Annotated in this window: 50 protein-coding genes, 1 tRNA gene and 3 pseudogenes; 26 read left to right on the forward strand and 28 right to left on the reverse strand. The window is 62.0% G+C overall.

Annotated elements, in window-relative coordinates:
- Positions 1-194 (reverse strand): annotated as a pseudogene (locus VR74_RS20520) (hypothetical protein); the annotation flags it as partial.
- A 64-nt stretch (positions 195-258) separates the two neighbouring features.
- Between VR74_RS20520 and VR74_RS04800 the strand changes: the two are divergent.
- A complete protein-coding gene (locus tag VR74_RS04800; protein ID WP_045694852.1) occupies positions 259-720 on the forward strand; it encodes an Lrp/AsnC family transcriptional regulator in 462 nt (153 codons plus the stop codon).
- Here VR74_RS04800 and VR74_RS04805 read toward each other — a convergent pair.
- From VR74_RS04805 to VR74_RS04815, 3 genes are read right to left on the reverse strand one after another with little or no spacing between them, the layout of a single operon-like run.
- The gene (locus tag VR74_RS04805) at positions 717-1,598 is read right to left on the reverse strand and encodes a hypothetical protein (RefSeq protein ID WP_299949622.1); all 882 of its coding nucleotides are present in this window, start codon (positions 1,596-1,598) and stop codon (positions 717-719) included. The genes VR74_RS04800 and VR74_RS04805 overlap by 4 nt on opposite strands.
- A 35-nt stretch (positions 1,599-1,633) precedes the next feature.
- Positions 1,634-2,449, reverse strand: coding sequence for a HupE/UreJ family protein (locus VR74_RS04810; protein ID WP_299949624.1), 816 nt, complete (start codon positions 2,447-2,449; stop codon positions 1,634-1,636).
- Complete coding sequence (locus VR74_RS04815) at positions 2,446-3,228, reverse strand: ZIP family metal transporter (RefSeq protein ID WP_299949626.1); 783 nt, start codon at positions 3,226-3,228, stop codon at positions 2,446-2,448. Before VR74_RS04815 ends, VR74_RS04810 begins: the two co-directional genes overlap by 4 nt.
- A 196-nt stretch (positions 3,229-3,424) precedes the next feature.
- Here VR74_RS04815 and VR74_RS20525 point away from each other — a divergent pair, with 196 nt between their 5' ends.
- Genes VR74_RS20525 through VR74_RS04840 form a run of 5 tightly spaced genes read left to right on the forward strand, consistent with a single transcriptional unit; the run spans position 3,425 to position 7,387 of the window.
- Positions 3,425-4,030 (forward strand): DUF2796 domain-containing protein, encoded by a 606-nt coding sequence (locus VR74_RS20525; RefSeq protein WP_299949628.1) that lies wholly within the window; start codon positions 3,425-3,427, stop codon positions 4,028-4,030.
- A gap of 13 nt (positions 4,031-4,043) precedes the next feature.
- A complete protein-coding gene (locus VR74_RS04825) occupies positions 4,044-4,739 on the forward strand; it encodes an ABC transporter ATP-binding protein (protein ID WP_045694856.1) in 696 nt (231 codons plus the stop codon).
- Positions 4,736-6,004 (forward strand): ABC transporter permease, encoded by a 1,269-nt coding sequence (locus tag VR74_RS04830; RefSeq protein WP_045694857.1) that lies wholly within the window; start codon positions 4,736-4,738, stop codon positions 6,002-6,004. Before VR74_RS04825 ends, VR74_RS04830 begins: the two co-directional genes overlap by 4 nt.
- A 59-nt stretch (positions 6,005-6,063) precedes the next feature.
- A complete protein-coding gene (locus VR74_RS04835) occupies positions 6,064-6,762 on the forward strand; it encodes a DUF3299 domain-containing protein (RefSeq protein ID WP_299949630.1) in 699 nt (232 codons plus the stop codon).
- Between the two features lie 4 nt (positions 6,763-6,766).
- Positions 6,767-7,387 (forward strand): HAD-IA family hydrolase, encoded by a 621-nt coding sequence (locus VR74_RS04840; protein WP_045694859.1) that lies wholly within the window; start codon positions 6,767-6,769, stop codon positions 7,385-7,387.
- Positions 7,388-7,496: 109 nt separating this feature from the next.
- Here VR74_RS04840 and mscL read toward each other — a convergent pair whose 3' ends face one another.
- The 6 genes and pseudogenes from mscL to aroA all read right to left on the reverse strand — a co-directional run bounded on the left by mscL (position 7,497) and on the right by aroA (position 13,722).
- On the reverse strand, positions 7,497-7,907 hold the full coding sequence (mscL, locus tag VR74_RS04845; RefSeq protein ID WP_045694862.1) for a large conductance mechanosensitive channel protein MscL: 411 nt from the start codon (positions 7,905-7,907) through the stop codon (positions 7,497-7,499).
- A 93-nt stretch (positions 7,908-8,000) separates the two neighbouring features.
- The gene (locus VR74_RS04850) at positions 8,001-8,300 is read right to left on the reverse strand and encodes an integration host factor subunit beta (protein WP_045694864.1); all 300 of its coding nucleotides are present in this window, start codon (positions 8,298-8,300) and stop codon (positions 8,001-8,003) included.
- Between the two features lie 403 nt (positions 8,301-8,703).
- Positions 8,704-10,389 (reverse strand): annotated as a pseudogene (gene rpsA, locus VR74_RS04855) (30S ribosomal protein S1); the annotation flags it as partial.
- Positions 10,390-10,525: 136 nt separating this feature from the next.
- Positions 10,526-11,164: a (d)CMP kinase gene (cmk, locus tag VR74_RS04860; RefSeq protein WP_045694868.1), complete on the reverse strand. Its 639-nt coding sequence runs from the start codon at positions 11,162-11,164 to the stop codon at positions 10,526-10,528.
- A 47-nt stretch (positions 11,165-11,211) separates the two neighbouring features.
- Positions 11,212-12,303 (reverse strand): NADH:flavin oxidoreductase, encoded by a 1,092-nt coding sequence (locus VR74_RS04865; RefSeq protein ID WP_045694870.1) that lies wholly within the window; start codon positions 12,301-12,303, stop codon positions 11,212-11,214.
- 66 nt (positions 12,304-12,369) lie between these two features.
- Complete coding sequence (gene aroA, locus VR74_RS04870; protein ID WP_366462188.1) at positions 12,370-13,722, reverse strand: 3-phosphoshikimate 1-carboxyvinyltransferase; 1,353 nt, start codon at positions 13,720-13,722, stop codon at positions 12,370-12,372.
- 91 nt (positions 13,723-13,813) lie between these two features.
- Between aroA and VR74_RS04875 the strand changes: the two genes are divergently transcribed.
- The 8 genes from VR74_RS04875 (at position 13,814) to VR74_RS04910 (ending at position 20,001) form a co-directional block, all read left to right on the forward strand.
- A complete protein-coding gene (locus VR74_RS04875) occupies positions 13,814-14,344 on the forward strand; it encodes a TIGR02300 family protein (RefSeq protein WP_045694873.1) in 531 nt (176 codons plus the stop codon).
- 48 nt (positions 14,345-14,392) lie between these two features.
- Positions 14,393-14,468: transfer RNA gene (locus tag VR74_RS04880), tRNA-Ala, on the forward strand.
- Positions 14,469-14,746: 278 nt separating this feature from the next.
- Positions 14,747-14,986, forward strand: coding sequence for a DUF1150 family protein (locus VR74_RS04885; RefSeq protein ID WP_045694875.1), 240 nt, complete (start codon positions 14,747-14,749; stop codon positions 14,984-14,986).
- 77 nt (positions 14,987-15,063) lie between these two features.
- Positions 15,064-16,308 (forward strand): parallel beta-helix domain-containing protein, encoded by a 1,245-nt coding sequence (locus VR74_RS04890; RefSeq protein ID WP_045694877.1) that lies wholly within the window; start codon positions 15,064-15,066, stop codon positions 16,306-16,308.
- Positions 16,309-16,320: 12 nt separating this feature from the next.
- Positions 16,321-17,397, forward strand: a complete 1,077-nt coding sequence (locus VR74_RS04895) for an SO2930 family diheme c-type cytochrome (RefSeq protein ID WP_045694878.1) — start codon at positions 16,321-16,323, stop codon at positions 17,395-17,397.
- 8 nt (positions 17,398-17,405) lie between these two features.
- Entirely contained in the window at positions 17,406-17,870 is a 465-nt protein-coding gene (locus VR74_RS04900; RefSeq protein WP_045694931.1) for a YaiI/YqxD family protein, read from the forward strand.
- Between the two features lie 83 nt (positions 17,871-17,953).
- The gene (locus tag VR74_RS04905; RefSeq protein ID WP_045694880.1) at positions 17,954-18,739 is read left to right on the forward strand and encodes an enoyl-CoA hydratase-related protein; all 786 of its coding nucleotides are present in this window, start codon (positions 17,954-17,956) and stop codon (positions 18,737-18,739) included.
- Complete coding sequence (locus tag VR74_RS04910; protein WP_045694882.1) at positions 18,736-20,001, forward strand: acetyl-CoA hydrolase/transferase C-terminal domain-containing protein; 1,266 nt, start codon at positions 18,736-18,738, stop codon at positions 19,999-20,001. Before VR74_RS04905 ends, VR74_RS04910 begins: the two co-directional genes overlap by 4 nt.
- 4 nt (positions 20,002-20,005) lie before the next feature.
- Here VR74_RS04910 and VR74_RS04915 read toward each other — a convergent pair whose 3' ends face one another.
- Positions 20,006-20,497 carry a hypothetical protein gene (locus VR74_RS04915; RefSeq protein ID WP_045694884.1) on the reverse strand — a complete coding sequence of 164 codons (492 nt, stop codon included), beginning with the start codon at positions 20,495-20,497 and terminating at the stop codon, positions 20,006-20,008.
- A 123-nt stretch (positions 20,498-20,620) separates the two neighbouring features.
- Here VR74_RS04915 and VR74_RS04920 point away from each other — a divergent pair, with 123 nt between their 5' ends.
- The 5 genes from VR74_RS04920 (at position 20,621) to rpoN (ending at position 24,859) form a co-directional block, all read left to right on the forward strand.
- On the forward strand, positions 20,621-21,235 hold the full coding sequence (locus VR74_RS04920; protein ID WP_045694933.1) for a ribonuclease H-like domain-containing protein: 615 nt from the start codon (positions 20,621-20,623) through the stop codon (positions 21,233-21,235).
- Positions 21,236-21,325: 90 nt separating this feature from the next.
- Entirely contained in the window at positions 21,326-22,000 is a 675-nt protein-coding gene (lptC, locus tag VR74_RS04925) for an LPS export ABC transporter periplasmic protein LptC (protein WP_045694886.1), read from the forward strand.
- Complete coding sequence (locus VR74_RS04930) at positions 21,987-22,505, forward strand: LptA/OstA family protein (RefSeq protein WP_045694888.1); 519 nt, start codon at positions 21,987-21,989, stop codon at positions 22,503-22,505. The genes lptC and VR74_RS04930 overlap by 14 nt, the downstream gene beginning before the upstream one ends.
- 96 nt (positions 22,506-22,601) lie before the next feature.
- The gene (lptB, locus tag VR74_RS04935; protein ID WP_045694890.1) at positions 22,602-23,336 is read left to right on the forward strand and encodes an LPS export ABC transporter ATP-binding protein; all 735 of its coding nucleotides are present in this window, start codon (positions 22,602-22,604) and stop codon (positions 23,334-23,336) included.
- A gap of 23 nt (positions 23,337-23,359) precedes the next feature.
- On the forward strand, positions 23,360-24,859 hold the full coding sequence (gene rpoN, locus VR74_RS04940; protein WP_299949634.1) for an RNA polymerase factor sigma-54: 1,500 nt from the start codon (positions 23,360-23,362) through the stop codon (positions 24,857-24,859).
- A 6-nt stretch (positions 24,860-24,865) separates the two neighbouring features.
- Here the strand turns inward: rpoN and VR74_RS04945 are convergent, their stop codons facing one another.
- From VR74_RS04945 to VR74_RS04955, 3 genes are all read right to left on the reverse strand, one after another.
- Positions 24,866-25,660 (reverse strand): S1/P1 nuclease, encoded by a 795-nt coding sequence (locus tag VR74_RS04945; RefSeq protein WP_045694891.1) that lies wholly within the window; start codon positions 25,658-25,660, stop codon positions 24,866-24,868.
- Between the two features lie 79 nt (positions 25,661-25,739).
- Positions 25,740-26,591, reverse strand: coding sequence for a ribokinase (locus tag VR74_RS04950; protein ID WP_045694893.1), 852 nt, complete (start codon positions 26,589-26,591; stop codon positions 25,740-25,742).
- On the reverse strand, positions 26,588-27,514 hold the full coding sequence (locus VR74_RS04955) for a nucleoside hydrolase (RefSeq protein ID WP_045694895.1): 927 nt from the start codon (positions 27,512-27,514) through the stop codon (positions 26,588-26,590). Before VR74_RS04955 ends, VR74_RS04950 begins: the two co-directional genes overlap by 4 nt.
- A gap of 128 nt (positions 27,515-27,642) precedes the next feature.
- Between VR74_RS04955 and cdd the strand changes: the two genes are divergently transcribed.
- Complete coding sequence (gene cdd, locus VR74_RS04960; protein WP_045694896.1) at positions 27,643-28,047, forward strand: cytidine deaminase; 405 nt, start codon at positions 27,643-27,645, stop codon at positions 28,045-28,047.
- Here cdd and VR74_RS04965 read toward each other — a convergent pair.
- The 7 genes from VR74_RS04965 to VR74_RS04995 form a co-directional block, all read right to left on the reverse strand.
- Positions 28,044-28,565: a thioesterase family protein gene (locus VR74_RS04965; protein WP_045694898.1), complete on the reverse strand. Its 522-nt coding sequence runs from the start codon at positions 28,563-28,565 to the stop codon at positions 28,044-28,046. The two genes, cdd and VR74_RS04965, sit on opposite strands and share 4 nt — an antisense overlap.
- Positions 28,566-28,739: 174 nt before the next feature.
- Positions 28,740-28,934 carry a hypothetical protein gene (locus tag VR74_RS04970; protein WP_045694899.1) on the reverse strand — a complete coding sequence of 65 codons (195 nt, stop codon included), beginning with the start codon at positions 28,932-28,934 and terminating at the stop codon, positions 28,740-28,742.
- Positions 28,935-29,005: 71 nt separating this feature from the next.
- The gene (locus tag VR74_RS04975; RefSeq protein WP_045694900.1) at positions 29,006-29,338 is read right to left on the reverse strand and encodes a hypothetical protein; all 333 of its coding nucleotides are present in this window, start codon (positions 29,336-29,338) and stop codon (positions 29,006-29,008) included.
- Between the two features lie 182 nt (positions 29,339-29,520).
- Entirely contained in the window at positions 29,521-30,408 is an 888-nt protein-coding gene (locus VR74_RS04980) for an OmpA family protein (RefSeq protein ID WP_299949636.1), read from the reverse strand.
- A 14-nt stretch (positions 30,409-30,422) separates the two neighbouring features.
- Positions 30,423-30,776, reverse strand: a complete 354-nt coding sequence (locus VR74_RS04985) for a DUF4398 domain-containing protein (RefSeq protein ID WP_045694902.1) — start codon at positions 30,774-30,776, stop codon at positions 30,423-30,425.
- A gap of 318 nt (positions 30,777-31,094) precedes the next feature.
- Complete coding sequence (locus tag VR74_RS04990) at positions 31,095-31,565, reverse strand: hypothetical protein (RefSeq protein ID WP_045694904.1); 471 nt, start codon at positions 31,563-31,565, stop codon at positions 31,095-31,097.
- A 671-nt stretch (positions 31,566-32,236) separates the two neighbouring features.
- Positions 32,237-32,926, reverse strand: a complete 690-nt coding sequence (locus VR74_RS04995; RefSeq protein ID WP_045694905.1) for a hypothetical protein — start codon at positions 32,924-32,926, stop codon at positions 32,237-32,239.
- A 557-nt stretch (positions 32,927-33,483) separates the two neighbouring features.
- Between VR74_RS04995 and VR74_RS05000 the strand changes: the two genes are divergently transcribed.
- The 3 genes from VR74_RS05000 (at position 33,484) to VR74_RS05010 (ending at position 36,588) form a co-directional block, all read left to right on the forward strand.
- Positions 33,484-34,749 (forward strand): site-specific integrase, encoded by a 1,266-nt coding sequence (locus VR74_RS05000; RefSeq protein ID WP_045694906.1) that lies wholly within the window; start codon positions 33,484-33,486, stop codon positions 34,747-34,749.
- Between the two features lie 137 nt (positions 34,750-34,886).
- Positions 34,887-35,684: a type IV toxin-antitoxin system AbiEi family antitoxin domain-containing protein gene (locus VR74_RS05005; protein WP_045694908.1), complete on the forward strand. Its 798-nt coding sequence runs from the start codon at positions 34,887-34,889 to the stop codon at positions 35,682-35,684.
- The gene (locus tag VR74_RS05010) at positions 35,674-36,588 is read left to right on the forward strand and encodes a nucleotidyl transferase AbiEii/AbiGii toxin family protein (RefSeq protein ID WP_045694909.1); all 915 of its coding nucleotides are present in this window, start codon (positions 35,674-35,676) and stop codon (positions 36,586-36,588) included. Before VR74_RS05005 ends, VR74_RS05010 begins: the two co-directional genes overlap by 11 nt.
- 110 nt (positions 36,589-36,698) lie before the next feature.
- Here VR74_RS05010 and VR74_RS05015 read toward each other — a convergent pair whose 3' ends face one another.
- Positions 36,699-37,502, reverse strand: a complete 804-nt coding sequence (locus tag VR74_RS05015) for a WYL domain-containing protein (protein WP_045694911.1) — start codon at positions 37,500-37,502, stop codon at positions 36,699-36,701.
- 74 nt (positions 37,503-37,576) lie between these two features.
- Here VR74_RS05015 and VR74_RS05020 point away from each other — a divergent pair, with 74 nt between their 5' ends.
- From VR74_RS05020 to VR74_RS05030, 3 genes are all read left to right on the forward strand, one after another.
- A complete protein-coding gene (locus VR74_RS05020) occupies positions 37,577-38,719 on the forward strand; it encodes an exonuclease SbcCD subunit D (RefSeq protein WP_045694912.1) in 1,143 nt (380 codons plus the stop codon).
- Positions 38,716-41,787 carry an SMC family ATPase gene (locus VR74_RS05025; RefSeq protein ID WP_045694913.1) on the forward strand — a complete coding sequence of 1,024 codons (3,072 nt, stop codon included), beginning with the start codon at positions 38,716-38,718 and terminating at the stop codon, positions 41,785-41,787. Before VR74_RS05020 ends, VR74_RS05025 begins: the two co-directional genes overlap by 4 nt.
- A 136-nt stretch (positions 41,788-41,923) precedes the next feature.
- The gene (locus VR74_RS05030; RefSeq protein ID WP_045694915.1) at positions 41,924-44,554 is read left to right on the forward strand and encodes an AAA family ATPase; all 2,631 of its coding nucleotides are present in this window, start codon (positions 41,924-41,926) and stop codon (positions 44,552-44,554) included.
- 64 nt (positions 44,555-44,618) lie between these two features.
- Here VR74_RS05030 and VR74_RS05035 read toward each other — a convergent pair whose 3' ends face one another.
- The 6 genes and pseudogenes from VR74_RS05035 to VR74_RS05060 all read right to left on the reverse strand — a co-directional run.
- On the reverse strand, positions 44,619-44,933 hold the full coding sequence (locus tag VR74_RS05035; protein ID WP_045694916.1) for a DUF736 domain-containing protein: 315 nt from the start codon (positions 44,931-44,933) through the stop codon (positions 44,619-44,621).
- Between the two features lie 4 nt (positions 44,934-44,937).
- Positions 44,938-45,174 carry a DUF2274 domain-containing protein gene (locus VR74_RS05040; protein ID WP_045694918.1) on the reverse strand — a complete coding sequence of 79 codons (237 nt, stop codon included), beginning with the start codon at positions 45,172-45,174 and terminating at the stop codon, positions 44,938-44,940.
- Positions 45,171-46,448: a TrbI/VirB10 family protein gene (locus tag VR74_RS05045; protein ID WP_045694919.1), complete on the reverse strand. Its 1,278-nt coding sequence runs from the start codon at positions 46,446-46,448 to the stop codon at positions 45,171-45,173. Before VR74_RS05045 ends, VR74_RS05040 begins: the two co-directional genes overlap by 4 nt.
- Positions 46,449-46,452: 4 nt before the next feature.
- Positions 46,453-47,490 (reverse strand): P-type conjugative transfer protein TrbG, encoded by a 1,038-nt coding sequence (gene trbG, locus VR74_RS05050; protein ID WP_045694921.1) that lies wholly within the window; start codon positions 47,488-47,490, stop codon positions 46,453-46,455.
- A 5-nt stretch (positions 47,491-47,495) separates the two neighbouring features.
- Positions 47,496-48,188, reverse strand: a complete 693-nt coding sequence (gene trbF, locus VR74_RS05055) for a conjugal transfer protein TrbF (RefSeq protein WP_045694922.1) — start codon at positions 48,186-48,188, stop codon at positions 47,496-47,498.
- 3 nt (positions 48,189-48,191) lie between these two features.
- Positions 48,192-48,493 (reverse strand): annotated as a pseudogene (locus VR74_RS05060) (P-type conjugative transfer protein TrbL); the annotation flags it as partial.

Consider the following 48,493-nt stretch of genomic DNA (forward strand, 5'->3'; position numbering starts at 1 on the left):
ACACCGCGATAGCGCAGGTGGATCGAGAGGAGAGGCGTGCGGCCGATCAGGTTGGCGAGCGCGCGCAGGCGGGGGTGGGGGGTGGCGGGCATCGGGCGGTGGCGGGCGGCGGTATTGACGGAGGCGAGTGCGGGCGACGGCATGGCAGGGTCTCCATCTGAGTGAATTACGTATAATTTCAGATGATCAGTCAAAATTCATCGCCATTACCCAAGTATTTTGCTTGAATACGATAAGAATTTTCGGACATATGACTGTATGGAAGAAAAGATTGATGATGTGGACCGTATCCTGCTGCGCGCCTTGCAGGCCGATGCCACCCAGTCGCTCGAATCGCTGGCCGGGCGCGCCGACATTTCGACCAACACGTGCTGGCGGCGGGTCAAGCGGCTGGAAGAGAGCGGCCTGATCGCGCGCCGGGTGGCGCTGATCGATCCGGACAAGCTGGGCCTTGGCCAGACGATCTTTGTGGCGATCCGCACGCGTGACCATTCGGCAGACTGGCTGAAACGGTTTGCCGACGCCGTGCGCACCATTCCGGAAGTGGTGGAATTCTACCGCATGGCCGGGGATGTCGACTATTTGCTCAAAGTGCAGGCGCGCAGCGTGCAGGACTATGACAGGGTCTACAAGGCGCTGATCGCGCGGGTCGATATTGCTGATGTCAGTGCGACCTTTGCGATGGAGTGCCTGAAGAACACGACCGAACTGCCGGTCTAGCGCAGCATCGCCGTTTCAGTCCGGGCAGGGACGTGAAGCATGCGGCCGAGGCCGAGGCAGGCGGCCAGCGGTTCGCCTTTCGGTGTCTCTTCCACGTTGTCGGGATGCTTCAGATAGGTCAGCAGGTCGCCCACCGCACCGCGCTCCAGTTCGTCGAGCGTGAGGTCATCGGTGACATCGCCGAGCCATGTGGACTGGCGGCAGGAAAGCTGTTCGGCCACGATGAGCGGCTCTGCGGCGCCGCCGGTGCGGATGGCGCGCCAGGCGGCCTTTTGCGGCGCGCTGCGGATCAGGATGGCGGCAGGCAGGCCATCACCGGCAGGAACGGCCAGCCAGAGCGCCGTGACATCGGCGCGCTTGAGCGGTGTAGTGTAACGCACTGAATAGATCGTTCCCGAGGCGAATTTGTGCGCTGAAAGTCTGGCCGCGTCGGTGGCATCGAGGCCTGACAGCCAGTCTGAAACCGCAATATTGCGGGCCTCCCGGGCGCGGCGCGCCTTGCCGGCGACCATCAGGGTGACCGACTGGTCCATGCGTTGTGACGGCTTGAGCCGGGCGCCGGCCTTGAGCGCGGCGTCATAATGCGCGGCGGCGCGCTCGGCATTCCCGAGATCAAGCGCGGCGCGGGCGGCGACAAGGTGAGCCTCGCGGATTTCCAAACGGTCCGGGCAGTCATCGATGAAGGTTTCGGCTATGCGCAGGAAATAGGCCGGGCTGGCCTCTTCAACAGGGCGGGTAACGGCCTCGTGAAACCGTCCGGCATCGGACAATCCGCAGCGCGACTCACCATGGGCATACTGGGCAAAGCCGATCAAGGCGCAGACACCGGAGGCGATGATTGCCGAGGCGAGTTTCAGGGCAAAGCGGTCTTGGGTCATGTCGGTCATCCTTGCATTGCCGCCAGGCGATGACCTCACCCCAGGAGGAAAACCCGTTCGAATGCCCACCAGAGCCCGACGGCGCCGATCAGGGCAGAGACGGGCCACACCAGGACCGGACGGTAGAGTTGCATCTGACCGGCCCGGCTGAGGACACGCTTGAAGTAGAGCGAGGCTGCAAAGGCCATGCCGATCACGGCCAGCTGTCCGAATTCTACGCCCACATTGAAGCCGAGCAGGGCGGGAAGAAACACATTCTCCGGCAGGCCAAGATCGCCGAATGCACCGGCGAACCCCATGCCGTGAATGAGGCCAAAGCCGAAAACCAGCAGCGGCCGCCAGGATTGCGATTCCTCAAACAGGATATTCTCGAGCGCCGCCCAGGCAATGGTCAGCGCGATCAGGGGCTCGATGATCGACGGTAGCGGCGTGAGGACACCGGACGCCGCAAGCCCAAGGGTGGCGGTATGGGCAATGGTGAACGCCGATATCTGGACCAGCAGCGGCCGGAGGCGAAGGCTGGACAGGAAGAGCGCCAGAACGAACAGGATATGGTCGGCGCCCATGGGCAGGATGTGCGCGAATCCGATGCGGATATAGAAGGCAAATGTCGCAAATCCGGACCGGCCGAGATTAACCGTGTCTGCCCGAGATTGCGCGTCTGCTGCGGATTTTTCCGGCGGCGCATTTTTTTGGTCGATCCGCGCCAGTTCGCGGCAAAGCGCCGGATCCATGCCGCCATTCGGGGTGCAAAGTTCGTCTTCGGGATGGGCACTGGCCTGAAGCGGGGCAGCCGTGCCGATAACCATGAGGCAGGCCATCGCGGCGACGAGGCGCCAGAGCGTCCTCATGGGCGCTCGTCTATGTGGTCCCCGGCGTCCCATGGTCCATCATGCGGGGAATGATCCGGGCCGTGCACCGGCAGGCTGGCGATCAGGACGGCGATCGTAACACCTGCGCCAAGCGCGAGGAAGCTGCGCAGCGGCGGTTCTTCCTTCAGCGGCTCCATCAGCGGACCGGTCGCCACGTAGAGCAGCAGCCCGGCCGAGATGGCAAACAGGTTGCCAACCATTTCCGGGCCCAGACCGTACATGAACGGTGCCGAGGCGATGACGCCGAGCGGCGTCGTTGCGGCAGCGGCCAGGAAAGCCAGCAGGAAGGCCCGGCGATTGCTGAAGCCGTGACGGCGCAGGATGGCGAAGGCGATGATGCCTTCCGGGAACTTGTGCAGAAGCAGGGACATGGCGGCATAGACGCCGGAACTGAAGCTGGCGGCGAACGTGACGGAATAGATGATGCCGTCGATGAAGGAGTGCAGTGCGACCGCCATGACCGGCGTGACGGCGGCCGCCTGGCCAGCTTCACCGCTCTCGGGGAAAAACACCCGGATGAGAAAGCTGATCATAAGGCCGCCAAGGAAGCCCGTCAGGATGAGGGCAGGGGCATGGCGGCTGAGGGCGAAGGCTTCCGGCGTGATGTGCAGCAGGCTGAGCGTGACGAGCATGCCGCCTGCCGCAAGTGCGAACAGGCCGGAATGGCGCTCGCTCCAGTCACCCCGCGCGGCAACCGCGATCAGGGCGACCGTTGTCACAAAGGCAGCGATCAAGCCGAAAAAGAGAGGGGCCTGCATGGACTGGAGCATGGGGGCGGATGCGGTCTCGCGTGGGGCCGCAGGGGGCCGGGAAGGGGCTCAGGATGTCAGTGTGGCGAAATGCGTTGACGCCAGCGGTCTTCAAAATGTTATATAGTCGCATTATACAAATCGCGAGAGCAAATTTGCGGTTCGCGCAATTTCCTGCAGTGTGCCCCTAGGAGGCTTATCGTCGATGCTTACTTCACCGCGTGCCCGTTTATGCCTTCTGATTGGCGCTGCTGCCCTGGTGCTTGCGGGTTGTGGCCGCGATCCGGCGCCCGCCGCGCCTGAGGCCCCGCTTGCGCCAGCCGCAGAGGACATGCCTGCCGCAGACGCGGCGGTTCCGGATGCGCCGGATACGCCACAAGCGGCTGGGGACGAGGCCTCCGGTGGCGGAGAGGCGCATGTCCACGGCGCGGGTGAATTTGCCGTGGCGGTGGACGGAAACCGGTTAACGGTGACGCTTGACGCCCCGCTGGCCAATTTCGGCCTCGGCGAAGGCGATGCGGACGCCATGGATGTCAGCACGGACATCAGTGACGGGCTGGTGAGCTTCGCAGGCGATGCCGATTGCCAGCCAGGAGACAGGAACGTCACAACACGCACGGTCGGTGGCCATAGCAGCCTGACACTGGAGCTTGGCTTTACCTGCACCGACATATCAAAGCTGGAAGGCGTGCGTCTGAATGCCTTCACCACATTCCCGCATTTCGAGACGGTTGACGCGGTGTTCATCGGCCCCGATGCGCAGGTGGCCAGTGTGCTGACGCCGGGCAATCCCGAATTGTCCACGCGATAGACTGAACGGCTGAATGACTGATCCGGCAATCCAGATTGAAGGGCTTCGCTTTGCCTGGAAAGGCGGCGCGCCGGTGCTTGATGTCCCGTCATTTACGCTTGCGCGGGGGGAGCGCCTGTTCCTGCGCGGTGCGTCAGGGTCCGGCAAGTCGACGCTGCTGGGGGTGATTGCCGGCGTGCTTCAGGCCGAAGCAGGCCGCGTCCGCGTTCTGGGTGAGGACCTCACGGCCTTGTCCGGTGCGGCGCGCGACAGGATGCGGGCCGATCATCTCGGCGTTATCTTCCAGATGTTCAACCTGGTGCCTTACCTGTCGGTCATCGGGAATGTGACGCTGCCATTGAAATTCTCGGCCCGGCGCCGGCAGGCTGTGGCGGGCCCGCCCGAGGATGAGGCGCGGCGCCTGCTGGGCCGCCTCGGCCTGACCGACGCAAGTTTGCTGGAGCGGCGCGTGTCTGACCTGTCTGTCGGCCAGCAACAGCGTGTCGCCGCCGCGCGCGCCGTGATCGGCGGGCCGGAGATCGTCATTGCGGATGAGCCAACATCGGCCCTCGATTCCGATGCCCGCGACCGTTTCATCACGCTCCTCTCCGAAGAGACGGCCCGGACCGGAGCGGCGCTCCTCTTTGTCAGCCATGATGCGTCATTGGCGAGCCTGTTTGATCGCGCCGTGGACATGGCTGAGATCAACCGGCAGGGGGCGAGCGCATGACGGCGATCCTGTCCCTTGCATGGAAAAGCCTGATGAACCGGAAGGGATCGGTGATCCTGACTCTGGTGGCCGTGGCGCTTTCGGTGGGGCTGTTCCTGGGTGTGGAAAAGGCGCGGACAGGTGCGCGCGAAGGCTTCGGCAGCACGATCTCGGGCACAGACCTGATCGTTGGCGCGCCGACGGGCAGTGTGAACCTGCTGCTGTACTCGGTGTTTCGCATGGGGAATGCGACGGCGGAAATATCGTGGCCGACCTACCAGCAGATTGCCGCGCGCCCGGACGTCGACTGGGCCGTGCCGATCTCTCTGGGCGACAGTCATCGCGGGTTCCGGGTGATGGGCACGCAGGCCGCCTATTTCGATCACTACAAGCATGGCCGCGGTCAGGCGCTGGAACTGGCGAAAGGCGAACGCTTTGACGACTTGTTCGATGCGGTCATCGGCGCCGATGTCGCGCGTGACCTTGGCTATGATATCGGCTCGCCGCTGGTTCTGAGCCACGGGCTGGGCGCAGCAAACCTTGACGGCGGCCATGGCAACCGGCCGTTCCGCGTCACCGGCATACTGGCGCCGACAGGGACGCCGGTCGACCGGACGGTACATGTTTCGCTGGAGGCCATCACGGCGATCCATGTCGGCTGGGAAACCGGGGCGAAGAACCCGCTGGCCGATACGATTGACGAGCAGATGATCCGCAGTTTCGACCTGACGCCGAAGAGTGTCACGGCGATCTTCCTGGGGCTGGAGCGCAAGGGTACGATCCTGACGACGCGCCGGGCGATCAATACCAACAAGGGCGAGCCGCTGATGGCGATCATTCCCGGCGAGGCGCTGGCAGAATTGTGGACCGTGACGGCCCTGGCCGAGCGCGCGCTGATGGCCGTGTCGGTTTTCGTGATTGCCGTGGGCCTGGTATCGATCCTGACATCCATCCTGACAAGCCTGAACGAGCGGCGGCGCGAAATGTCGATCCTGCGCGCGGTGGGCGCGCGGCCCGGGCACATATTCAGCCTTCTGGTACTTGAGGCGGGCCTTGTCGGCTTTCTTGGCGCTGTTGCGGGGATTGCCCTTATCCATGCCATCCTGCTGTTTGCAGGCCCGGTCGTGGCGGCGCGATATGGCGTGTCGCTGGCCGGGACGGGGCCGGGACTGACGGACCTCTATACGCTGCTGGCGGTGACTTCGGCAGCCTTGCTGATTGGCATGGCGCCGGCATGGGCCGCCTTCCGGCGGTCGCTGGCCGACGGCCTGTCAGTGAAAGTGTGACTGTTCCAACCGATGAAACCCCCTAGTGAGACCCATAAGCGGAGCCTATGTAGATGCGCATGAGATCAATCCTTTTCCCGCCCTTCGCCGCGCTGCTTGCGCTTGTTGTTGCCTGTGGCCAGCCCGCAGAGCCGGAAACGCCTGCCGTGCCTGCAGCAGCAGCCGAGACCGGACCAAAAGTTGGCGACAAGATTGGCGAAAGTGACGCCGAGAAGGCTGCGCGGAAAGCGGAAAAGGACGCCGCCGCGCTGGCCAAGGCAGCCGAAGCCGCCCGGATCAAGGCTGATCTGGAAGCGCGCGGTGTGCGCGATGTCTCATGGGAAGAGCTGATGCCGGAAGGCGAGGAGGAGCGCCTCGCCCAGATGTACCAGGCGCAGATGTCAATGCTGTATGGCGGCGCGGGAATTGCTGAAGGTTCGGCCGCTGACACATCGGTGCAGATCGGCACGTTCAATACGGTTGCGGAGCTGAATGGCGTGAGCGTGCGCATTCCGGGCTATACTGTGCCGTTCGAATACGGCTCCAAGGCGGAGATTACCGAGTTCCTGCTGGTGCCGTATTTTGGCGCCTGCATCCACTCGCCGCCGCCGCCGCCGAACCAGACCATTTTCGTGAAGACGGATACGCCGATCAAATTGAAAGACCTGGCCCAGGCTGTCTGGATCGAAGGCACGATGCTGACGAGTACAAAGCGATCCGATCTGGCCGACGCGGCCTATACGATCGAGATGACCAGCATCGCAAAATACGAGTACTGACCGCATGATCCGGCCCGAAGCCATCAAGGTTGTCGCCTGGGATTTTGACGGCGTACTCAACCGGAATATCGAGGATGGTATCTTTGCGTGGTCGCGCAATTTCGAGGCTGACCTTGGCCTGTCTCTGGAGTCGTTCAGTGGTTTCCTGTTTCAGGGACGATTCCAGCAGGCGATGGTTGGCGAAGCCTGCCTTGTGGAAATGGTCGGGGAGTGGGCTGGATCAAACGGCGCGGCTGGCCGCGAAAACGAAATTCTCGACTACTGGTTCACACGCGATGCCCTGCATGATCCGGCCGTCCTGCTGATGGTGGAGACATTGCGGCAGCGCGGTGTGTCCAATGTCATGGCGACGAATAATGAGGTCCATCGCACGGCATTTATCGAGTCGACAATGGGCTTTGCCGATCACATGGACCGGATATTCGCCGCAGGACGCATGAGGGTGGCAAAGCCCGACCCGGGCTATTTCCGCCATATCGAACAGTCGCTGGGAGTCGCCGGAGAAGAAGTCCTGCTCGTCGATGACATGGAAGAGAATGTGAAGGCGGCGCGTCAGCTTGGCTGGCAAGCCTTCCACTTCACCGAAGGCGCACATGAGGCGCTGACGGCCGCACTGAAGCTGTAAAAAAGAAGGGCAGCCAATCGGCTGCCCCTCTCATACTCTACCTGGTACTCTACTGATCGAAAGCCTTAAGGAAAAAGTCCTAACGCTTTACGAACTCCTGTGCGGGAGCCTATTTGGCCCCTTTGGCCAGCAGGTTGCGGATTTCCTCGAGGAGGACTTCCTGGCGTGGCGGTTCGGAAGGTGCGGCTTCTTCCTTTTTCTTCATCGCATTCATGCCCTTGATGATGAGGAACATCACGAAGGCGACGATGATGAACGAAATCAGCGCGCTGATGAACAAGCCGAGTTCAATGATCGCGGCAGGCTGGGTGACCTCGCCCGCTGCGTTGACGACTTCCGGGGATATTGTGAAGGTCAGGGATGACAGGTCCATGCCGCCCATGATGGGCGCCAGGAGCGGCAGGAACACGCCCTGGATGAACGCCGTGACAACGGTTGCGAAGGCGCCGCCCATGACAAAGCCGACGGCCATGTCGATGAGGTTGCCCTTCATCGCAAATTCCTTGAATTCCTTAAACATGATCTGCCCCTCCCAGGATTTGATATACGATACGCCAGTCGGAATAATTCAGTCCGTTCGAACAGGGGGTCAAGCCTGTTCGGCAGCAGGTACCTAGCGCGCCTCCGGGTCCTCTCCGCCATTGACGCGGGCGCGCAATTCCTTGCCGGCCTTGAAGAAGGGGACCGCCTTGGCGGGAACCTTGACGGGCTCGCCCGTGCGCGGATTGCGACCCTTGCGGGCATCACGCTTGCGCACCGAGAAGGCACCAAATCCCCGTAGCTCGACCCGGTCGCCCCGGGCAAGCGCTTCGCCGATCTCGTCCAGAATCACATTCACCACACGCTCCAGGTCTTCCTGGCGCAGGTGGCTGTATTCAGAAGCGAGTTTCGTGATGAGTTCAGACTTTAGCATGTTGTTGTTATTAAACGCATTTGCGGCGGGAGCCTAGGCCCCCGCCGCAAACATTTCATCGAATTTAGGAAGCGGTTTCCCGCCCCTGAATCGCTTAGGACATCAGGCCTTCGGCCTGGCCCTTCCAGTCGTCGCGTTCCATGCGGCCCTGGAAGCTGAGCTCTTCCTCGAGCTCGGCAATCTGGGCATCATCAAGCGCAGCAATCTGCCAGAAGTGGAAAATGCCGGCTTCGTGAAGCTTCTTCTCGAACGCCGGACCGACGCCCTTGATCTGCTTCAGGTCGTCAGCATCGCCTTGCGCACCGGTGAGGCGGCCACGCGCGTCAAGCGATGATGCATCGCCTGCAGCTGCAGGCGCTTTCGCCTTTGGCTCGGCTTTCGGTTCAGCCTTGCTGGCCGAAGACGAGGCCAGGGCCGCGCCGAGGATGTCACCCAGCGAGGCGCCGGCATCTGCCGAACCGTACTGTGCAACAGCATCTGCTTCTTCCGCGATCTCGAGGGCCTTGATCGACAGCGTGACACGGCGCGAGCCGCGATCCACGGTGAGGACCTTGGCGTCAACCTTGTCGCCGACAGCGAAACGCTCAGGGCGCTGGTCTGCCCGGTCGCGGCTGAGATCGGAGCGGCGGATGAAGGATTTCATCGCCGGTGAGCCGAACTCGACTTCGATGCCGCCCGAGGTGATCTCGGTGACGGTGCAGGTGACGATGGCGCCGCGCTTGATGCCCGAGCCGCCGTCTGCAGGGGCTTCGATCGGGTCGCCGCTCAGCTGCTTGATGCCAAGCGAGATACGCTCTTTCTCGATGTCGACATCGAGAACGCGCGCCTTGACCATGTCGCCCTTGTTGAAGCCTTCAATAGCTTGCTCGCCGGACTTGTCCCAGGCGATGTCATTGATGTGCACCATGCCGTCGAGGTCTGGGCCGAGGCCCACGAACAGGCCGAACTCGGTGATGCCGCGGACTTCGCCTTCGATTTCCGTGCCGACCGGGTGTTCAGCCACGAATGCGGTCCATGGATTGTCCATGGTCTGCTTGAGGCCGAGCGAGATGCGGCGCTTGTCGCTGTCGACGTCCAGCACTTCCACGTCAACTTCCTGTGTCGTGGACAGGATCTTGCCGGGATGCACGTTCTTCTTTGTCCAGCTCATTTCGGAGACGTGGATCAAGCCTTCGACGCCGTCTTCCAGTTCCACGAACGCGCCGTAATCGGTGATGTTCGTGACCTGGCCCTTGAGACGGGCGCCAACCGGATAACGCGAGTCGATGCCGTCCCACGGGTCGGAACCGAGTTGCTTCATGCCGAGCGAAATGCGCTGGGTGTCGGGGTTGATCTTGACGATCTGCACTTCGACTTCCTGGCCGACTTCAACAACCTGCGACGGGTGGTTGATGCGCTTCCAGCTCATGTCGGTGACGTGCAGCAGGCCGTCGATGCCGCCGAGGTCAACGAACGCACCGTAATCGGTGATGTTCTTGACGATACCTTTGCGGACATCGCCTTCTTTCATGTCGGACACGATTTCGGCGCGCTGTTCGGCGCGGCTCTCTTCAAGGATGGCGCGGCGCGAGACAACGATGTTGCCGCGTGTGCGGTCGAGCTTGAGGATGGCGAACGGCTGGATCTCGCCCATAAGCGGGCCAACGTCGCGTACCGGGCGGATGTCCACCTGGCTGCCGGGAAGGAAGGCGTTGACGCCGCCGAGGTCGACGGTGAAGCCGCCCTTGACGCGTCCGGAAATGGCGCCCTTGACGGGCTCTTCCTTGGCGAAGCTGCGCTCGAGCTTGATCCAGCGCTCTTCGCGGCGGGCCTTGTCGCGCGAGAGGACAGCGTCGCCGAGGGCGTTCTCGATCCGGTCGAGATACACGTCGATGATGTCGCCGGGCTTGGGCTGGTCATCTTCGAGTGCGAATTCCTTGGTCGGGATGCGGCCTTCGGTCTTGAGGCCGATATCGACGAGAACGTTTTCGTTCTCGATGCGAATGACGGTGGCCGGAATAACCTGGCCTTCCTGCATTGCGCCCGCGGCAGCGGACGATTCGAACATTGCCGCGAAATCGTCGGTTGATGGGTTCATCTTGTCAGTCATTGTGTCTCCGGGGTACGGGGCGAACGGTTCAAGGCGGGCCTGCACCATTGCAGCCCGCGTCGGAACGACCCGTTAGAGTGGTCTGTCATCTTCAGAGCGGTACCGCCTGTTTGGATTTGAGCCCTTTTGAGGCCCTTCAAACGGTCTTTCCACGGGCGAGAACGGCCTCAACGGCTGCAATCGCCTTCTCCACTGCCGCGTCTATAGTCAGATCAGTCGTATCTATCAAGATGGCATCTGTTGCGATCGTGGCGGGGGCATCCTTGCGGGACTGGTCGCGTTCATCGCGGATCCGCATCTGCCGGATGACTTCCTCGAGGCTGATAATCTGCCCGTAGCCGAGATATTCCCGCCAGCGCCGGTAGCCGCGCTGTTCGACATTGGCATCGACCCAGAGTTTCACATCGGCGTCCGGAGCGATCACGGTGCCAATATCACGCCCGTCCAGAAGGGCGCCGCCGGGCTGGGTTGCGAAGCTGCGCTGCAGGTCGAATAGGGCGCGGCGGACTTCCGGTACCACGGCGACCTGGCTGGCGGCCTTGCCAGCTTCGCCCGTGCGCAGTTCGGCATCCGAAAAGGCGGCCGGATCAAGCGTGGCCGCGATGCGCTGAAGGCCTTCGGCATCGTCAAGGGCGACGCCCTGCCGAATCGCGGCAACGGCGGTCGCCCGGTAAAGGCAGCCGGTATCCATGTGGGGCAGGCCATACTTCGCCGCGAGGCGCTTGGCGATTGTGCCCTTTCCCGAGGCGGTGGTTCCGTCAATGGCGATGATCATGACGGCGGGGATTGGGGGAGCACAGGCGCCAAGTCAAGCATGTGCGTTCAGGTGGTTTGCGCCGGCTCCGCGACGAAGCCTTTCCAGCTCTTCATGTAGGTAAGGAATGCGGTCCCAAGTCCCTCGGCCTTGAGATGGTCTTCCGGAACGGGCAGGGCAATGGGCACGAACGCCGGGTCGGCCTCCACCTTTTTCGGGAAGTCATGGTGCACGATCGCTGCCCGGCCGATAACCACGAAGTCGAGGCCCTCGTCCATTGCGCGCTGGGAGTGCGCGCCGGTCGTGATCTTGCCCGCCGCGCCGAGGCGGCAGGTGCCGCGCGGCAGTGCGCTGAACCATTGCAGCAGCGACTTGCCCTTGAACGCGGTGTCTTCCGGCTCCTTGAAAACATCCCAGAGGGACATGTCGATATAGTCGAGCTTGCCGCCCTGCATCAGGTCACCCGCAAGGTGCAGGATCTCGCCGATGTCCATGCCGAACCGTTCCGGCGACAGGCGCACGCCCACGGAAAAATCTTTCCCGCAGGCCGCGCGCACGCCGTCGAGTATCTCGTCGAGGAAGCGCCGGCGGTTCTCGAAACTGCCGCCATATTCATCCGTCCGCAGGTTCACCTCGGCGGAGAGAAACTGGCAGATCAGGTAGCCATGCGCGCCGTGCAGTTCCACGCCGTGGAAACCCGCCGCCTCCGCCCGCCGCGCCGCCGCGATGAAGGCGTCGCGGGATTCCTTGACTTCATCGAGGCTCAGGGCCCGTGCGCTGAATTCGTCGTTGACCGACGGGCAATGCGGTGCCTCGCCGATCAGCTCCCTGGGCGAGCGCATCCCGGCATGGTGCAGCTGCACCACCGAATGCGTGCCTTCGGCGTTCAGTGCTGCCGCCAGCCGCGAGAGGCCGGGCAGGTGTCTGTCATCAAAAATGCCGAGCTGGCCGGGAAAGCCCTGTCCCTTAGCCTGCACATGCGCCGCGCAGGTCATGGTCAGGCCAAAGCCGCCCTCGGCCCGGAGGGTCAGCCAGCGAAACTCGTCATCGCTGAGCACGCCGTCAGGATGGCTCTGGAGGTTTGTGAGGGGCGCCAGCATGAAGCGGTTCTTCAGGGCCGGGCCGCGGCGAAGGGTCAGGGGGGAATGGAGGAAGGTCATCTGCCCATGAAGCCTCACAGGCCCCGCGCGTCAATTTCTTCCGCTAGGGCAGGGGCGGCGCGGGTCTCAGGTCACTTGCCCCTCCGAAATATCGGCGCCCAGCGTGGCCATGTGCCCCAAAAAGTCCGGATAGCTGGTGGCGATCATGGATATGTCATCCACGCTGACAGGTTTCTGCGCGGCGGTGCCCAGGATGAGGGCGCTCATGGCGATACGGTGGTCGTGACGGGTTTCGACCAGGCCGCCGCCGGGGGGCGGGCCGCCGCAGCCCTGGACCACGAAGCCGTCGTCGCGCTCTTCGGCCTCGACACCGTTGGCGCGCAGCATGTCGACCACGGCTTTCACCCGGTCGGTCTCCTTCACGCGCAGTTCTTCCGCGCCGGTGACCACGGTCTCGCCGGTGGCGAAGACCGCGAGCACGGCGAGGATCGGGAATTCGTCGATCATGGAGGGCACGAGGCGCTGGGGCACATGGCGGCCGATCAGGGCGGCGCTACCTGACTGGATGTCGATCAGCCGTTCGCCCGCGGCCTCGCCCGTGTCTTCCGCGCCGAGCCGGGCGCCCATGAGTTCGGCGAGGTCGAAGAAGCCGGAGCGTGTCGGGTTCGACATGACGCCTTCGACCATGACATCCCCGTCCGGCGAGATCAGGCCTGCGGCGATCAGGAAAGCCGCCGAGGACGGGTCGCCGGGAATGGCCGCCTCGATGGCCAAGAGTTTCTGGCCGCCGCGCAGCGAGATCGTGCGGGCCTGGCCGTCGCCGCGGGTGACTCCGACATCGGCGCCGAAGCCGCGCAGCATGCGCTCGGTATGGTCGCGAGTGGGCTTTGCCTCCTCGACGCGGGTCGTGCCATGGGCATTGAGGCCCGCCAGCAGGACGGCGGACTTGACCTGTGCGGAGGCCTGCGGCGGCGCATAGGTGATGGCCTTGAGGGCACTGGTGCCGGTGAGGCGGAAGGGCAGGCGGCCATGGGGTTCGGCCGTGTCCGTCAGGCCCATGCTGCGCAGGGGATTAAGGATCCGGTTCATCGGACGGGCACTGAGGCTGGCATCCCCGCAAAGCTCTGCCGTCAGGTCATAGCCCGCCATCAGGCCCATCATCAGGCGCGAGCCGGTGCCGGAATTGCCAAAATCGAGCGGGGCGGCAGGTGATGCAAGCCCGCGTGGGCCGGTGCCGGCCACTGTCCATTCGCCCGCGCCTGTGCGTGTCACGACGGCACCGAGCGCAGCCATGGCGGCGCCGGTGCGCAGGACGTCATCGCCCTCCAGAAGGCCGGTGAAATGGCTGGTGCCGTCAGCGATGCCGCCCATGATGAGTGCACGGTGGCTGCACGACTTGTCTCCCGGCGCGCGGATAATGCCTTTCAGGCGGCTGACAGGGCGGCTGGTCCAGACCATGGGGATATTCCGTTTGCGCAGTTCTCAGGAGATTCGGGCTTTGACAGCGCGCAGCGTTCATGGCAAGCGCCCGCCAGACCAAAAACATTGAAACACCGGAGGGAGCCGCCCCGTGTCGAAAGACAAACTCGGAACCAAGCAAGTCTGCCCTGACTGCGAAGCCCGCTTTTACGACCTCCACAAACGCCCCGCTGTTTGCCCCAAATGCGGAAACGAATTCGATCCCGAGGACGAGGTCATCAAGACCACGATCACCAAGGTGAAGGCAAAGGCCGCGCGCGCCGCCGTCAAGTCCGACGATGATGACGACGATGACGACGAGGAGGATGACGATCACGTCATCGCCAAGGGCAAGGGCGATGATGACGAGGCCGATGACGACGAAGACGACATCGAAGACGAGGACGATGCCAAGGAACTCGGCGGCGAAGAAGCTGAAGTGATCCTTGAAGGCGCAGCGGAAGACGACGAGGAAGAGGCAACCGGCGCCAAGGTTCCGGCCGGCTTCTCCGAAGAAGGCGTCGACGACGATGATGACGAGGACGATGTCATCCTTGATGACGATGACGATGATGCGTTCGACATCGATGCGGATGATGACGATGATGATCCGCTCGTTCTTGACGATGAGGATGAAGATTAGGGCTTGAAAGGCGCGCCCGGCGCGTCTACTTCTCGCCCTTCCCAGAATGGGGCCATAGCTCAGTTGGGAGAGCGCTTGCATGGCATGCAAGAGGTCGTCGGTTCGATTCCGTCTGGCTCCACCATTCTTTCCTGTTTTAAGCGGGTTCCGTATCGGCTCTTCGGGCCTCACATGAACCGGGCTCAGGGCTGATTTCACGCAAGACAGCAGGACCACGGCCCGGCGCAGCGCCGCCGATCAGCGTAACCAAAAAGTGAACAAAGTCTCATTCCTGCCGCATCACGGCGCTTGAAGCGGCCACATTGATCCCCCACCTTGATAGGGAACGAAGGGTCTGCCCCTGAGGCACAGCCACCGGCTCTGGCGTTCGGTATCTGTCTCGTGACGGAAAGGATTGGAACGATGACGACTGAACTGAAAACGAACCCGTTTGAAAGCGACGCCTTTGTCTACATCCGCCACCTGGATGAAGACGAATTGCAGACGCTGATGCCCGCCAATGCAATGAGCCAGATCAAGGATCCGGACGAATTGTTTGTTGTCCTGTCAGCAGACGGCATACGCCTCGCTGTTGTCGAAGGACGCGAAGCGGCTATTGCGGCTGCACTTGCAAACGACCTGAAGCCGCTCAGCGTACACTGATACGGCCTTAACCACCCCTTGCTTTTCCCCGGTTTGAAGATGACACTCGTGTCACAATAAACCGGGGAGGACACAGGATGACATATAAAGGATGGACCGTCGCGGCGGCCGCACTGGCTCTGGCAGCCTGTAGCCCGAAGCCTGCTGACGTGCCTGCGAGCGATGCAGCCGCGCTGCCGGCGGCCGTGTCGGCTGAAGGCGACTTCGCAGCCAATCTCCAGACAGCCCTGATCGAAGCCCGGCCCGGCGATACCGTGCGCTTGCCCGAGGGGACGTTTAAGCTCTCAACGGGCCTGTCACTGGATGTCGACGGAGTGACCGTGCTGGGCGCGGGGCAGGACAAGACCATACTCGACTTTTCTGGCCAGACCGGTGCGGGCGAAGGCCTGCTTGTCACGTCCGATGATGTCACGCTGACGGGTTTCGGCATACGCGACACCAAGGGCGACGGGATCAAGTCCAAGGGCGCCGACCGCATCGTCTATCGCGACTTGACGGTCGACTGGTCGGGCGAGCCGGACGAAGACAATGGCGCCTATGGCGTCTATCCGGTGGAGTCGCGTGACGTTCTGGTCGAGAACGTGACCGTGCGCGGCGCGTCCGATGCCGGGATCTATGTCGGCCAGTCGCACAATATCATCGTGCGCAATTCGCTGGCCGAATTCAACGTGGCGGGAATCGAGATCGAGAATTCCAGCAATGCCGACGTCTACGGCAATATCACCCGCGACAATACGGGCGGCATCCTGGTGTTCGACCTGCCTGACCTGCCGGTGATCGGCGGGCATTCGACCCGCATTTTCAACAATCAGATCGTCCACAACAATACGCGCAATTTCGCCCCGCCCGGCAACATCGTGGCAGGTGTGCCGTCCGGCACGGGGGTCATCATCCTGGCCAATCGCAATGTACACGTGTTCGACAATGATTTTGCCGAGAACCGCTCGGCGCATGTCCTGCTGATCGCCTATACCGAGCCGTTCACCGATGAACGCTACAATCCGCTGCCGCGCGACGTGGTGGTGCGCAATAATCGCTGGTCGGGTGGCGGCACTGATCCGCAGGGCATGCTCGCGCCCCTCGCCGAGGCGCTTGGCGGCACTTTGCCGGCGATCGTGTCCGATGGTGTCACGCGGTGGCCCGGCGCCGAGGCGCAGGCGGCCAACCTGGTCATCGACGAGGCACCGGAGATCGGTTTCGTGAATCTGGGGATTGGCGCCTATCCGATTGATCCGCCTGCCGTGTCGCCCAGCATGGAGCGTCCGCAGGGAATACCTGTACCGGAACCAGCGGCTGTGACGCTGCCGCAGGATGCCGAATAGGGCGCCAGCGCGATGAAGCAACTGGCCTATCTTGTCTCCGCACTGGTCCTGCTGGCTGCGTGCAGCGCGCAGGGCAGCGTGTCCGGCGGCCCGGATACGGACGTGCTGATGGCCGACGCGCCCGCGCCGAAGCTGGCCGATTATGGCTTTTTCGAAGACGCGGGGGCGGACAGGCCGGTTGATGGGGTCGTGCCCTATGACCTGATCAATCCGCTTTTCTCAGATCATGCGATCAAGCACCGGTTCGCCTATGTGCCGAAGGGCAAGGCGGCGGCCTATTCGGCCGATGACGTGTTCGACTTTCCCGTCGGCAGCGCGCTGATCAAGACGTTTGCCTTTGTGCCGGACATGCGGGCACCGGGCGTGCGCGAATACAAGGTCGAGACCCGCCTGCTGATCCGCAAGGCCGATGGCTGGGCGGCGTTTCCCTATATCTGGAATGCGGAAGGGACCGAGGCGACCTATGCGCCTGCGGGCGGGCGGCAGGCCATATCGGTGGTGGGCACATCCGGCGATGCGCTGTCGATCGATTATGCCATTCCCAACAAGAACCAGTGCAAGACCTGCCATCAGAATGGCGACGCCGTGCTGCCGATCGGTCCGAAGGCCCGCAATCTGAATCATGACGGCCCGGCCGGCGTGAACCAGGTGGCCGACTGGCAGGCGCGCGGCATGCTGGCGGGCGTGACCGGCGACGTGCCTGCAGTACCCTCTGTGCTTGATGCCCGCCTGCCGGTATCTGACCGGGCGCGCGCCTATCTCGATATCAATTGCGCGCATTGCCACAAGGCCAGCGGCTCGGCGTCGAATTCCGGCCTCTGGCTTGAGGCCGGGGAAGTATCCGACGTGAAGCTCGGCATCGGCAAGCATCCGACGGCGGCGGGGCGGGGGTCTGGCGGCATTACGTTCGTCATTGCGCCGGGTGACCCGGACCAGTCGATCCTGACCTACCGGATGCAATCGTCGGAGGCGGGCGTGGCCATGCCGGAACTGGGGCGCAGCGTGATCGACGAAGACGGCGCCGCGCTGGTGCGCGCATGGATTGCCAGCATGGACACAGAGGCGGGCCCTGATAAAGGAGCGCCATGACAGACACATTGCAGATATGGGTCGATGGCGATGCCTGCCCGGTGAAGGACGAGGTCTATCGCGTGGCGGTGCGCCATGACGTGCCCGTTATCGTCGTGGCGAACGCCTATCTGCGCATTCCGGAACACAGGCTGATCTCCCGCCAGATTGTCAGCGATGGCTTCGATGCGGCCGATGACTGGATTGCCGAACGGGCGAATGCCAGGAGCGTCGTCGTGACCGCCGACATCTTGCTTGCCGACAGGTGCCTCAAGGCGGGGGCGCGCGTTATCGGACCGACAGGAAAGCCGTTTACGGACGATTCAATCGGGGCGGCTGTTGCAACGCGCGCCATTCTTGCCGATCTGCGGGTTGGCATCAGCGAGGCGGGCACGCCGCGTGCCGGGGGGCCTGCGCCCTTCACCAAGGCTGACCGGTCGCGGTTCCTGTCGGCGCTGGACGAGGCCCTGGTCGCGCTGAAGAAGGCCGGTTAGGCGCCATCCCTTGCGCGCCTCCTGTGTTCTTGCCATGACAGGGCCAGTCCGCGCCGCCTTGGCGCCCATGCCGGGGATGCCGTTTGAGCCAGTCTTCCATACGTCTTGAGATCAATGCGCCGTTTGGCGAGATCATTCTCAACAAGCCGGAAAAGCGCAACGCCTTGTCGGTCGACATGTGGGCGGCGATACCGGAGCTGATGGCGCGTGTCACGGCGGCAGAAGCCGTCAAGGTTGTGATCCTGCATGGCGGAGAGGCGGGCGCGTTTGCCGCTGGCGCCGACATTTCCGAATTTGCGACGATTTACTCGACCCCGGAGGCGGCCGCGCAGTCCGGCGAAACGATTGCTGCGGCGCTGAGCGCTGTCGAGCATTGCCCGAAACCGGTCATCGCCGCGATTGATGGCGCCTGCGTCGGCGGCGGCATGAGCCTCGCCATGGCGGCCGACCTGCGCGTGGCAGGCGAAGGCGCACGGTTCGGCATCACGCCTGCGAAACTCGGGATCGTCTATCCTGCGGGCGATATGCGGCGTCTGGTGACGGCTATCGGCGCTGCGCGGGCGAAGGATATCCTGTTCACGGCGCGCATCTTTGATGTCGCCGAGGCAGAGGCGCTCGGCCTGCTCAATCGCGTGGTGGCGAAAGGCGAGGCGCTGGAAGGCGCCCGCGCGCTGGGGGAGGCTGTCGCGGCAAATTCGCAATGGTCGGTGCGGGCGATCAAGCACATGGTGGCCGGTGTGGAGGCCGGATGGGCCGATAATGGGCCCGAGGCGTCTACGCTGTTCCTTGACGGCTTTTCCAGCGAGGATTTCGTCGAAGGCTATTCCTCCTTCCTTGAAAAGCGCCCGGCCCGGTTCACGTTCAAATGATCGCTGACGCCTTTGCCCGGCTGCGCGCGCTCAGGCCGGGCCCGGCCCGTATCTATATTGCCGGGTGCAGCGGCGAGCCGGTTGCGCTGGCAGATGCGCTGAAGGGCGCGCCCGAACTGGCGCGGGACCTCACATTCATCGGCGTGCCCGTGCCGGGGCTGAACCGGACGGACTGGACCGCGCTGCACCAGTCGGCGCGCGCGGAGATGCCTTTCCTGTATGGCGACATGCGTGCCGGGTTTGACGCGGGCCGGATCCGGCTGCGGCCGATGCATTACAGCGACAGCTATCGCGAAATGGTGAGCGGGCCGATTGACCTGGCCGTGGTGATGGTGTCGCCGCCGGAAGCCGATGGAAGGGTGAGCCTTGGCGTGTCGGCGGATTTCTCCGGGGCCGTTCTGGCGCGGGCGGATATTCCCGCCATGGCCATCATCAACCGAAACATGCCGGCGCCCGCCGATACGCCGCGCGTGCCGCTGAGCCGGTTTGCCGTCGTGGCGGAGGATGACACGCCACTGGTGGAGCTGACGGAATCTGCCTTGCCGCCCATGTTTGCGGCAATCGGGGAAACGATTGCAGGCCTTGTCGGCTCGCAGCCTGCCTGCCTGCAGTTCGGGATCGGCAATGTGCAGCAGGCGGTGCTGAAGGCGCTGTCGGAGGCGGGCGGCCCGGCGAACCTGCGCATTCATTCCGGACTGGTGACGGATCCGGTTCTCGGCCTGATCGATGCGGGGCGGGTGATGGATGCGCCGGGGGCGATCCTGACAGGGGTCGCGATGGGGACAGGCGCGCTGTACGAGCGGGCGGGCAGGGACAGGCGCTTCCGGTTCCGTGCGGTCGATGTGACCCATGGCATTGACGTCCTGGCGGCCATCGACCGCTTCGTGGCGATCAATTCGGTGCTGGAGGTCGACCTGTTCGGGCAGGCCAATGCGGAATTCATGAACGGGCGGCAGGTTTCCGGCATTGGCGGGCTTGCGAATTTCCTGCGCGGGGCGGCCGCGTCGAATGGCGGGATGCCGATTGTCGCCCTGCCGTCCACCGCCGCCCGGGGAACGGTCAGCCGCATCGTTGCGCGTCTCGGGCCCGAGGCCGTCAGCGTGCCGCGATCCGACCTCTCCTGGGTTGTAACCGAGCATGGCGCGGTGAACCTGCGCGGCGCGGATATTGATACGCGGGCCGACCGCCTGATCTCGATTGCCGATCCGGGCCACCGCGATGGCCTTGCGGTGTCGTGGTCAGAGATGCGCAGGGGGCTTTAGAGGTTCAGTCGTGGTGGCGGTCGCGATGATCGTGATCGTCATAGTCATCGTAGTGGTCGTGATAATCGCGCCGGGCCCCATCAAGCGATCGTTCGCGTTCCCAGCAGGCGCAGTCGCTATTCCAGGCATAGGCCTCGCCGCGCCCGTTTACGCGCAGGTGTGAGCTGGCATACGAGCCGTCATCAGTGTTGCCGTACATGTCGGCATAACCGTCACCATCACTGTCGCAGACGTAGAAACTGCCGGTATTCGAACACCCCCGGGGACCAAGGTATTGTCCGTACGAATAGGCGGATGGCCAGCCGGAATAGGTGGAGAAGGCATGGGGCGCATAGGGTGAGTAGATGGTGCCGGAAGGGGGGTAGTAGGCAGCCTGGTAGGAGGATTGATAAGAGGCTTCGGCCAGTCCCTCCGAGAAGGCGGCCAGATCAGCCGATGTGCAGCCGGTCATGGCTGCGGCAAGGGCGCAGGCGCCTATCATGCGTGTCTTCATCATTGTCCCTCCTTCGATACCTCAGGCTATCTTCAGGCATGGCGTGAGGTCAAACCGGATTTGGCCCGGCATTCTGGCCTGATCCGGTCATTTGCCCTTAACGCCAGCCATGCTAAAGCGCTGCCCATGAACGGAATCACACTGCACAAGGGCGACCTGCCCAGGAACCTCGACTTCGGGCCGGTGGTGGCCATCGATACCGAAGCCATGGGCCTCAACCCGCTGCGCGATCACCTGACACTGGTGCAGCTGTCATCGGGCGACGGCACGGCGCATCTCGTGCAGCTGGGGCGCGATTTCAACTGCCCGAACCTGAAGGCCCTGCTGAGCGATCCGAAGGTCATCAAACTGTTCCACTTCGCCCGGTTCGACGTGGCCATGATCAAGCACTGGCTGGGCGTGGACTGCGCGCCGATCTGGTGCACGAAAATCGCCTCCAAACTGGCGCGGACCTATACCGACCGGCATGGCCTGAAGGATGTCGCCCGCGAAATTGCGGGAATTGACCTGTCCAAGGCGCAGCAAAGTTCCGACTGGGGCGCATCAGACTTGTCCGATGCCCAGTTGCAATATGCTGCGTCTGACGTGTTCCACCTCCATGTCATCAAGGACGGACTGGAAGCCATGCTGATCCGCGAGGGGCGGCTGGAACTGGCGCAGGCCTGCTTCAATTTCCTGCCCACGCGGGCCGCACTCGACCTGGCCGGCTGGGGCGAACAGGACATTTTCGCGCATACGTGACGCAACCGTCATGTGCAGGGCGCTTTCGTTTCGCCCGTATCGACTGTAAACACGGCCGACAGGACTTTGTAACAGGCCGCAGGCGCTTTCATGGACGCAGTCAAGCATCACGATCCAGCCTCGCTGTGGGTGCCCCGCCGGCAGATGACGCTGGCCGAGGCGCGCAAGCGTTCCGATCTGGTCCGGGGCCTGCGTGTGCTGTTCATGGCCTGCGCGGCCGTCTCCATCGGCCTGTTTGTGGGATATATCATCAAGAGCGCGCTGACCCGGGATGCGGTCCCGGTAAGAATCTCGGGCGAGGAAGTCGTCACGATGCTGAATCCGCGGTTTACCGGGCGCGATTCGACCGGCCAGAGCTTCACGATCACGGCCGAGGCGGCGCGGCGCAAGGAACTGACGGCCAATGCCGTTGACCTGGTCGGACCGATCCTGCGCGATGCGGCAGGCAGCGAAGTGCGGGCGCCATCGGGCATGTATGACCGGGATGCCGGCATTCTGGAATTGTATGATGACGTCGTCATTACCGATGCCTCGGGCTATTCCTTCAAGACGGCAGCGGCCCGCGTGCATGTCGGCAAGGACTGGGTAGAGGGCATGTCGCCGCTGGAGGGCAAGGGCCCGCTCGGCGATATTCGCTCGGATTCGTATGAAATCCTTGACGGTGGCAACCGGGTCGTCTTTCAGGGTAATGTAAAAACAGTGATTTATCCGGCCGAGCCTGACGCGCCGGTAACCGACGAAAGTGGTGCAGATGGCAATCCATAAGTTTCTCGGCGCGGCCCTGGCCGTTTCGGCCCTCGCAAGCCCTGCCATGGCGCAAATCTCGTCCGAAGGCGGCCCGATCTATATCGACTCCGAGCGCACGGAGAGTCTAGAGCGCGAGCGCAAGGTCCTGTTGATCGGCAATGTCGACATCCAGCAGGGCACGGCCCGCCTTCGCGCGGACACGGTGACGATCATTTTCGCCGGAAAACCGAGCAGCGAAGCAGGGGGTGTCGCCTCCGGCTTTGGCCAGATCCAGACCCTGGTCGCCGAGGGCAATGTCTTCTACGTGACACCGGAAATGAAGGCCAAGGGCGACCGCGGCGTGTATGACGCAGCAGTGGATACGATCACGATGACGGGCAATGTGGCCCTGATGCGCGAACGCGATGTGGCCGAGGGCCAGACGCTGAAACTGGAAGTCGGGAAGCGCCGCACAACGCTGGATGGCGGCACCGGGCGCACCCGGATGGTGATCGAATCCGATCAGGATACAGCGGGCAACTGAAAAATTCGAGCAATAGCGTGAAGCCGATCTTAAGTATGTCAGGCTATGCCGGTAACGGGGCGACAATACTGCCCGTGAACAGGGACACACCACGAGATGACTGAAGCGGCCGAAGGCCTTGTCGTTAAGAATATTGCCAAATCCTTTGGCAAGCGACAGGTGGTGCGCGATGTGTCTCTGTCCCTGCAACGCGGGGAAGTTGTCGGCCTGCTTGGACCCAATGGGGCCGGCAAGACGACCTGCTTTTACATGATCATGGGCCTGATCGGCGCAGATTCCGGATCGATTTCGATCGATGGGGAAGATGTGACGCGCCTGCCAATGTACCAGCGCGCACGCCTCGGCGTGGGCTACCTTCCCCAAGAAGCCTCCATCTTCCGGGGAATGACAGTAGAAGAAAACGTCATGGCAGTGGCAGAACTGGTCGAAAAAGACCGGTCTGCGCGCATGGCACAGGTCGACAGCCTGCTGAGCGAGCTGCATGTGGAACATCTTCGCGGCCAGGCGGCCACGTCCCTTTCGGGAGGTGAACGCCGCCGGGTCGAGATTGCACGTGCACTGGCATCCCGTCCGAGCTTCATGCTACTGGATGAACCGTTCACCGGTATCGACCCGCTCGCCATCTCCGATATTTCCGAACTTGTCCGCTACCTGAAGCAGCGTGGCTTGGGCGTCCTGATTACGGACCACCAGGTGCGCGAAACGCTGCAGATCGTGGACCGGGCCTATGTCATGTATGATGGTGACGTCCTGTTCAACGGCACGCCTGAAGAAGTGCTGAAGAATGACGACGTGCGCAGGGTCTATCTGGGTGAACAGTTCGCCGCTTGATTTTGAGGGCGCGGGCTTAAGGAATGAAACAGTCACTCGACATGCGCCAGGGCCAGTCCCTGGTAATGACGCCGCAGCTCCAGCAGGCGATCAAGCTGTTGCAGCTTTCCAATCAGGAACTCGCCGAGTTTGTCGAGGCCGAGATCGAGCGCAACCCGCTGCTCAACAAGGCTGACGATAATGCCGGCGAACCGGCCGAGCAAGGCGAGGCGCCTGCGCGCCGCGAACAGCTCGCCCTGGATGACAATTCCGGCATGGGCGCGGCCCGCGACCAGCTGGATGCGCCGGGCGAAGATGTGTTCGAGCCGGGCACGGGATCGGATGCGGCCATGCCGGCGGAAGGCTCCGGCCCCTCGGCCCAGACCGACTGGTCAAGCGCCACATCGGGCGGCAGCTTCAACAGCGAAGAATATGATTTCACGGCGAACCTCAGCTCTGACGTCACCCTGCATGAACACCTGCACAACCAGTTGAACATTGCCGGCCTGTCGGCGGCTGACCGCCTGATCGGCGCGCGGCTGATCGACGAGACGGACGAGGCCGGCTACCTGCGTGCGCCGCTGGAGGATGTTGCCAAGGCGCTGGGCGCGGACGTTGCCAATGTGGCCGCCGTGCTGGCGGTTTGCCAGGGTTTCGAGCCGACCGGCGTAATGGCGCGCTCGATTTCCGAATGCCTGACGCTGCAGCTGAAGGATCGCGGCCGGTTTGATCCGGCGATGGAGGCCATGCTGGCCAATCTCGACCTGGTGGCGAAGCACGACCTGAAGGCGCTCGCTGATGTATGCGGTGTGGACAAGGCTGACCTTGCGGACATGCTGACCGAGCTGCGCCAGCTGTCACCCAAACCGGGCAGCGGCTTTTCCAGCGATACGACGATTGCTGTGGCGCCGGATGTTTTCGTGCGTGAGCTTCCCAATGGCATGTTCGCCGTTGAACTGAATGCCGAGACATTGCCGCGCGTGCTGATGGACAAGGCCTATTATGCCGAGGTCACGGCCCTGCCGATGCGCGACAAGGAGAAGGAATTCATCTCCGAATGCGCCTCGAGCGCGACATGGCTGATCAAGTCGCTGGACCAGCGTGCCCGGACGATCCTGAAAGTCGCCAGCGAGATCGTGCGCCAGCAGGATGCCTTCTTTGCGCACGGCGTTGCGCACCTGCGTCCGCTCAACCTGAAGCAAGTGGCCGATGTGATCGAGATGCACGAATCCACGGTCAGCCGGGTGACGTCGAACAAATACATGTCAACACCGCGGGGCCTGTTCGAGCTGAAATACTTCTTCTCCGCCTCGATCCCGGCAACCGGCGGCGGCGAGGCGCATTCGGCCGAGGCTGTCCGTCACCGGATCAAGATCCTGATCGACGGCGAGACGGACGATGGCGTCCTGTCCGATGACCAGATCGTCGAAATCCTGACCGGCTACGGCATCGATATCGCCCGGCGCACCGTGGCCAAGTACCGCGAGAGCCTGAACATTCCATCCAGCGTCCAGCGCCGCCGCATCAACCGCGCCAGCGCCTGATCCCCCCTATTCGGCGGCGGGGGCTGCCGTTTCGAACATTTCGTTGAGATAAGCGGCAAGGCGCACACCGCCCATGGACAGGCGCTGTTTCAGGACGGGGCGGCTCTGATAGACATAATCCCAGGACAGGATCTGCGTATCCGGGTAAATCGTGTCGCGGATGGCCGCGCTTTCGTCGGCCCAGTCAGCCGGGCGCGCCTTGGCCCAGTCGCCAAGCTGGTCCGGCGTGATCTTCTGGACCAGCCATTGCGTCCATTCGGTATAGGACAATTCCTCGTAATTGATCAGGCGCGCGTCCCAGACCTCGTGCAGGTTGGTCATTTCCTCGAAGAAGGTGCAGATGAAAAGGTTGCCGCCGCGGTCTGTGCCATTGCCGGCATGCAATGGCTGGTGCAGGTCGCCGACGAGATGGACGATGAAGCGCAGGGCCAGCTGGCGGTCTTCAATCGCGGCATCCGGGTCGAGCGCCACGGCGCGGAATTTTGCGAGCGCGGTAATGGCATCGCCCTCCGGCGGGGCCGTGCCTTCGGCATAGGTCGTGCCCTTCGGGATGGTCACATAATGGTAGGGGTTAGCCTCTGACCGCCAGAAATCGTCCGGGCTGGAACGCATGTAGTCCGGCCAGTCGGATGCTTCGGCGATGCCTTCGGGGCCGAGGATGTCCTTCACGGCCGCGTCGGCTGTCTGGCTGAGATAGGTCTGCGCAACGGCGCCGACGACGCGGTGGCCGGTCTTGCCCCAGGCATGGGCGGGAAGGGCGGCGGCAAGGGTGAGCAGAAGGGGGAGCAGGAGGCGGGTCATGGGGCAGTCTCCGGGTCTGGAACGGTAAGGCGACCTCAAGAGGATTTGCGGCGCGCGGTCAATGCCGCCCGGGCGGGTCCTATCGCCACGTCTCCCGCATGAGACGGTCAACTTCTGCACGCTGCGGCAGGCTTGGCTGGGCGCCGGGGCGGGTGCAGGCGAGTGCACCGGCCGTCACCGCAAAACGCAGGGCGTCGCGCTCGGGCATGCCTTCGATCAGGGCGACGGTCAGGGCCGCCGTGAACGTGTCGCCTGCGCCGACCGTATCGACGACCTGGACCTGCGGAGGGGCCTCACGGGCGATCTCCCTGCCATCACGGTAGAGCGCCGCGCCTTCGCCGCCGAGCGAGATGGCCACCAGCGCGCCCTGCGCATGCAAGGCGTCACCATAGAAGGCCGCTTCGGTTTCGTTGACGCTGAGCAGGCTGGCGCGGGCGAGGAGTGCGTCGGGCACGGCCATGGCGGGGGCGAGGTTGAGGCTGACAAAGCCGGTTGCCACCTCGGCGGCTGCCAGCAATGTGTCGGCGCTGATTTCCAGGACGCCCATCATGTGCGTGATGGACTGTTTCGTGACATCTGCAGGCCGCAGAGCCTTGTTGGCGCCGGGACAGACCACGATCAGGTTCTCGCCATCGGCCGCGACGGCGATCAGCGCGACGCCGGTGGTCTCGCCATTGATGTGCTGCACACCGGAAAGGTCGACGCCGCCGGCCTGCAGCAGTTTCAGGGCTTCCTCGGCCATGTCGTCGGCGCCGACGGCGCCGATGAGACGAACGTCTGCACCGAGGCGGCGTGCCGCCAGGGCCTGGTTGGCCCCTTTGCCGCCGGGATGGCGCGCAAGGCGGGCATTGGTGACCGTCTCGCCGGGCCGGGGCAGGGTGGGGCCAGTGGCGACGATGTCGAGATTGATGGAGCCGGTGACGGTGATCATGTGTTGTTTACCAGACGTTCGATCAGGGCGAAGAAGCCATCGGCATCAGCCATGGTCACCCATTCATGCGGGCCGGGTTCAGACAGGGCGACGCGGGTTTGCCCGAACCGGTCTCCCGGGGCGGTATCGACGGAGACGGTTGCCTGATGGCTTTCGAACAGGCCGGGCGCCAGCAGCCAGGCGATGGTGGCCGGGTCGTGCATGGGGGTCATCCGGCCTTCCTTCCAGCGCGCTTCCAGCACATTGGCGGCCTCAAGCAGTTGCACCATGATCGCGGCGCGCGGGCCAGGCAGTGCGCGCAGGAGGGTGAGGCGTTCAGGTTCGGCGCGCACCTGGTGGGTGACGTCGAGACTGAGCACCGTGCACGGGATGGCGCTGTCGAATACGATCGCGGCGGCGTGCGGATCAGCAAAGATATTGAACTCGGCGAAGGGCGTGATGTTGCCCCCCTCGGTATCGGCGCCGCCCATGATGACCAGACGGTCAATGCCGCGTGCGATGTCCGGCGCCATGATGATGGCGGTGGCGATATTGGTCAGTGGTCCGGTCACGACGATCGTGTATTGGCCGGGCCGGGCCGCGCGCAGCGTGTCGATCAGGTGCTGGACAGCGTGGCCGGCCGCGAGCGGCGCATCGGGTTCGAACGGATCGAGGCCCGCAATCCCGCTATCGCCGTGGAAGTGTTCGGCCGTCACGGGCTCGCGCAGGATCGGGCGGGGGCATCCGGCGAACACCGGAATGTCGGTCCGGTCCATGATCTGGCACATCATGCGCGCATTCCGGCTGGTCAGGTTCAGCGGCACATTGCCAGCCACCGTGGTGATGGCGCGCACGTCCAGCGCCGGGCTGGCCAGCGCCATCATCAGCATGACGGCGTCATCGACCCCCGGGTCGCAGTCTATGATGATCGGACGTGGCACCATGCGCTTCTCGACTTCCCTTTCGCTGGCCTTGTAGGCCGGTTGGCGGGCATGCTAACCAACAGGCCCGCCCGGGCAAGCAAGATCAGGCGGCGAACTGCTTTCAACCCCCGGAAAGCTTGGGATATTTTATGACAAAGCTGCCAGAAACGGATGTTTCTTCCCTGATTGAAGCGGCGCGACAGGCACGCCTGAATGCCCATGCGCCATATTCAGGGTTCCAGGTCGGTGCTGCGGTGCTCGACGAGCGCGGCGTGGTCTCGGTGGGCTGCAACATGGAGAATGCCGCTTACCCGCTCGGCACATGCGCGGAAGCCGTCGCATTGGGCGCCATGGTGGCATCTGGCGGCAAGACATGCCGGGCCATCGTAATCGTGGCAGGCGGAGACAGGCTGATCACGCCATGCGGCGGCTGCCGCCAGCGCATCACCGAACTCGCTGTCGCCGGAACGGTGGTCTATTGCGCCGCCGACGCGGGTGACGCGCTTGAAATGACAACGCCGGACGCGCTACTGCCGAATGGCTTTACGTTCTAGGGGCGGGCTTTCAGGTCATCAAGCATGGTGCGGAAGGCCGGGGGAATCTCCGGGCTGTCCATGTGGATGCCGTAGCCGTCAAAGACCATGTCGATGGTGACGCGTTCCTTCTTGCGGCCGACAAGGCGGGCGACCATCCGGCTTTCGGCGACGATTTTGCCCTTCGAATGAAACACGTGTTCGAACAGGATATAGCTGCCCTCCCAGCCGACGGGACGGGTGTGCAGCTCGAATTTCTGCGGGAAGCGCATCATGCGGTGAAAGCTGATCGCCTCGCTCTGGATGATCGGGGTCCAGCCATGCTTGCGGAAGACTTTCAGGAACCCTGTCCGCGCGATGTAGTTGAGCATGCCGAGATCTGTGAACGAGGCGTAACGCGAATTGGTCATGTGGCCCATCGGGTCATGATCACCGATCCAGACCGCTGACTTGATGACATGCACGTCCAGCGGCGCCGTCCGCTTTCCCGTAAAATATGCGGGAAGAAATATCCTGAGGAACCTGAAAAAAAGGTTCATGACTGCCGCTCGCTCCCGACGATACGCCCTTCACGGGCCATCGTCCGACGGCCCGTTCCCGGCCTGCATCCTGCAAGCTTCAGGCCGCGGGGCCAGTCTGGCAGCGACACGCTAATAAAACATGAGAGAGCGCGGCGGTTCAGCCTTGAGGCGCGGGCGGTGGCCGATTCTTGTTCAGTCCCTGGATGTCAGCTTCCGGATACGCTGGAGAAGGCCCTTCAGCTGGTCTGACAGCGGCGTATCTGCCTTGTCCTGCGCGGCTGACCGGATGGCGTCGCGAACCGTTGGCGGTATCTTGCCGGAGCTGCCACCATTGAGATGGGCCTTGGGAAGGGCGGGAGCGCGGCCGTCTTCGTCGTCTTGCGTCAAGGGGGATGCTTTCTTGGCCCGCCGCAGCGTGGGGCGTTCAGGGTTGGTCCAGAGGGTGCTGCGCGCGGGGACTAGCGCAAGAGCTCGCTGAGCTGTTCCAGCGAGAGGTAAACCGACGCGCCTTCAACGGCGGGAACCTTGACGATATCCGTCTCAAGAACATCCGCGAGATAGGCAAGGTAGAGGGTTTCAATCGTGTCGGGCAGCAGTTCGGCGGGGCGCGGAATTTCCTGCTCGAGAATCTGCAGCAGGAAACCGGCGACAATGCGTTCGGCAACCTCTTCATCGCCCGTGGCAGTCCAAGTGATCGCCCTGAGGTGCACGATGGACTTTTCGAGCCCATCAGCGAAGGCGTCAAAAGTGACAGGATCCGGCACGATTGGAATTTTCCGGTTTACAAGCATCTTCCGTCCCCCACACGCGCGCATTCACACATCCCGAGCTAGTTGGTTTTTACCGGTCGGTGCATCCTGAAAGAATACGCAGATGTACCTAGGCCTGGGCGAGCACCTCTGGTGGGAACAGGCAAAGAAAAAGGCGGCACTCGCGCGCCGCCTTGATCACTGCTTGAAAATCAGGTCCGGGATCAGTCCAGGATGGTGACTTCAACGCGGCGGTTGGCCGTGCGGCCAGCCACGGTATCATTCGAGGCAACCGGGCTCGATTCGCCCTTACCAATGGCCTCGATGCGGCTTGCATCAATGCCGGTGGTCACGAGATAGGCGCCCACTGAGGCGGCCCGGCGCTGTGACAGGTCCTGGTTGAACGCGTCATCGCCCTGCGCATCGGTGTGGCCGACAACCTGGATACGGGCCTCCGGCTGCTTGCGCAGGAAGTTTGCCAGCGGCGCCAGCCGGCCTTGCGCGCCGGCGGTCAGGACAGCCGAGTTCGTTGCGTACTGCAGGTCCTGAAGGATCATCGTCATGCCGAGCGCGGATTGCTTGAGCTCATAGTCAGCCAGCTCTTCGCGCAGGGCCTTCTCACGCGCTTCCGCCTGGGCGGTCAGGGCCCGGGACGTGGCGGCGCTGGCATCAGACTGGTCGGCGCGAGCTTCTGCTGACGCGGTTTCAGACTGCGCATCAAGCGTGGCGGCTTCGGCGCGTGCAACCTCCAGCTTGCGGGTTTCCGAGACGATTTCGGCCCGTTCCGCATTGAGTGCGGCAATCTCGGCTTCGGCTTTCATCTGGCCGCCGCGGGCCTTTGCCAGCGCGACATAGCCTTCGCCCATGCGGATCGCGTGGATATAGTCGTCCTCGTCGCGGTCCATATAGTGTTCCCGCGCGTCAGCGAGGGCGACGCCGGCTTTTTCCAGCGATGTCCGCCCCATCTGCACGGTGGCAGGGTCGGCGCGGGCCGCCATTAGCGACTGTTCGGCGGTGAGCAGGCGGGAGCTGGGTTCCGGCGCCGAGGCGCACCCGGCAAGAGCCATGGTGAGCGCCGCAATGGCGGCCGTGGTTTTGAGATAATGTGCCATGATGTGGGTCTGCCTTATGAGACGAGTTCGCGGCGAAGCGTTTCGATGCCGGTCTTGATTTCCGTCACGGTACGTTCGAGGGCGTGGAGCTTGATTTTTTCCTGGACGATTTCGCCGTGAAGAGCGGCTTCCTGGGAGCGCCAGACCGATTCTTCATCGTGGCCCTTGGCTTCTGCGTCGCGCGCTTCCTGGAGGCGCAGCTGGGTCTCCTGATAATCAACGGAGGCGGCCATCGCAGCGTCCGCCGAATCGAGCGCCTCGATCTGTGCTTCTGCTTTCAGCAGCGTGTCACGCGCCTCGTCTGCAAACGCGGCCGGAGCCGCCAGAAGCGCGCCTCCGAGCAATACCGCAGCAAATATCTTGTTCATTATGGACTCCCTGTAGGCCAATGCACCGATGTGCGGCCTGTCAAGGAGATGCGCTCGCAGCGGAAGGGTTCCATCCAGGCTGCATTTAGTTTTTTGCAGCAGTCCGACCTTCGCCGCAGGACGCTCTGCCAAACAGGCGTTTGTGGCACTGTGTCAGCGGGGAGGTGTGTGGGCGAAAAAGTGGGGAACAACCCCATGCGTCATGCCCTCCAGACCTGATCGATGTCTGTTACAGGCGAGCTGTCTGAAGGAGCGGGGCGGATCTTAAGGGGCGCCCTGCGCAGAGGGCATATGTGCGCAGGGCGGCGGCTTAACGGCTTATTCGTGCCATTGGCCGGTTCCGGTGGATGTGCTGTCTTTTGAATAGAGCGTCAGGGTTCCGGTGCGCCCGGCCAAATCGCCCGACTTGCCGATCAGGCCGCCGACACAGCTCATGGTTGTCATTTCGGCATCCATGAAGTTGCAGCCGGTGTACACGGTATAGTTTCCGTCTTCACTTGCGCCGTCGCATACGCCGTGGACCATGAATATGGAATCGCGCGGCGGTTGGCTTGTCGAAACGCATTTGAAAGAGCTTTCTCCCTTGGTTCCATCGGCATAGGTCGTCGTCGTGGTGCCTGTCCAGTACGCGCCAGCGACACTTCCTTGCGGGGTTGTGGCGCCAACAGTTGTCGGCGTTTCAGACGTGGATGAGAAAGTGAAGGTTTGCGCGAAGGCGCCTGCGCAAAACAGTCCGGATGCCAATCCGAAGGCAACCAATCGTCCGGCGTTTCCAAGTATCTTTGTCATTGTTTTCTCCACAGCAATTCAATTCCGTCATTGTGCAGACGGAGCAACCAGGCCGAATGGCCCAATGGATTGTGGTGGCAACGCTTGATCGCTTTGGCCGCCGGATTGATGGCGCCAAACCCAGTTTTGCGACTTCCTCAGGTCCCACCCTGTTTTCTTTCTTTATACTCTGGATTAGGACTATTTCAAAGGCCCTGATGAATTGTCCGTCCTGCCAGCGCATTCGTTTCGACGATCAAGGTGCATGCATGCAGGTATTTTGCGGTTTCAGGATACTATGCCTGCACGGCTCGGGCCTTTCCATCGGCCGATAACCGGGACTATCATGCGGCATGGCGCGGGCTCCAAACCAGATGGCTCCAAGGCTGCGTGCGGGTCAGCGTGTCGGCATAAGATAAGCCGACGACGGCATAGGGCTCGTCACACCCATACACGATGACCTTGAGCAGGGAACTCTGCAGGCAATCGACAACCTGTTCGGAGCAAATGTGTAACCCATCTCTCTGGCACACACTGTTAAGTCTATGTCCGGGCGGGCCATGAGAACCTTGGTGCACCGGAGCGGGTGAATATGGGAACGGGCATATGATTGTTTTGGCTGTGAAGTCCTGACGCCGGGCGAATGCTTTTGCAGCTTTCCGAAAACGCCGCCTGTCGCACCCATCCGGGCCCTACCAGCGGAGGGCGGCATCCGGCCTTCTTGACCCGACGGGTAAAGCCAGGAACGCCGCGCGCCATGACGATGCACGTTCTGCTTTCTGCGCGTCCTCCGCGACGGGAGCGGGTGGGATTCCGAGGACGCTGCGTTGAAGCCATGATCCATAATGCAGGTTCGGCAGGCGAGGCCCGGGAATCATTTCCAGCGCGGCGACGAGAGGTTCATATCGCTTCGCCGTCAAACAGAAGGTTTCGGCGCAGCACCCGTCCGCTTCCACCTGCGCCAATACCGCTGTGCAGTTTCCGCGTTGAAAATGCACCATGCGTTTGCTGACCGCGCAGATGGACGCATCCTGTCCAACCCAGGATAAAAGATCGCCGGGGGCGGAAATACGGTCAGGAAGTTCCGCAGCCGGAAAAGTCTCCTGGAGCGTACGGACAAGGCTGCGCCGTAAAGGAAAATCCGATTTCAGCAGAATCTTCCACGCCGATACGGGATCCTGTTCTCCGATTTTCACCTTGATTTCGACTCGCGTTCCGCCGCGCATGATCATGAACCATTCCGGACGGTTCGCTGAAAGGACGTACGTGTCGGTCCTGATTTCTGCAACGCCAATACCGAACATGTGGTGCAGGGCTTCAACGTGAGGCATGCCTTCTGAAGGCCAGGCTCTATATTCGAACTGTGTACTGCACGGCATCATGAGACCGGTTTCCTTGAAACATTACAATGCCGAAACGAATGAGGCATCAGTCGGTTCCGCCAACTGGAATCACGGGCGCCCAATCGGGCTGCCATGGCCCCACAGGCGCAGCACACTGAAACGCGAAGGAAACACCAGGAGATTGAATTCCGCCGTTCCAAAAATCCACGGAGCGTTGCCGGTGGAGCTATGCGGCGCAATTGCGCATCAACGCATGAATACCTCTGGTGCACCCAACAGGATTTGAACCTGTGACCTCTGCCTTCGGAGTTTGACCCTACCATGTTTGCGAGAGTCAGCGGCACCTTGCAAGTTCTTGCGAAAAAACGTTCTACGACAAGCACTTAGCGCGGTTTATGATGACTTTTGAGGGTCGCGGTTTTGCGAGACCTTGCGAGAAATTGGAGCCGTTTACGGCTCGCGGTGCTGACATGGTGCTGACTCAAATTCGGGCTCAATGGCCCGCAGTTGCTGGAGTTTTTGGATTTATTTGTCCGACTCCGTGCTGACTCAAAAGTCAGGAAACCCAGTCGCCACCGGACAAACCGGAGGATTGGATGTCAAAAACAGGAAAAAAGGTCAAGATTACGAAGCGTGTCGTCGATTTGGCCGCGCCGAAAACGTCGCCCTACATTATCTGGGACCTGGAGCTTCCCGGCTTTGGTCTCAGGGTCGCAGCGAATGGACGCAAGGCCTACATCGTGTCCTATCGGGTTGGTGTCGGGCGCGGCGCAAAACAGAGACGGGTGAGCATTGCCGCCTCCAATACGATGACGTGCGAGATGGCGCGCAAGGAGGCTCAGGTCTATCTTGCCAATGCCCGCCTCGGTGAGGATCGCCGGGAAGAGATTGACGCTGCCGCCAAGGCCAAAGCAGACATCACCGTCGCAAAAGCCATCGAGATCTGGCACGCCGAAGCGGCGCACCGCAACCGGCGAACAGGCAAAGCCAGAGACCCGCGTAACATCCGGAATGAGATGAGCCGGATGGATGCTCACCTCATCCCTGCAATCGGCAACAAGAAGCTTCGTGAACTGACACGCCGGGATGTCGAGTTGCTGCGTGACGATATCACCGCTGGCCGGACAGCTGTGGTTCAGAAGACGAAGAAGCATGGGGTGCGCCGCGCCACGGGCGGGACCGGGACAGCGAAGCGGACAATGGTCAGCTTCAAGAGCGTCCTCGCCTATATGAAAGATATCGGCTTCGTGGATCAGAATGTTGCGGCCAATCTCAGGCTCGCGCCGGATGGCAAGAAGGAACGCTACCTCTCTGTGGCTGAGGCCCACCGTCTCGGTAAATGCCTTGATGAGTGGGAACATATGGATCGTCGTGTGACTGGCATCACAATTATCCGCCTGCTGCTGATGACGGGCGCGCGGACCAAAGAGATCGAAGAGCTGAAATGGTCTGAGATCGATTTCGACCGCTCCTTCTTCCGGTTTGAAGAGACCAAGTCAGGCCGGTCGATCCGGCCGATCTCGCCGCAAGTCCTGGATATTCTCAAGGCTTTGCCGCGACTGCACCCGACCTGGGTCTTTCTCAATAATGCGGGCACAGGTCCTTATTGCGGGACGCAGGCGGTCTGGAGACTGGTGCGCGAGGAAGCGGGCCTGCCGGATGTCCGGAAGCACGATCTTCGGCACAGCTTTGCGAGTTTTGCTCTGGCCAACGGCCTGTCGCTTCCGATCATCGGTACACTGCTCGGGCATAGCCGTCCTGAGACCACGCAGCGCTATGCCCATTTGTCGGATCGTCATGCGATGGAGGCCGCCAAGAGCGTCGGCCTCGCCGTCATGAACGCGCTCGAAGGCCGTGAGTGATGGCGGGTGTGCTGGCATGTTTGTTCGACCCGGCGTGTTTCGAGTTCAATGAATTTCGTATCCCCAAGGTATACCAAGTAAGCTGCGCTCAAAACTATCTGCTTGCCAAGTTTCGAAAATTGTCTATTTTGTATCCCATGAGGCGACAAAACGAGACAAAGCTAAAATGGCTGCTGGAGACCGTCCTGCCAGGTCGGCTGGTCGATACGCAGACACTGCAGCGTCATGGCATCACGCGCATGCTCGCCCACAAATACATAGACAGCGGCTGGCTCGAACCGGTCGTGCGCGGCCTCTACCGACGCCCGAAGGCTGACGCTCGCAGCGCAGACTGGCAACTCGTCGTACGCTCGCTGCAGCACGTCATGGACTATTCATCGGTCGTCGGCGGACGGACCGCGCTGGAGCTGCAGGGGTTCGCCCATTATCTGCCGCTGCGCGGCGATCAGGATGTCCACCTCTATGGCGAAGCGCATCCGACCTGGCTCAAGCGGCTGGATGAGGCTGGCCGCTACCGGCTGCACAGCACCAAACTGTTCGACATGCACGCTGATGAGGAAACGACGGATGTCGACTCCCCGGTTGGCCCACTGAAATGTTCAACGCCGGAACGCGCCATCCTCGAACTGCTGGACGAGCTGCCCAAGCATGAGAGCGTTCATATCGTCGATACGGTCTTCGAAGGCCTCGCCTCCGCGCGCCCCCGCCGTCTGGAGAAGCTGCTGGCGTGCTGCACCAGCATCAAGGTCAAGCGGCTCTTCTTCGTCTTTGCCGACAAGCATGGCCATGCCTGGCGCCGACATCTCTCGCCCGAGCGGTTCGACCTCGGCTCGGGACCTCGTGCCCTCTTTGACAAGGGACAGTTTCATCCGCGTTACGCGATCTCCGTGCCGCCGGAGCTGATGCCGCAAAGTGAGGCGCGCCATGGCGCGTGAGCGATATGTGGATCAGGTCCGGCTGCTGGTCGATCTTCTGCCAGCGGTGGCGACAGAGGAAGACTTCGCCCTGAAAGGCGGCACGGCGATCAACCTGTTTTATCGTGATCTGCCGCGCCTGTCGGTCGATGTCGATCTCACCTTCCTGCCGATCAAGGACCGCGTGCAGTCGCTAGCGGACATCGACGTCGCGATGGACCGCATCGCCAAGGCGGGTTCAAAGGTGCGAGGCGTGACGGCAACCCGGATCGCGGGCGGTGGCGGCGGCGCAACCCGCGTCCTGTTCCGGCGGGGGTCTGCGACCGTGAAGGTCGAAACCTCCCCTGTGACACGCGGCGTGGTCTTCGAGCCCGAAACCAAACGCGTCACACCAACGGTCGAGGACGAATTCGGGTTCGCAGAGACAAAACTGGTCGCGTTCGAGGATCTCTATGCCGGAAAACTCCATGCCGCGCTTGACCGTCAGCACCCGCGCGATCTGTTCGACGTGAAGCTGCTTTACGAGAATGAGGGCATCACGGATGATCTTTTCAGGGCCTTCCTCGTCTATGTCGCGAGCTCCAGCCGACCGCCACATGAATTGTTGAATCCGAACCTCGCACCGTTAACAAACGTCTTCGAGGTTGAGTTTTCCGGCATGACCGTCGATGCGGTCAGCGTCGCTGAACTGGAACACGAGCGGGTCAGGCTAATTGAAGACGTCCAGTCCCGTCTGACCGGCAATGCCGCGCAATTTCTGCGAACGCTGGTCGAAGGCGAACCGGACTTCGACGCCATTGATTTAGCGTCAGCGGCAGACCTACCCGCCGTCCAGTGGAAGCTGCAGAACATCCTGAAACTGCGAGACACGAATCCGGAAAAGCACGCTGGGCAGCGGACAAGCCTGGACACTCTGCTGCGTTAATGGATGTTCCCATACAGCTCGATAGAGCTTGAATCTGCATTCCCGTTCGGGAAGATTTCTTTCGAGAACGCGTGACATTCGAACAAAATTCCCGATCGGGAATATTCTAGTCAACCTGCTTCGATTGGAAGATGCTCCGTACGCACGCGTTCCAGTCTCGCACCCGCTTCATTCAGGCCCCAGCGCCGGTCCAGATAGAACTCGAGTGCCTTGCGCACTTCGACTTTCAGGAGATCGTCGCTGAAGCCATACTCTCTCCTGACCACAGCGGCCTGCGCAGCGCTGAGCCGCGCGCTTGGCCTGAGCCAGATGATGCTCAGCGTGTGCCATTCGGAATCCAAAGGCAAAGGCGCCTCGATCTCTCCTGCTTGGAACGCATTCTCAGGTTCGATCCTGGCGGGATGAAAGTTCCGGTACTCGCCGCGTTTATAGCTGTAGGCCCGGAAATGAATGCTCTCGCCATCGAAAATAAACCGTGTTGGCGCGACCCATTGCGGAGCCGTTTCACCAGAGCTCATCGACGTGTAGGCGATTCTGACTTTTCGATGGTTCGAGATGGCGTCGTGAAGCACGGTCGCGACGTATGGGTCCAGCCACCGCTTTGCGCGGGGCAGCGCAGCGGGCAACTCATCATCCGAGGTCGTGTCGAGAACGCCGAATACGTCCAGCATCGAAGAAGGCGCAATCGGCTGATGATCTCGCGCTGCAACATAGGCTTTCAGGCGGGCGTCATATTCCGGCGCGTTCTGAGTGATCAGAGCGAGGTAGGCCCGAAAATCGTTTGCGGCCTGTGCCGTCGAGATTCCGAATCGCTCAGTGAGATCACGCCGCCGCGCAACGCCGCGCCAGGTGAAGCACCGGTCGAGAAACAATAGGCGCTGTCTCTGGGCATGTTTGAGCTCGTCGAGCGTCATCCAATGTCCTCTCTTGACTCCTGTTAACCTATACATCAAAAAAGTATACGTATAAAAAATATACGGAACAAGTCATGAAGCTGCTGCACACCTCCGACCTGCATCTCGGTCGTCAGTTCAACGGGATCTCCCTGGAGGAGGATCACGCAGCGGTGCTCGACCAGATCGTCGAGGCGGTGAAGGCGAATGGCGTCGATGCGCTGATCATCGCCGGCGATGTCTTCGACAGGGCGTCGCCGCCGCAAAGTGCGGTGCGGCAGTTCAACGGGTTTCTCCAACGAATCAAATCCGAGACCACCGCCGCGGTCGCCATGATCGCTGGCAATCACGACTCAGGGGACCGTATCGACCTTTCCGCCATCGCGGCGGATCGCTCGCGCTGGCTCATCCGCGGTGCGATCAGTGCTGAGGAAGCACCGCTTCTGCTCTCAGACAAGCATGGCCCGGTCGCAATCTCGGCGCTGCCGTTCGCATACGAGTATGCGGCGCGCGAGTGCTTTGAGAGCGAGACCATTGATACGCCCGAGGATGTGCTGGTGGCGCAAGTCGCAGCCGCCCGCGCCCGGATTCCTGAAGGCGCGCGGTGGATCATCGTCGCGCACGCCTTCGTCACCGGGGGTTCGGTCAGCGAAAGCGAGCGGTCTCTGACGCGGGTTGGCGGCATAGAGACGGTCAGGACCTCCGCTTTTGACGGGGCGCACTATGTCGCCCTCGGGCATCTTCATCGACCCCAGTCGGTAGGCGCGGAACACATTCGTTATTCCGGCTCGCCTCTCGCCTTCGGCTTCGACGAGGCCGACTCGGAAAAATCGATGGGCCTGATCGAGATGGATGCGGCCGGTCAGGTTTCGGTCGAGGTCGTGGCGTTCAAGCCGATCAGGCGTACCCGGGTTCTGCGCGGCAAACATGCAGAACTCCTACTCTCCGATCCGTCGAGTGATTTCATCAAGGCGGAGCTGACAGATGATGTACCCGTCATCGACGGCATGAAGCGCCTGAGGGACGTGTTTCCGAACGCCTGCGAGCTGGTTTATGTTCGCAATGAGCGCCCGCTTGAGACGAAGTCCGTGGACGGCCCGGCTGTCACCGCTGCTGAGCCAGCGGACGTGGTCAGAAACTTCCTCGGCGAAGTCGGTCTCGAAAACATCACGGATGCCGAACAGGACGTTGTTGAAGCTTCCCTCACGCGCTTGCGGCAGAGGGAGGATGCGGAATGAGACCGGTCCGACTCACACTCCAGGCCTTTGGTCCCTATGCGAACAGGGAAGTCATCGATTTCCGCAACGCCGTTGAAGCAGGTCTGTTCGGCATCTACGGACAGACCGGTTCGGGCAAATCGACAATCTTCAGTGGAATGACCTTCGCGTTGTTCGGCGAGGCGTCGAAGTCGGAACAGGATCGCACCTCCCTTCGTTCAGACCATGCCGCCGCTGACGTCGCGACCGAAGTCGAGTTCGTCTTCGACGTGGGCGAGCGGCGCTTCGTGGTGGTTCGCCAGCCGGACCAGATGCGCCCGAAACAGCGCGGCGAAGGTGAAACCAAGAGCGCGCATGAAGCCCATCTGTTCGACGCAACCGGGCTCGCCCTCGATGAGATCACAGCTAACAAACGCGGCAAAATCATTGCGGAAAAGAAGGTCCGCGATGTCGATGCTGCCGTTTCGGAGCTTCTCGGTTACGGCGCTGAACAGTTCCGGCAAATCGTGCTGCTGCCGCAAGGCCGGTTCGAGAAGTTCTTGTCCGCCAAAACCAATGAACGCGTGACGATCCTGCGGGACCTGTTCGACGTCTCGCTCTATCAGGCCCTGATGGCTGACCTGAAGGACAAGGCCGCTGAGGCCGAACGGCAGGTGCGCGAAGAACGGGCGGTCTGCGCCGCGCGGCTCAATGCCGAAGGGTTCGAAAGCACGGACGCCCTGCTCGACGGCATAAACGTAGCCCAAACTGCGGTTGAGGAGCGATCGGTCGTCGAAGCGGGAGCAAAGCAACAGGCTCAGGCAGCGGAGACCGCGTTTCGGACTGCCGAAGCGGTTGAGGCCAAGTTCGTGGCATCGGCACAGGCGCAGGCGAAGCTCACCATCCTGATGGGTCGCAAGGCGGAATTCGCCGCCATCGCTGACCGGATGAAACAGGCGGCGCGCGCCCGGCTGATTGTGGATGTGGAAGAGCAACTCGTCACCGCGCGGGAAGACGTAAAGGACGCCGAAACAAAGCTCGCCGAAGCCACACAAGCGCAGAGCGAGGCCCAACAAAAAGTCAAAGACGCCATCGAGGCTGTGGCAAGAGAAGAGGCCAGAGCCCCCGAGATCGAAACCGCGCGCAAACGCAAGGATGATCTTGAGCGATTTGCCAGGGTTCTTGAGGCAGCGTCAGCCAGCGCCGAAGCCGTGCAGGCGGCGCTCGAGGCGCAGCGGATAGCCCAAGCGGCGTTCGGGAAGAGCAAAGATCGGCTCGACCAATTGCGCAGTACTCGCGCAGAGCGCGCCACCGCACTCAAGTCAGCCCGGAGCGCTGAGAGCGCACGCGGTGAGCTTATGAAAGCGCAAACGTATCTCCTGACCCAGAAGAAAGCCGCCGAAGACTACGGGAAAGCAGAAGCGGCGGCCCGGTCGGCGAAAGCGGCGTTTGAAAAAGAAAGCGCAGCCTCAGCCAAGGCGCTAGAACATGAAACCGAGGCGCGCGCCGCCTATGCAGCAGCGGAGCAAGCCCTGGCCGCCGCGCAAGCCCTGCATCTCGCAACCAAGCTGGAAAAAGATGCGCCCTGTCCTGTGTGCGGATCGACCGACCATCCGAAACCCGCCACGGGCGATATCGAGAATGCGGGGCGTGATCAGGCCTTCCGCGAAGCCCGCGACCGGTTTGAAACGGCTGCACGCGCTGCCCGCGAGGCCAGTGAAAAGCTAGCCGGGCTGAAAGCCACGCTCGAGGCCCGTGAGGAAACTCTCTCATCACTGGAACAGCCGACAGACACGCTCGCGGCGATTCTCGAGAACGTCAGACAGATTGAGGCTGACCTCGGAGCACTGGGCCCCGCCGTCAATCTTGAGGAAGTCGAGGCGGCTATCGAAGCGCTCGACGAGCAGATTGAAACCCAAGAAACCGAGACCGAACGCCTCCGCAGTGAAGCGGATAAATGCCGCAACGCTGCGACCGAAGCCAGAGCCGCCCGCGATGGAAAACTCGAGGCTGTCCCCGAAGCGCTCCGCACGCAGAGCGCTGTCACGTCCGCCATGGATGAGACGTCGCGTATACTGACCGCACTGGTCGAAGCGAAAGACAAGGCCGAAGCCGTGCTCAAGGCGGCCCGCGAGGCCGTCCTCTCCGCCGATGCCGCGCGTAAGGGCGCTGAGGAATCGGTAGCCACTTGCAAACTCCGGCTCGAAAAAGCGGAAGCGACGTTCCGCACGCGTCTGTCTGAGCAAGGGCTCACGGAGGAAGTATACCAGTCTCTCAAACCCGCTATCGCGACGATCGATTCAGACAGTGAAGCTGTCAGAAGGTACGAGACTGAGTTGAACGAGGCGCAGGGTGCCGCAAACGCTGCGGCCTCGGCGATTGGCGATCTGACGCGCCCGGATCTTCCCGTGGTAAAGGAAGCTCATGAAACCGCCCTAGCCGCCCTGACCAAAGCAACGGAAGATCGGATCGCTGCCAGCAACCGTGTCGGTCAGCTGGAGAAGCTGAGGCAAAGTCTCGAAGACACGATGCGCAAACTGGACAAGGCCGAAGCTGAATCTGGCCCCCTCCGCAAGATCGCGGCGCTCACGAATGGCGATAATCCGCTAAGCCTTAAGCTGGAAACCTATGCGATCGGGGCCATGTTCGACCGCGTGCTCGAAGCCGCCAATCTCCGGCTTGGTCCGATGACATCTTCTCGTTACCAGCTCGAACGTGACACCGAGGGTGGTCGTGGTAGCCGCGGCCTCGGCATCCAGGCCTTTGATGTGCACACGGGAAAGTCGAGAGGAACGGACACCCTATCCGGCGGCGAGACGTTCATCGCGGCGCTCGCCCTCGCGCTGGGGCTTGCTGATGTTGTCGAATCTGCAAGCGGCAAAGTCCGCCTCGATACGATCTTCATCGATGAGGGATTCGGAAGCCTCGACACCGAGAACGGTTCAGGCACCCTCGATCAGGTCCTGAACGTCCTAAACAGTCTGGTGAAAAACTCGCGGGCCGTCGGCCTGATTTCGCACGTCCCGCTTGTCCAGGAAGCTATTCCGAACGGATTCTATGTTCGCAAAGGTCTCACAGGCAGCGCCATTGAAGAGAGAAGCATTAGTTAATGACGGCGGAAATCAACTCAACCCAAAGACAGATTAGGGTCCGGGATAAGCTGAATACGATTGATATGCAGCGAATCATTCTGAACCTGAGACAGGTCGAACTTCCATATAATGTTGAAACTGCAAGGGGTAGAAATTGAAGGAGCCAATTGACGACATCGAAGCTTGGTCACAGAAGCTGTCCCCATGGAGACAAGACGCTTTACGACGCTTGGCTATAAGTGATCAACTTACTGACAATGATTTCGCCGATCTGATGGCAATGATCAAAGATGAAGCTGGTTTCAAGTTGGAAACGCCTGCACCTTCGGCGGTCCCCTTTAACAAATCTCATTTTGGCGGTGCAAATAGAACTCCTGTCACCCTCAAAAAAATTAGCAATGTTCAGAATGTCAATCGACTGGCAGCGAATGCTGAGCTTGAGTTTTGTCCAAACGCATTGACAGTGGTCTACGGTCGAAACGGCAGCGGCAAAAGCGGGTTCGTTCGCATATTGCGCACGGCGTGCCGCACGCGGGTGGAAAATCCCGCCAAACTCAAGGTTCTTTCTGATGTTTACGGCGGCGGCACTGATCCGCAGTCAGCCAATATAATCATTGATACGGGCAATGGGGAAACGCCGATCCCTTGGACGACAGGGATGACGGCAGCACCCGAACTCTCGCAAATTTCTGTGTTCGACACACTTTCCGCGCAGATTTATGTCGATAGCGGCAACCAGATTCGATATCTGCCCTTCGGTCTCGCCTTACCTCATCGACTCAACGGAGCTTGCCTTAAGCTCAAAGAAAACTTCGACGCAGAGCGAGAGACAACGGTCGGAAACAAGGTCAGTCTAACGACGATCATGTTCCCCATCCAGCGAGAAACAAAGAGCCAGCTGTTTGACAAAGCACTCAATAAAGACTCATCCGACAATGCGATTGAAGTGGCGGCAACATTTTCGACTGCAGATCAAGAGCGGCTCGACGAGGTCATCGCGATCCTATCGGCAAGTGCAGCGGCGGTCGCCGACCTGACCTCTCTCATCGGCTGGGTACAGGCGGTCGCAAGCGAGTGCGAAATCGCTGCGACTGCTTTCTCAGACTCGGCCCTGACCGGATTCACAACCTTGTGGAAAAGCGCCGTCACTGCACGCCAGACAGCGCAGCTCTCGGCAAGCGCTCTGTTTACAGATGAACCACTTCCCGGCGTAGGAAGCGAGAGTTGGCGCGCTCTATGGGCCGCAGCGCGCGATTATTCTGTCAAAGAGGCGTATGTCGGCGCAGACTTCCCGGTCACTGAAGCGGCAAGTTGCGTGCTTTGCCAGCAGCCGCTGCTTCCCGCTGGCACCGAGCGAATGCAGAGATTTAAGAATTACATCGACGATACCCTCGATGTGGCTGCCGCAAAGGCAGAGAAGGCCGTCTCCGATGCTGCCGACACACTGCCGGCTCTGACGCATCTGAGCGCGGACGGATTTTCGGAACGGGTCGAGCAGATTCGTCAGCGCGACCCGAAACTCGCCGATGCCCTATCATGTTTTCAGGTGTCAGCGACCCAGCGGCGCGAAGAGGCCGCTGCGCGGTTGACAGGCGACGACAGTGCGCCCGTTTCGGCGCTTGTCTCGCCGCATGCCGAGTTGAAAGAATTAGCTCGAAACCTCGGCGACGAAAAGGACAAGCGTGTCAAGGCTGGCGAGGCGCAGGAGCGCGAGAGGCTCGCCAGCGAAAAGGCCGAACTTGAAGACAAGAAGATACTTGCGGCCAACCGGGAAAAGTTGGTCACGCGGCGGGATCTCCTTGAAACTGACGCAGCTTTCGAAAAAGCGTCGGCCGAACTACAGACTACGGGGATCACGCGGCGCGCAAACGAGTTGGTCGATTCGCATCTCACAAATGCGGTGGTGACGCGTTTCGACGACGAGCGCGGGCGGTTCGACATCATGCACCTCAAAGTCGGACTTTCGCGCAAGAGCGGTCAGACCAAAGCCGAATTCGAAGTCGATCCACAGACAAAACTTACCAAGGTTACTTCGGAAATTCTCAGCGAAGGAGAGCAGCGGGCACTCGCGCTAGCTGGCTTTCTCACGGAAGTAGCTTTGACCGAGGGGTCTGGACCGATAATCGTCGACGACCCAGTATCATCGCTCGACCGCGACCGGAGCGCGCGCGTTGCAGAACGCCTCGCCGAAGAAGCATGTCAACGGCAGGTGATCGTGTTCACCCATGATATTATCTTTTTCAACGAATTGTGCGGTGCTGCCGAGAACAAGGGTATTGAGCCAGTAACGATTGCGCTTTTCGGGGATAAAGAGGCTGCAGGAAAGATTGATCCCGCCGGCATGATTTGGAAAGGCCTCAACGTTTCAAAGCGTATCGGCAAACTCAAGAACGACTTTGCACCACTACCCAAATTGCTCACCACGAGTCCGGCCGATTACGAGTACCAAGTGAAGAACCTTTATGGCCGCTTGCGGGATACTTATGAGCGTGTTGTCGAAGAGGTAATTTTCAGGGATATCGTGCGCCGAGGCACCGACGTTATCAAGGCGCAGGAACTCCGCTATGTCACCTTGTCGGACGCGCTCGCGATCCGGTTCCATGAAGGCATGACGCGCGCCAACACCTACAGCCATGATAATCCAGCCTCAGATACTGTAGGCATTCCTCAACCGGATGATTTTACGGCTGACATCGCAGCACTGGAGAAGCTCGTCGCAGACCTCCAGGCTGCAAGCAAGTCCGCCGAGGCAGCGAGGCCGCAGATGAAACCAAAAAAATATTGATTTGTTTTGAGGTGTTTATGGCTTCGGTTTCATTTGATGGCTAACGCCGCCAGCGCACGGCTGCTCAGCTAGCTTTCGCCCGGTTCCAGATCATGACGCCGGTGCCGTCCTTCTCATTCTCGAAGAAGGCCGCGCGCATCGGGCTGGCGAAGCTCGGATCATCAAGTTTGACGGCGAGGTAGGGCGTCTCGCCGTCCTTGCTTTCCTGACGCCAGGCCGCGCCGAGTTCTGCCCCGCCGGCATAGAGCCGGAAGTCGGGCGCGCCCTCTGAGGTCTTGTCACTGTTGGGGACAAGCTGGGCTTTGACGTTGATGGTCATGGTGCGGATGGTGCCGGTATAGCTGCCATCCTTCAGGGTGAACGTGCCGATCTGTGCCATTGGTTTAGGTCTCCTTGCTGGCATTGGAATGAAGGGCGCGGCGCGCCCGCTTGAACCCGGCATCTGAAGCCAGGAAGCTTTCGATCATGGCGGGGATCAGCGCTTCGGGCTTTTCCTCCGCGCCATAGGTCTGGCGGTAGATTTCGGCATAGTCGCTGAGCGCGCTGGCGAGGTCGGGATCAACCGAGAGGCTCATGCGCACCGGCGTGCGGTCGGGTAATTTGTCGAGACGAAGGGTCATCGTGTGGCTCCTTGGGGATGGGGTCTGAGGATGAGATCGCGGGTGACGACCACACGCACCGGCCAGCCGGGGCGCACGCGGATGGTCGGCTGGATGCCAAGGTTGCGCTCAACCACGCGCTGACCGGCTTGGTTGATGGTGTCCGTCGTGCCGCGGCGGATGGCGCGTTCGAGATCGCCGTCGCCGTCTGCGCCGAGTTCGGCCCCGACGCCGAGGATGGTCGCAAGACCGGCCGCGACAAACACGCGATCCCAGTGATGATCGGTTCTGTCTGAGAGGCCTGCAAAGCCCTGCGCGTCCGCGCCGGGCGCAGAGATGAGGATGGAGGACCCGTCAGGGAAGATGATCCTGTCCCAGGTCACCAGAGCCCGGTCCTGCCCGAATGAGACTTCGGACTGGTAGCGTCCGATGAGGCGTGAGCCTTGCGGGATCAGGAGATACTGCCCGGTCACGGTGTCATAAACGGGCTGCGTCACCTGCGCGACGATTGTGCCGGGCAGGTCCGAGTTGATGCCGGTGACCAGCGAGGCCGGGATCAGCGTGCCCGCCATCACCTGATAAGGCGAGGCCGGGTCCTGCAGCCCATGCGGATTGTAGATGTCGCTGGCAGAACCCTCGCTCGCAAAGGCGAGCTTGCGGCTTTGGAGATTGGTATCGGCGGGCTGACCGAACGCTGACGGTGCGCCTTGCGGCAGGGCCGCGAGTGCAAGAAGCTCCGAGCCGAGATCAAGTGCTGGGTCGCGATAAGCGGGGCGAGCCCCGGTGGTGCTTGCCATGCCGCTCTGAGAGTCGAGCCGGAAGAAGACCGGCGCGCGGGCGGCTTCATCGGCGAGCGCTGCCTCGCGCATGCGCCGGGCGCGTTCGGCCTCGTCAGCCGGGTTCGGGCGGAAATCGTCTTCGAAGCGGGTCACGTATTCAGGCTCGATGCCAAGCTCGCGTTCAGCGCGCAGCATGGTCGCGCCGAGATCGCCCGACAGCGGCGGGCCAAGGCGTGCTATGCGGTCTTCGACCGGCGCGATGTCGCTATAGCTTGTCGGGAGTGTGGAGAGGCCTTCGGGCTTGCGTGTGTTGGTCGTGTTGTAAAGCTCGCGGCGGGCATCGGGGTCGACCGCAGTTGGCGGCTTCAGGGCAATGCTCATGGCGGCGAACAGGGCGAGCACGCCAATGCCTGCGCCGACCATCAGGACCTTGCGATTGATCCGTGTAACCGGCTTCGGGCTGGAGCGGATCTTCAGCCGCTCGGCATGCTCGTCGAAGGGAATGGGCTCGGACATCTTCCTAGCCCCCGAAGATCGCGGCCAGCGGCGGACGGCGCTCATTGCGCGAGATGCGGACAACGGTCTGATTGCGCTCGCCAAGGCGCAGCTCGGCCGCGCGGAACAGCCGGTCGACGACATAATAATTGCCGCGCACGCGATAGTTGACGAGTTCCGCGTCGCCATCCGCGCCCAGAACAAAGAGCGGCGGCATGTCCGTGGTGGCAATGTCCTCCGGCATCTGGATGAACACCTGACGGCCATCATCGAAGACCCGCACCGGCTTCCAGTCGGGGCTGTCGCCGGAGAGCCGGTAATCGAAGTTGAGGCCTTCAAGGGTAAGGCCGCGTTCAATGCTGCCAGCGTCGCGTGCGATGGCGCGTTCATTGCGGGCGGTCAGGCCCGCGAGTTCATCAGCCGGATAGCGCCAGGAGAGCGCGGCCATGTAGCCGCCTTCGGTACTTTCCAGTTCGAGGTGATAGGTGCGCCGGTCGGTGGCGATCATCAGGTTTGTGCGGATGCCGGATGAGATCGGCTTGACCAGCACATGGGCGCGGGCCGTTGCGCCCGATCCTGAGATCGTGTCGCCGACCACCCAGCGGACCGTGTCACCCGCTGAGACCGACACCAACTCTTCGCCCGGCTGAAGCGCGATGTCGCTGACCTGACCGGGACTGGCATAGAGGCGGTAGAGCGCGCCCTCGGTATAAGGATAGACTTGGATCGCGTTGACGTATCCATCGACCGAAGGTTCGATCAGCGCGCTGGTGCGGCCTTGTCTTATCGCTTCTGCCGGTGAAACCGAGGGCGCGCTGACGGTCCTTGTATAGGTCCGCGTGACGCTGCCATCGGGATTGGTGGTGACCCGCGCGCCGATTGGCATCATCTGGCCGGGCAGCGGAAGTGCCACGGCGGTTTCGACGATTTCGACGGGATAGTCGGCGCGGTCCTCGACGGGCGTGGCCGCGACAAAGGCCGCCGGATCAATCGGTTCGAGTTCCGTCGTGGCGCAGGCCGTGGTGAGTGCGAGGGCCGAAGTGGCAAGCAGAATACGAAGCATGGGGATCATTCTCCTGTGACAAGGTCCTGACCCCAGTTCAGGGCATGGACATAAAGGCCGAGCGGATTGGCGCGCAGGGTCTCTGCGTCCGTCGGCGGCTGGGTGATGAGAGTGAAATTGCCGGTGAACCTTTGGGCACGGACCAGCGCGCCATTCTCATAGGTCTTCTCGATCCAGCGGGCCTGGAAGCTGTCGTCCGAGACGCGCACCACGCTGACCACATCCACGGTGCGGGACTTGCGGCCGACATCGGCGAAGGGATCATTGGCCGAGGCGTATTCGTTGAGCGTGGTCGCGGCGCGGTCAGTCACGAAGTCATAGGCACGCAGCCAGTTCTCGCGCACGACGACAGGATCGACGGAAAGGCCCCGGACATGTTCAATGAAGTTGGCAAGGTGATGGGCGATCTGGGCATCGGTCGGCGTATAGCGTTCCGTCGCCGGAGCAACGGCGCGGGCCGCGCCGGTCTCATCGACTTCCACGACATAGGGCGTGACGGTGGACTGCATCGAGCGCCAGACCAGCGCGCCGGAGGTGACGAAGCAAAGCCCGAGACAGCCGATCGCCATGAGCCGCCAGTTTTTCGCCTGCACGCGGGCGGAACCAATTCTTTCGTCCCATACCTGTCCGGCCTTCTGATAAGGCGTTTCGGGGAACGGGCTTGGCCCATAGCTGGAGGAAGATCGCCTGAAAGCCATTGTCTAATCGTCCTTGTCTTTGAGGGTGGGGTTCGCGCCCGAAGCGCCGCGATCACCGTCGCGGATCGAGTGCGCGGCCATCTGCCCTGCCTGTCCCATGCGCTGGCTGGTCTGCATGCGCCGCGCCCAGCCGGGGCTTTGGGCAGAGGATGATGCGGAGGCAGGGTTTTGCATGGATGCGGTCGGCGAACCGCCGGTGGCGCGCCAGGCGCCTTGACTGCCGCGCTGGTAGGCCTCACGCATGGACTGGGCGGGACGGCTTGCTGCGCGGCGCATGGCGTCCCCGCCAGCGCGGGCGACACCGG

The sequence above is a fragment of the Hyphomonas sp. BRH_c22 genome (genome assembly GCF_000961795.1).
Classification (GTDB): Bacteria; Pseudomonadota; Alphaproteobacteria; order Caulobacterales; family Hyphomonadaceae; genus Hyphomonas.

Excerpts from the sequence above, each read along its gene's own strand:
- VR74_RS04800 (WP_045694852.1), top strand. The coding sequence starts at position 259 with ATGGAAGAAAAGATTGATGATGTGGACCGTATCCTGCTGCGCGCCTTG.
- VR74_RS04805 (WP_299949622.1), bottom strand. The coding sequence starts at position 1,598 with ATGACCCAAGACCGCTTTGCCCTGAAACTCGCCTCGGCAATCATCGCC.
- VR74_RS04810 (WP_299949624.1), bottom strand. The coding sequence starts at position 2,449 with ATGAGGACGCTCTGGCGCCTCGTCGCCGCGATGGCCTGCCTCATGGTT.
- VR74_RS04815 (WP_299949626.1), bottom strand. The coding sequence starts at position 3,228 with ATGCAGGCCCCTCTCTTTTTCGGCTTGATCGCTGCCTTTGTGACAACG.
- VR74_RS20525 (WP_299949628.1), top strand. The coding sequence starts at position 3,425 with ATGCTTACTTCACCGCGTGCCCGTTTATGCCTTCTGATTGGCGCTGCT.
- VR74_RS04825 (WP_045694856.1), top strand. The coding sequence starts at position 4,044 with ATGACTGATCCGGCAATCCAGATTGAAGGGCTTCGCTTTGCCTGGAAA.
- VR74_RS04830 (WP_045694857.1), top strand. The coding sequence starts at position 4,736 with ATGACGGCGATCCTGTCCCTTGCATGGAAAAGCCTGATGAACCGGAAG.
- VR74_RS04835 (WP_299949630.1), top strand. The coding sequence starts at position 6,064 with ATGAGATCAATCCTTTTCCCGCCCTTCGCCGCGCTGCTTGCGCTTGTT.
- VR74_RS04840 (WP_045694859.1), top strand. The coding sequence starts at position 6,767 with ATGATCCGGCCCGAAGCCATCAAGGTTGTCGCCTGGGATTTTGACGGC.
- mscL (WP_045694862.1), bottom strand. The coding sequence starts at position 7,907 with ATGTTTAAGGAATTCAAGGAATTTGCGATGAAGGGCAACCTCATCGAC.
- VR74_RS04850 (WP_045694864.1), bottom strand. The coding sequence starts at position 8,300 with ATGCTAAAGTCTGAACTCATCACGAAACTCGCTTCTGAATACAGCCAC.
- cmk (WP_045694868.1), bottom strand. The coding sequence starts at position 11,164 with ATGATCATCGCCATTGACGGAACCACCGCCTCGGGAAAGGGCACAATC.
- VR74_RS04865 (WP_045694870.1), bottom strand. The coding sequence starts at position 12,303 with ATGACCTTCCTCCATTCCCCCCTGACCCTTCGCCGCGGCCCGGCCCTG.
- VR74_RS04885 (WP_045694875.1), top strand. The coding sequence starts at position 14,747 with ATGACGACTGAACTGAAAACGAACCCGTTTGAAAGCGACGCCTTTGTC.
- VR74_RS04890 (WP_045694877.1), top strand. The coding sequence starts at position 15,064 with ATGACATATAAAGGATGGACCGTCGCGGCGGCCGCACTGGCTCTGGCA.
- VR74_RS04895 (WP_045694878.1), top strand. The coding sequence starts at position 16,321 with ATGAAGCAACTGGCCTATCTTGTCTCCGCACTGGTCCTGCTGGCTGCG.
- VR74_RS04910 (WP_045694882.1), top strand. The coding sequence starts at position 18,736 with ATGATCGCTGACGCCTTTGCCCGGCTGCGCGCGCTCAGGCCGGGCCCG.
- VR74_RS04915 (WP_045694884.1), bottom strand. The coding sequence starts at position 20,497 with ATGATGAAGACACGCATGATAGGCGCCTGCGCCCTTGCCGCAGCCATG.
- VR74_RS04920 (WP_045694933.1), top strand. The coding sequence starts at position 20,621 with ATGAACGGAATCACACTGCACAAGGGCGACCTGCCCAGGAACCTCGAC.
- lptC (WP_045694886.1), top strand. The coding sequence starts at position 21,326 with ATGGACGCAGTCAAGCATCACGATCCAGCCTCGCTGTGGGTGCCCCGC.
- VR74_RS04930 (WP_045694888.1), top strand. The coding sequence starts at position 21,987 with ATGGCAATCCATAAGTTTCTCGGCGCGGCCCTGGCCGTTTCGGCCCTC.
- lptB (WP_045694890.1), top strand. The coding sequence starts at position 22,602 with ATGACTGAAGCGGCCGAAGGCCTTGTCGTTAAGAATATTGCCAAATCC.
- rpoN (WP_299949634.1), top strand. The coding sequence starts at position 23,360 with ATGAAACAGTCACTCGACATGCGCCAGGGCCAGTCCCTGGTAATGACG.
- VR74_RS04945 (WP_045694891.1), bottom strand. The coding sequence starts at position 25,660 with ATGACCCGCCTCCTGCTCCCCCTTCTGCTCACCCTTGCCGCCGCCCTT.
- VR74_RS04950 (WP_045694893.1), bottom strand. The coding sequence starts at position 26,591 with ATGATCACCGTCACCGGCTCCATCAATCTCGACATCGTCGCCACTGGC.
- VR74_RS04955 (WP_045694895.1), bottom strand. The coding sequence starts at position 27,514 with ATGGTGCCACGTCCGATCATCATAGACTGCGACCCGGGGGTCGATGAC.
- cdd (WP_045694896.1), top strand. The coding sequence starts at position 27,643 with ATGACAAAGCTGCCAGAAACGGATGTTTCTTCCCTGATTGAAGCGGCG.
- VR74_RS04965 (WP_045694898.1), bottom strand. The coding sequence starts at position 28,565 with ATGAACCTTTTTTTCAGGTTCCTCAGGATATTTCTTCCCGCATATTTT.
- VR74_RS04975 (WP_045694900.1), bottom strand. The coding sequence starts at position 29,338 with ATGCTTGTAAACCGGAAAATTCCAATCGTGCCGGATCCTGTCACTTTT.
- VR74_RS04980 (WP_299949636.1), bottom strand. The coding sequence starts at position 30,408 with ATGGCACATTATCTCAAAACCACGGCCGCCATTGCGGCGCTCACCATG.
- VR74_RS04985 (WP_045694902.1), bottom strand. The coding sequence starts at position 30,776 with ATGAACAAGATATTTGCTGCGGTATTGCTCGGAGGCGCGCTTCTGGCG.
- VR74_RS04990 (WP_045694904.1), bottom strand. The coding sequence starts at position 31,565 with ATGACAAAGATACTTGGAAACGCCGGACGATTGGTTGCCTTCGGATTG.
- VR74_RS04995 (WP_045694905.1), bottom strand. The coding sequence starts at position 32,926 with ATGATGCCGTGCAGTACACAGTTCGAATATAGAGCCTGGCCTTCAGAA.
- VR74_RS05000 (WP_045694906.1), top strand. The coding sequence starts at position 33,484 with ATGTCAAAAACAGGAAAAAAGGTCAAGATTACGAAGCGTGTCGTCGAT.
- VR74_RS05005 (WP_045694908.1), top strand. The coding sequence starts at position 34,887 with ATGAGGCGACAAAACGAGACAAAGCTAAAATGGCTGCTGGAGACCGTC.
- VR74_RS05010 (WP_045694909.1), top strand. The coding sequence starts at position 35,674 with ATGGCGCGTGAGCGATATGTGGATCAGGTCCGGCTGCTGGTCGATCTT.
- VR74_RS05015 (WP_045694911.1), bottom strand. The coding sequence starts at position 37,502 with ATGACGCTCGACGAGCTCAAACATGCCCAGAGACAGCGCCTATTGTTT.
- VR74_RS05020 (WP_045694912.1), top strand. The coding sequence starts at position 37,577 with ATGAAGCTGCTGCACACCTCCGACCTGCATCTCGGTCGTCAGTTCAAC.
- VR74_RS05025 (WP_045694913.1), top strand. The coding sequence starts at position 38,716 with ATGAGACCGGTCCGACTCACACTCCAGGCCTTTGGTCCCTATGCGAAC.
- VR74_RS05035 (WP_045694916.1), bottom strand. The coding sequence starts at position 44,933 with ATGGCACAGATCGGCACGTTCACCCTGAAGGATGGCAGCTATACCGGC.
- VR74_RS05040 (WP_045694918.1), bottom strand. The coding sequence starts at position 45,174 with ATGACCCTTCGTCTCGACAAATTACCCGACCGCACGCCGGTGCGCATG.
- VR74_RS05045 (WP_045694919.1), bottom strand. The coding sequence starts at position 46,448 with ATGTCCGAGCCCATTCCCTTCGACGAGCATGCCGAGCGGCTGAAGATC.
- trbG (WP_045694921.1), bottom strand. The coding sequence starts at position 47,490 with ATGCTTCGTATTCTGCTTGCCACTTCGGCCCTCGCACTCACCACGGCC.
- trbF (WP_045694922.1), bottom strand. The coding sequence starts at position 48,188 with ATGGCTTTCAGGCGATCTTCCTCCAGCTATGGGCCAAGCCCGTTCCCC.